Source organism: Acinetobacter sp. Tr-809 (assembly GCF_011753255.1).
In the GTDB taxonomy this organism is placed as follows: Bacteria; Pseudomonadota; Gammaproteobacteria; order Pseudomonadales; family Moraxellaceae; genus Acinetobacter.
Genome location: NZ_VWVZ01000003.1, coordinates 115,343 through 173,013 on the forward strand (window position 1 = coordinate 115,343; position 57,671 = coordinate 173,013).

55 protein-coding genes, 1 pseudogene and 1 riboswitch (1 of these 57 cut by a window edge) are annotated in these 57,671 nt (G+C 41.3%); of the genes and pseudogenes, 36 read left to right on the forward strand and 20 right to left on the reverse strand.

All coding sequences use genetic code 11. The features are described 5' to 3' along the window. Window positions 1-57: 57 nt before the first annotated feature. Window positions 58-1,908: a protein-disulfide reductase DsbD gene (gene dsbD, locus F3J02_RS07915; protein WP_167248490.1), complete on the forward strand. Its 1,851-nt coding sequence runs from the start codon at window positions 58-60 to the stop codon at window positions 1,906-1,908. Between the two features lie 2 nt (window positions 1,909-1,910). Next, window positions 1,911-2,606, forward strand: coding sequence for a glutathione S-transferase family protein (locus tag F3J02_RS07920; RefSeq protein WP_167248491.1), 696 nt, complete (start codon window positions 1,911-1,913; stop codon window positions 2,604-2,606). A gap of 38 nt (window positions 2,607-2,644) precedes the next feature. On the opposite strand, the gene F3J02_RS07925 is transcribed toward F3J02_RS07920, so the two are convergent. Further along, window positions 2,645-3,832 carry a GGDEF domain-containing protein gene (locus F3J02_RS07925; RefSeq protein WP_167248492.1) on the reverse strand — a complete coding sequence of 396 codons (1,188 nt, stop codon included), beginning with the start codon at window positions 3,830-3,832 and terminating at the stop codon, window positions 2,645-2,647. A 272-nt stretch (window positions 3,833-4,104) separates the two neighbouring features. Then, window positions 4,105-5,016, reverse strand: coding sequence for an alpha/beta hydrolase (locus F3J02_RS07930; RefSeq protein WP_005185925.1), 912 nt, complete (start codon window positions 5,014-5,016; stop codon window positions 4,105-4,107). A gap of 205 nt (window positions 5,017-5,221) precedes the next feature. Here F3J02_RS07930 and F3J02_RS07935 point away from each other — a divergent pair, with 205 nt between their 5' ends. Next, complete coding sequence (locus F3J02_RS07935; protein WP_004803572.1) at window positions 5,222-5,659, forward strand: DUF2147 domain-containing protein; 438 nt, start codon at window positions 5,222-5,224, stop codon at window positions 5,657-5,659. A gap of 66 nt (window positions 5,660-5,725) precedes the next feature. Here the strand turns inward: F3J02_RS07935 and F3J02_RS07940 are convergent, their stop codons facing one another. Both F3J02_RS07940 and F3J02_RS07945 read right to left on the reverse strand, forming a co-directional pair. After that, the gene (locus tag F3J02_RS07940) at window positions 5,726-6,076 is read right to left on the reverse strand and encodes a Spx/MgsR family RNA polymerase-binding regulatory protein (RefSeq protein WP_167248493.1); all 351 of its coding nucleotides are present in this window, start codon (window positions 6,074-6,076) and stop codon (window positions 5,726-5,728) included. Window positions 6,077-6,514: 438 nt separating this feature from the next. After that, the gene (locus F3J02_RS07945) at window positions 6,515-7,339 is read right to left on the reverse strand and encodes an exodeoxyribonuclease III (RefSeq protein ID WP_167248494.1); all 825 of its coding nucleotides are present in this window, start codon (window positions 7,337-7,339) and stop codon (window positions 6,515-6,517) included. A gap of 41 nt (window positions 7,340-7,380) precedes the next feature. On the opposite strand from F3J02_RS07945, the gene pyrE reads away from it, so the two are divergent. Then, window positions 7,381-8,031 carry an orotate phosphoribosyltransferase gene (gene pyrE, locus F3J02_RS07950; RefSeq protein ID WP_004657130.1) on the forward strand — a complete coding sequence of 217 codons (651 nt, stop codon included), beginning with the start codon at window positions 7,381-7,383 and terminating at the stop codon, window positions 8,029-8,031. Window positions 8,032-8,102: 71 nt separating this feature from the next. On the opposite strand, the gene ddlA is transcribed toward pyrE, so the two are convergent. Beyond that, the gene (gene ddlA / locus F3J02_RS07955) at window positions 8,103-9,212 is read right to left on the reverse strand and encodes a D-alanine--D-alanine ligase (RefSeq protein WP_167248495.1); all 1,110 of its coding nucleotides are present in this window, start codon (window positions 9,210-9,212) and stop codon (window positions 8,103-8,105) included. 327 nt (window positions 9,213-9,539) lie between these two features. Here ddlA and F3J02_RS07960 point away from each other — a divergent pair, with 327 nt between their 5' ends. Continuing rightward, window positions 9,540-10,376 carry a GNAT family N-acetyltransferase gene (locus tag F3J02_RS07960; protein ID WP_167248496.1) on the forward strand — a complete coding sequence of 279 codons (837 nt, stop codon included), beginning with the start codon at window positions 9,540-9,542 and terminating at the stop codon, window positions 10,374-10,376. Window positions 10,377-10,380: 4 nt separating this feature from the next. Here the strand turns inward: F3J02_RS07960 and F3J02_RS07965 are convergent, their stop codons facing one another. The 4 genes from F3J02_RS07965 to F3J02_RS07980 all read right to left on the reverse strand — a co-directional run bounded on the left by F3J02_RS07965 (window position 10,381) and on the right by F3J02_RS07980 (window position 14,479). After that, the gene (locus F3J02_RS07965) at window positions 10,381-11,100 is read right to left on the reverse strand and encodes an SDR family NAD(P)-dependent oxidoreductase (protein ID WP_167248497.1); all 720 of its coding nucleotides are present in this window, start codon (window positions 11,098-11,100) and stop codon (window positions 10,381-10,383) included. Between the two features lie 231 nt (window positions 11,101-11,331). After that, window positions 11,332-13,041, reverse strand: a complete 1,710-nt coding sequence (locus F3J02_RS07970; RefSeq protein ID WP_167248498.1) for a tetratricopeptide repeat protein — start codon at window positions 13,039-13,041, stop codon at window positions 11,332-11,334. A gap of 126 nt (window positions 13,042-13,167) precedes the next feature. Then, a complete protein-coding gene (locus F3J02_RS07975) occupies window positions 13,168-13,581 on the reverse strand; it encodes a divergent PAP2 family protein (RefSeq protein ID WP_167248499.1) in 414 nt (137 codons plus the stop codon). 19 nt (window positions 13,582-13,600) lie between these two features. Then, the gene (locus F3J02_RS07980) at window positions 13,601-14,479 is read right to left on the reverse strand and encodes a decaprenyl-phosphate phosphoribosyltransferase (RefSeq protein WP_167248500.1); all 879 of its coding nucleotides are present in this window, start codon (window positions 14,477-14,479) and stop codon (window positions 13,601-13,603) included. Between the two features lie 26 nt (window positions 14,480-14,505). On the opposite strand from F3J02_RS07980, the gene F3J02_RS07985 reads away from it, so the two are divergent. Genes F3J02_RS07985 through F3J02_RS07995 form a run of 3 tightly spaced genes read left to right on the forward strand, consistent with a single transcriptional unit; the run spans window position 14,506 to window position 16,977 of the window. Then, window positions 14,506-14,919 (forward strand): GtrA family protein, encoded by a 414-nt coding sequence (locus F3J02_RS07985; protein ID WP_167248501.1) that lies wholly within the window; start codon window positions 14,506-14,508, stop codon window positions 14,917-14,919. Then, window positions 14,920-16,221: an FAD-binding oxidoreductase gene (locus F3J02_RS07990; RefSeq protein WP_167248502.1), complete on the forward strand. Its 1,302-nt coding sequence runs from the start codon at window positions 14,920-14,922 to the stop codon at window positions 16,219-16,221. Continuing rightward, window positions 16,222-16,977 (forward strand): SDR family NAD(P)-dependent oxidoreductase, encoded by a 756-nt coding sequence (locus F3J02_RS07995; protein ID WP_167248503.1) that lies wholly within the window; start codon window positions 16,222-16,224, stop codon window positions 16,975-16,977. Between the two features lie 78 nt (window positions 16,978-17,055). Here F3J02_RS07995 and F3J02_RS18670 read toward each other — a convergent pair. Next, window positions 17,056-17,273: pseudogene (locus tag F3J02_RS18670) on the reverse strand (short-chain dehydrogenase); the annotation flags it as partial. A 158-nt stretch (window positions 17,274-17,431) separates the two neighbouring features. On the opposite strand from F3J02_RS18670, the gene F3J02_RS08000 reads away from it, so the two are divergent. After that, window positions 17,432-18,331: a hypothetical protein gene (locus F3J02_RS08000; protein ID WP_167248504.1), complete on the forward strand. Its 900-nt coding sequence runs from the start codon at window positions 17,432-17,434 to the stop codon at window positions 18,329-18,331. Between the two features lie 5 nt (window positions 18,332-18,336). On the opposite strand, the gene F3J02_RS08005 is transcribed toward F3J02_RS08000, so the two are convergent. Next, entirely contained in the window at window positions 18,337-18,522 is a 186-nt protein-coding gene (locus tag F3J02_RS08005; protein WP_167248505.1) for a DUF3565 domain-containing protein, read from the reverse strand. Next, window positions 18,523-18,975, reverse strand: a complete 453-nt coding sequence (locus F3J02_RS08010) for a MarR family winged helix-turn-helix transcriptional regulator (RefSeq protein ID WP_167248506.1) — start codon at window positions 18,973-18,975, stop codon at window positions 18,523-18,525. Window positions 18,976-19,153: 178 nt separating this feature from the next. Here F3J02_RS08010 and F3J02_RS08015 point away from each other — a divergent pair, with 178 nt between their 5' ends. The 9 genes from F3J02_RS08015 to lpxC all read left to right on the forward strand — a co-directional run bounded on the left by F3J02_RS08015 (window position 19,154) and on the right by lpxC (window position 29,157). Further along, window positions 19,154-19,633: a glutathione peroxidase gene (locus F3J02_RS08015; RefSeq protein ID WP_167248507.1), complete on the forward strand. Its 480-nt coding sequence runs from the start codon at window positions 19,154-19,156 to the stop codon at window positions 19,631-19,633. 225 nt (window positions 19,634-19,858) lie between these two features. Further along, window positions 19,859-20,803, forward strand: coding sequence for a glutathione synthase (gene gshB / locus F3J02_RS08020; protein WP_167248508.1), 945 nt, complete (start codon window positions 19,859-19,861; stop codon window positions 20,801-20,803). Between the two features lie 226 nt (window positions 20,804-21,029). After that, window positions 21,030-22,127, forward strand: coding sequence for an undecaprenyldiphospho-muramoylpentapeptide beta-N-acetylglucosaminyltransferase (murG, locus tag F3J02_RS08025; protein ID WP_167248509.1), 1,098 nt, complete (start codon window positions 21,030-21,032; stop codon window positions 22,125-22,127). A gap of 13 nt (window positions 22,128-22,140) precedes the next feature. Beyond that, entirely contained in the window at window positions 22,141-23,592 is a 1,452-nt protein-coding gene (gene murC / locus F3J02_RS08030) for a UDP-N-acetylmuramate--L-alanine ligase (RefSeq protein ID WP_167248510.1), read from the forward strand. Window positions 23,593-23,682: 90 nt separating this feature from the next. Then, window positions 23,683-24,609: a D-alanine--D-alanine ligase gene (locus F3J02_RS08035; protein ID WP_167248511.1), complete on the forward strand. Its 927-nt coding sequence runs from the start codon at window positions 23,683-23,685 to the stop codon at window positions 24,607-24,609. 6 nt (window positions 24,610-24,615) lie between these two features. Beyond that, window positions 24,616-25,473 carry a cell division protein FtsQ/DivIB gene (locus F3J02_RS08040; RefSeq protein WP_167248512.1) on the forward strand — a complete coding sequence of 286 codons (858 nt, stop codon included), beginning with the start codon at window positions 24,616-24,618 and terminating at the stop codon, window positions 25,471-25,473. Between the two features lie 61 nt (window positions 25,474-25,534). Further along, window positions 25,535-26,797 (forward strand): cell division protein FtsA, encoded by a 1,263-nt coding sequence (gene ftsA, locus F3J02_RS08045; RefSeq protein ID WP_167248513.1) that lies wholly within the window; start codon window positions 25,535-25,537, stop codon window positions 26,795-26,797. 164 nt (window positions 26,798-26,961) lie between these two features. Then, entirely contained in the window at window positions 26,962-28,143 is a 1,182-nt protein-coding gene (ftsZ, locus tag F3J02_RS08050; protein ID WP_167248514.1) for a cell division protein FtsZ, read from the forward strand. 111 nt (window positions 28,144-28,254) lie between these two features. Further along, window positions 28,255-29,157 (forward strand): UDP-3-O-acyl-N-acetylglucosamine deacetylase, encoded by a 903-nt coding sequence (gene lpxC, locus F3J02_RS08055; RefSeq protein ID WP_167248515.1) that lies wholly within the window; start codon window positions 28,255-28,257, stop codon window positions 29,155-29,157. Between the two features lie 98 nt (window positions 29,158-29,255). Here lpxC and F3J02_RS08060 read toward each other — a convergent pair whose 3' ends face one another. Then, on the reverse strand, window positions 29,256-29,696 hold the full coding sequence (locus F3J02_RS08060; protein WP_167248516.1) for a DUF721 domain-containing protein: 441 nt from the start codon (window positions 29,694-29,696) through the stop codon (window positions 29,256-29,258). 105 nt (window positions 29,697-29,801) lie between these two features. Between F3J02_RS08060 and F3J02_RS08065 the strand changes: the two genes are divergently transcribed. From F3J02_RS08065 to recJ, 10 genes are all read left to right on the forward strand, one after another. Next, window positions 29,802-30,503 carry a M23 family metallopeptidase gene (locus F3J02_RS08065; protein WP_005201593.1) on the forward strand — a complete coding sequence of 234 codons (702 nt, stop codon included), beginning with the start codon at window positions 29,802-29,804 and terminating at the stop codon, window positions 30,501-30,503. A gap of 204 nt (window positions 30,504-30,707) precedes the next feature. Then, a complete protein-coding gene (gene aceE, locus F3J02_RS08070) occupies window positions 30,708-33,425 on the forward strand; it encodes a pyruvate dehydrogenase (acetyl-transferring), homodimeric type (protein ID WP_167248517.1) in 2,718 nt (905 codons plus the stop codon). A gap of 2 nt (window positions 33,426-33,427) precedes the next feature. After that, window positions 33,428-35,386 (forward strand): 2-oxo acid dehydrogenase subunit E2, encoded by a 1,959-nt coding sequence (locus F3J02_RS08075; RefSeq protein ID WP_167248518.1) that lies wholly within the window; start codon window positions 33,428-33,430, stop codon window positions 35,384-35,386. Between the two features lie 123 nt (window positions 35,387-35,509). Further along, window positions 35,510-35,797: a hypothetical protein gene (locus F3J02_RS08080; RefSeq protein WP_167248519.1), complete on the forward strand. Its 288-nt coding sequence runs from the start codon at window positions 35,510-35,512 to the stop codon at window positions 35,795-35,797. Between the two features lie 34 nt (window positions 35,798-35,831). Next, a riboswitch (yybP-ykoY riboswitch) is annotated at window positions 35,832-35,972 on the forward strand. An 84-nt stretch (window positions 35,973-36,056) separates the two neighbouring features. Next, on the forward strand, window positions 36,057-36,632 hold the full coding sequence (locus tag F3J02_RS08085) for a TMEM165/GDT1 family protein (protein WP_167248520.1): 576 nt from the start codon (window positions 36,057-36,059) through the stop codon (window positions 36,630-36,632). 162 nt (window positions 36,633-36,794) lie between these two features. Continuing rightward, the gene (locus tag F3J02_RS08090; RefSeq protein WP_167248521.1) at window positions 36,795-37,601 is read left to right on the forward strand and encodes an MBL fold metallo-hydrolase; all 807 of its coding nucleotides are present in this window, start codon (window positions 36,795-36,797) and stop codon (window positions 37,599-37,601) included. A gap of 266 nt (window positions 37,602-37,867) precedes the next feature. Then, window positions 37,868-39,334, forward strand: a complete 1,467-nt coding sequence (gene guaB / locus F3J02_RS08095; protein ID WP_167248522.1) for an IMP dehydrogenase — start codon at window positions 37,868-37,870, stop codon at window positions 39,332-39,334. Window positions 39,335-39,461: 127 nt separating this feature from the next. Next, a complete protein-coding gene (gene glmM / locus F3J02_RS08100) occupies window positions 39,462-40,799 on the forward strand; it encodes a phosphoglucosamine mutase (protein WP_167248523.1) in 1,338 nt (445 codons plus the stop codon). Between the two features lie 13 nt (window positions 40,800-40,812). Beyond that, a complete protein-coding gene (pdxH, locus tag F3J02_RS08105; protein WP_167248524.1) occupies window positions 40,813-41,463 on the forward strand; it encodes a pyridoxamine 5'-phosphate oxidase in 651 nt (216 codons plus the stop codon). Next, on the forward strand, window positions 41,464-43,164 hold the full coding sequence (gene recJ / locus F3J02_RS08110) for a single-stranded-DNA-specific exonuclease RecJ (RefSeq protein ID WP_167248525.1): 1,701 nt from the start codon (window positions 41,464-41,466) through the stop codon (window positions 43,162-43,164). It begins immediately after the preceding gene. Between the two features lie 43 nt (window positions 43,165-43,207). Here the strand turns inward: recJ and F3J02_RS08115 are convergent, their stop codons facing one another. Continuing rightward, window positions 43,208-43,975, reverse strand: a complete 768-nt coding sequence (locus tag F3J02_RS08115) for a putative porin (RefSeq protein ID WP_167248526.1) — start codon at window positions 43,973-43,975, stop codon at window positions 43,208-43,210. A gap of 411 nt (window positions 43,976-44,386) precedes the next feature. Here F3J02_RS08115 and prfB point away from each other — a divergent pair. The 5 genes from prfB (at window position 44,387) to F3J02_RS08140 (ending at window position 49,176) form a co-directional block, all read left to right on the forward strand. Continuing rightward, window positions 44,387-45,482, forward strand: a protein-coding gene (prfB, locus tag F3J02_RS08120) for a peptide chain release factor 2 (RefSeq protein ID WP_096089470.1) whose coding sequence is annotated in 2 segments (ribosomal slippage) — window positions 44,387-44,458 and window positions 44,460-45,482 — 1,095 coding nt in all. Because the reading frame shifts where the segments join, the coding sequence is not laid out codon by codon here. A gap of 162 nt (window positions 45,483-45,644) precedes the next feature. Then, complete coding sequence (locus F3J02_RS08125; RefSeq protein ID WP_010590065.1) at window positions 45,645-45,947, forward strand: ArsR/SmtB family transcription factor; 303 nt, start codon at window positions 45,645-45,647, stop codon at window positions 45,945-45,947. Window positions 45,948-45,974: 27 nt separating this feature from the next. Beyond that, complete coding sequence (locus F3J02_RS08130) at window positions 45,975-47,039, forward strand: alkene reductase (RefSeq protein WP_167248527.1); 1,065 nt, start codon at window positions 45,975-45,977, stop codon at window positions 47,037-47,039. Between the two features lie 110 nt (window positions 47,040-47,149). Then, window positions 47,150-48,469 carry a 3-deoxy-D-manno-octulosonic acid transferase gene (locus F3J02_RS08135; protein ID WP_167248528.1) on the forward strand — a complete coding sequence of 440 codons (1,320 nt, stop codon included), beginning with the start codon at window positions 47,150-47,152 and terminating at the stop codon, window positions 48,467-48,469. Beyond that, window positions 48,466-49,176 (forward strand): 16S rRNA (uracil(1498)-N(3))-methyltransferase, encoded by a 711-nt coding sequence (locus tag F3J02_RS08140; protein WP_167248529.1) that lies wholly within the window; start codon window positions 48,466-48,468, stop codon window positions 49,174-49,176. The genes F3J02_RS08135 and F3J02_RS08140 overlap by 4 nt, the downstream gene beginning before the upstream one ends. Here F3J02_RS08140 and F3J02_RS08145 read toward each other — a convergent pair. Beyond that, complete coding sequence (locus F3J02_RS08145; RefSeq protein WP_167248530.1) at window positions 49,165-50,136, reverse strand: mechanosensitive ion channel family protein; 972 nt, start codon at window positions 50,134-50,136, stop codon at window positions 49,165-49,167. The genes F3J02_RS08140 and F3J02_RS08145 overlap by 12 nt on opposite strands. Before the next feature lie 131 nt (window positions 50,137-50,267). Continuing rightward, window positions 50,268-50,831 carry a DUF805 domain-containing protein gene (locus F3J02_RS08150; protein ID WP_167248531.1) on the reverse strand — a complete coding sequence of 188 codons (564 nt, stop codon included), beginning with the start codon at window positions 50,829-50,831 and terminating at the stop codon, window positions 50,268-50,270. A 337-nt stretch (window positions 50,832-51,168) separates the two neighbouring features. On the opposite strand from F3J02_RS08150, the gene acs reads away from it, so the two are divergent. Next, on the forward strand, window positions 51,169-53,112 hold the full coding sequence (gene acs / locus F3J02_RS08155; RefSeq protein ID WP_167248532.1) for an acetate--CoA ligase: 1,944 nt from the start codon (window positions 51,169-51,171) through the stop codon (window positions 53,110-53,112). A gap of 273 nt (window positions 53,113-53,385) precedes the next feature. Here acs and F3J02_RS08160 read toward each other — a convergent pair whose 3' ends face one another. Next, on the reverse strand, window positions 53,386-53,928 hold the full coding sequence (locus F3J02_RS08160) for a cysteine hydrolase family protein (RefSeq protein ID WP_167248789.1): 543 nt from the start codon (window positions 53,926-53,928) through the stop codon (window positions 53,386-53,388). A 104-nt stretch (window positions 53,929-54,032) separates the two neighbouring features. On the opposite strand from F3J02_RS08160, the gene F3J02_RS08165 reads away from it, so the two are divergent. Beyond that, window positions 54,033-54,446, forward strand: coding sequence for an Lrp/AsnC family transcriptional regulator (locus tag F3J02_RS08165; RefSeq protein WP_167248533.1), 414 nt, complete (start codon window positions 54,033-54,035; stop codon window positions 54,444-54,446). A gap of 76 nt (window positions 54,447-54,522) precedes the next feature. On the opposite strand, the gene sfnG is transcribed toward F3J02_RS08165, so the two are convergent. Continuing rightward, window positions 54,523-55,629, reverse strand: coding sequence for a dimethylsulfone monooxygenase SfnG (gene sfnG, locus F3J02_RS08170; protein ID WP_167248534.1), 1,107 nt, complete (start codon window positions 55,627-55,629; stop codon window positions 54,523-54,525). Between the two features lie 27 nt (window positions 55,630-55,656). Continuing rightward, on the reverse strand, window positions 55,657-56,397 hold the full coding sequence (gene msuE / locus F3J02_RS08175) for an FMN reductase (protein ID WP_167248535.1): 741 nt from the start codon (window positions 56,395-56,397) through the stop codon (window positions 55,657-55,659). 349 nt (window positions 56,398-56,746) lie between these two features. On the opposite strand from msuE, the gene F3J02_RS08180 reads away from it, so the two are divergent. Then, on the forward strand, window positions 56,747-57,397 hold the full coding sequence (locus F3J02_RS08180) for a response regulator (protein ID WP_004657203.1): 651 nt from the start codon (window positions 56,747-56,749) through the stop codon (window positions 57,395-57,397). A gap of 119 nt (window positions 57,398-57,516) precedes the next feature. On the opposite strand, the gene omp33-36 is transcribed toward F3J02_RS08180, so the two are convergent. Continuing rightward, window positions 57,517-57,671: the 3' portion of a porin Omp33-36 gene (gene omp33-36, locus F3J02_RS08185; protein WP_266096167.1), read on the reverse strand. The gene runs 760 nt beyond the window's last position; only the last 155 of its 915 coding nucleotides appear in the window; the start codon falls outside the window, past its right edge; it ends in the stop codon at window positions 57,517-57,519.

Below are 57,671 nucleotides of genomic sequence, written 5' to 3' on the forward strand. Positions count from 1 at the left end.
TAAATTCACTTCTACATAAGTGGGAGGGAGGTTCAGGAGAGTGATAGTGAGATAATCATGCAAATGTCTGTTCAGGCTGGGAAACCTTTCCCGCTGATGAGTTACTTTCTTGGGACTTTATTGTTGTTATGTGGGTCTTTGACTTACGCTCAAGAGAACTCATCCGCACCATTGCTTAGCCCCGAACAGGCTTTTGCATTTACGGTCGAGTCGACTACACAGAATCAAGCACGTTTGCATTGGTCGATTCAGCCGAATTACTACTTATATCAACATAAATTTGAAGTACAACAGGGCAATCAACCTGTTAGCTTGAGTTTGCCTAAAGCGGTCGAGCAGTACGATGAAAACTATGGTCACAGCCAAGTTTATTATCAACAAGCTGAATTTAGTATTCCCACCCAAGCTTCGCAGCATTATCGTGTCACTTGGCAGGGCTGTGCCAAAGACCGAATTTGTTATCCTCCACAAAATATTGAATTTCAGACCGATGCAGATGGCCTGGTCAGTGTTCAGAATGTCAGTGCAAATTCACAAAAAAGTTTTCTAGATGTGGCGCGCTCATCCAATGCCTTAAATACTCAAACGGTAACAAGTGATGAGGTACAAACTGAGCCTACAGCAAAAACTTCAAATTCAAATAATTCAGATGTGATGGCGCAAGACCAAAAATGGTCAAGTGCGCTAGAACAGCATTCATTGGCTTATAGCATCTTACTCTTCTTAGGTTTAGGGATTTTATTGGCGTTCACGCCGTGTTCCTTACCGATGTTACCCATTCTGACCTCATTGATTGTGCGTGATAATAAAGGCGTCAAGGCATGGTCGATTGCACTGACTTTTGTCGTGAGTATGGCTTTGGTCTATGCGGTGTTAGGTCTAATTGCTTCAGCGGCGGGACTGAATTTTCAACGCTGGTTACAACAGCCTGCCACCTTGATTGCATTTAGCTTATTGTTTGTCGTATTTGCACTTAATCTATTTGGTTTATTTGAGTTAAAACTGCCACAGAAGTGGGTCAATCGACTAGATCAGATGCAATCCAGTCAAAAAGGCGGCACTTTGGTCGGGGCTAGTGTCATGGGCATGATCTCTGCACTGTTGGTTGGACCATGCATGACCGCGCCTTTGGCTGGAGTATTGCTATTCATTTCGCAAACACAGAGTCAGTGGCAAGGTGCACTGCTGCTGTTTACACTCGGTTTTGGAATGGGCATTCCGTTGCTGTTAGCCAGCGTTTTGGGGGCAAAAGCCTTACCCAAAGCAGGCGACTGGATGAACCAAATCAAGGTGATCTTTGCCTTTTTAATGCTGGCATTGAGCATTTACTTTATCCGTCCTTTGCTGCCAGAGTTAGCGATTCAAATTCTCAGCTTAATTCTTGGTTTAGCTTTTATTGCTTATGTACTTTATCGCCTATTTGGGCAGAAAAGTAAGCTGCAATGGCTCTATGCACTATTACTGATTTTAGCGATTCCAGCATTGGCCTTTAATCAATATCAGCATTTTCAAAGTCTCAGTTCAGTTCAGGCAGATAAGCTGGCCGAATGGCATGTGGCGCAAACCGCAGATGAATTTCAGCAGATTTTAGCCAATGCACCCAAAGACCGTGGCATTGTGATTGATGTCTATGCGGATTGGTGTGTGGCTTGTCAGCCGATTGAGCATCGTATTTTAAAAGATGCAGAAGTGCAGCAGGCTTTATCGGGGTATTATTTAATTAAAATGGATTTAAGCCATTATGATGCGTCACACCAAGCATTGTTAGCACAGTGCGATATTTTAGGACCACCGACTTATTTATTCTTAGATCAGCAACAACAAGAAATTCGTTCGCTACGCTTAACGGGTGCTTTCCAAAAAGCTGAGCTATTACAACAACTCGCTTTATTTAAAGGGAAACAATAACAATGTATCAACTCTTTATCGGCAATAAAAATTACTCCACGTGGTCGATGCGTCCGTGGATTTTATTAAAACAAGCAGGTATTCCATTTCAGGAACATTGGATTCAGTTTGATAGCTTTGAGCCTGAAAGTGAATTTAAAAAAGAAATTTTAAAACTCAATCCAACGGGTAAAGTTCCCGCGCTTGTGAATGGTGATCTAGTGGTCTGGGATAGCTTAGCGATTTGTGAGTATATCGCTGAGCAGCATCCTGAACTTGATTTGTGGCCACAAGAGAAAACATTACGGGCTAGAGCACGTTGTATTACTGCAGAAATGCACAGTGGCTTTCAAAGCCTACGCAATCTATGCCCGATGAATGTGGAAGCGGATCTCGCTCATATTGGCAAACAGCTCTGGGCAGAACATGCACAGCTACGTGCCGATGTTGCCCGAATTGATCAGATCTGGTCAGGACGTCCAAGCGAAGACAGTTTTTTATGTGGTGAGTTTAGTATTGCCGATGCATTCTATGCACCTGTGGTGATGCGTTTTGAATGTTTTAAGCTACCGCTATCAGCATCAGGCCAAGCCTATGTGCAAAAGGTCTTGTCTTTGGCATCGGTACAGCAATGGATTACCGAAGCCAAACAAGAGCAGATGTTTGTACCTTTTGATGAGCCTTATCGTCAGCATCGTGAAGAGTTTTTGAGAGACTAATCAACCTTGCAATGAAGGTCTATTAGACCTTCATTCTCTTAGCCAGTTGCCAGATCAGTAAATATTTTAACTTGATTACGTCCTGCGGCTTTGACTGCATACAGGGCTTGATCGGCCTGACTGATGATCAGATGTGGTTCATCAGCACTGAGTGAACTGCTAATCCCAAAGCTGGCACTGACACTAAATTCCTGCTTATATTCTGTAATAAAGCGCAGTTGAGATACCGCATGACGACAGCGCTCAGCCACGTTCTGTGCTTGCATTGTCGGCGTATTGGGTAGTAATAAAATAAACTCCTCTCCACCAAAACGGCCAATGATGTCTTGGTCACGTAGATTACTTGCCAAGCATCGTGCGACTTGGATCAGCACTTGATCGCCCATACTATGTCCATATTGATCATTAATTGTTTTAAAATGGTCGAGATCGAGCAGAATAATGGAATAGAGTGGATGAGGGTGTTGATGCAACTTATTTAAATAACTACTGATACTACGTCGATTGAGTACATTGGTCAGTGGATCGAGGCGACTGAGAATCTGAATGGTCATTTCACGAGTTCGCCATTGTGTCAGTAAAATCTCAAATAAAAATAAACACGCCAATAAAATCGGTAATAAGAAGAACACCATACTGCCGACCCAGAATGGGTGCATCGGTACTTCATTTAAGCGCTGCATATTAAACAGTGGCGCATAAGTCAGCACCCCAATCATGCTCAGGTAGTTGCATAGTAGTAAGGCCAGTGTTGCTGGAATCAAAGCGCAATACACCATCCTGCGATCAAACAGTACTAAACCCACACCGACTACACTGACATAACCGACCATAGTGGCTGGGCTAAAACTGCCTGCTAAATAGCCTTTATGGCATAGCATGGCGGTAAAGATCTGCACACTGAGAATAGGTAAAATATTTTGTGCCCAAGCTTGATCCTTAAACACATGGCAAGGAATAATCAGCAGCAACATTACGGTCAGCGTAATCAGACTGGTGATTAAGTGTGAGCGTATAATTCCAAGATTGACCCATTCAGCATACTGTGGATGTATCAGGACAAAAATATCCCAACTGATCCAGAACAGGCTCATAAATGCTGCAAGTATCAGCAATAAAATACTTTTTTTAAGTATGGTCCAATTGACTACAATATGATGTTCCCAAGAAAGCTTAAAGCCCCATCTATTTGTGTCAGTTGACCGATTAAAACGAATCTTAACCATTGGCATGCATCCTTTTATGCAATGAGATTCCTAGCAACTGTAGATCTGTCGTCAAAATACCGAAGAACGATTATTAAAATAACAATAACATCTTTAGAATGAGAAAAAAGTCTAGCTCTGGGCTTTTTAATGCAAATCAGGACGGGAAAAATTCTTTGATAAATCAGCTCTTATCAGAATATCCAATCAATTTTATTTTATGATGACAAAAGGGAATTAAGAGTGACAATGGTCAGACATAGCTGACCATTTTTTACACGATTTTATTTTATTTAGTCACGATCGAGCGCATGTGCAAATTCTGCGATATCTGCCAAGGCTTGTTTTGCTTCGGGGAACCAAGCATTAAACATCTGGAAGTTATGCCACATGCCCGTGTATAGCTTGAACTGGACTTTGACATCAGCTTGTTCCGCTTTTTCTCTAAAGCGTTTCGAGTCATCCAGTAAAATTTCTTTCGAACCCACCTGCACCAAGGTGGGTGGTAGTCCCTTTAAATCATCAAACAATGGTGAAACACGTGGATCATCTGCTTGGATATTATCGGTAAGATAATGATTGATACCTGCTTGTAGGGCTTCAATAGACAATAAAGCATCATGTTTTTGGTTAAAACGTAGCGATTCACTGGTTAAAGTGAGGTCGAGATAAGGTGACATTAGAATTAAGCCACTTGGCATCAGTTCAGGTTGCTGTTTGAGACGTAAACACAGCGCCAAGGCAAGGTTGGCACCACAGGAGTCACCTGAAATAATAATGTCTTTCGGTTTAATGCCTTGTACCAACAACGCTTGATAGACATCAAAAATCGCATCAATCGCTTCAGGGTATGGATGTTCAGGTGCAAGTGGATAATCGACATGAATCACTTGCATTTGGGTACGTGCGGCAATATCCGTCATTAAGGCACGATGGGTATTTAAACTGCCTAAGAAAAATGCGCCGCCGTGAATATGAAAAATGAGTTGTGTGGCAGCAGCTTGAGCCTTAATTTCTTCGCCACGGACGCCAGCCAGACGTATTGGGCGAACTTGTACTGTTGAATCTTGTGGAAATAGACGACACAGTTGATCGAGCAAAGGACGTAATGCATTTGGAGCTAAGTTAAACTGACTTGGTGTTCGAATCGTCGCTTTAAGTAAGGATTCAGTAAAATAATATTTCCAAACAGTAGCAAATTTCATAATTTTTCCATATTGTTAGATCAGTATACCAATAAGAAAGTTCTTGAAAATAAGCTATGTCTAAGCACGACGATAAAATCTGAAAAAACTGTGCACTGTGACACTCTTACTCAGGTTATACCAAATAGTCATAATCAAGAATTGCAATATTGATTGAAGTTCTCAATACTTTCAGTTTGAAAGACCCCTTAAGGATATTACAAAAATGAAGAAAATTGCTTTAGCATTTGGATTGCTCGGTTTGACAACTTTTGCCAATGCAGCGGATGCGCTGAATGGCACTGTTTGGCAGACCATTGATGATGAAACAAAACAGCCAAAGGCGATCGTGAAATTCACGGAGCAAAAGGATGGAACGTTAACCGCATCTATTCAAAAATATTTAGTGGCTGGTCAGGAAAATGCCTGTTCTAAATGTGAAGGAACTTACCATAACAAACCACTTAAAGGCGTGACCATTGTGAATGGCCTGAAAAATGTCGGTGGTGTGAATTACGATGGTGGTTCAATTATCGACCCTAAAAATGGTAAAACCTATAAATTGAAAGCTGAAATCATCGAAGGTGGTAAAAAGCTGAAATTACGAGGCTATATCGGTGTCGCTGCTTTAGGTCGTAATCAAACTTGGATTCGTACTAACTAAGCCAGATTTAAATAACAAAAACCGAGTCCTCATACTCGGTTTTTTATTGCTGCTGATTTCTAGAATTTAAGCTGATAAATCTTGATAAGTAGCTTCATCAAAGCCGATCACAAAACCTTGAGTCGTTTGCAGTACAGGACGCTTAATCAGGCTTGGCTGCGCGATCAGGGTGTCAATCAGGTTCTGTTCATTGCTGATTGCATGTGCTTGCTCATCCGCGCTTAATTTGCGCCATGTGGTGCCTTTTTTATTCAGGACTTTGTCTGCACCAATCTCTTTTAACCAGATTGCTAAAGTATCTGCATCAATGCCTTGTTTCTTATAATCATGAAATTCGTAATTGATGCCCTTGGCTTGTAAGGCATCAAAGGCTTTTTTCATCGAATTACAATTTTTAATGCCATAAATTTTAAACATACCGAAAACCATAAAAAGAATAAAAGATATGAGCCAAAGCCTAACGCAAAAGAAGGGTGGTGTACCAGTTGAAATTTTTTATTAAGTTGATCGGTAGAATATGTGAAGTAGCAATTAAATGGCGGAAATGATCATGCAATTTGAGCAAAAGGGCTAAAGACAAAGCTCATAAAGAAAATCTAAGATTTAGAAAAGAGAAAACCCGCATATAATCTTCCTGATTATGCGGGTCTCATTTCAACGTCCAATGTCTCATCCATGCAAATAAACTTAATCTAAGTTTATTTTATCTTCCTACGGCGTCCTATCCCTTTTTGGTCATCCTGACCGCTTCCCTGTGCCGTGAAGCTATAATGCCGATCTAGATGCGAAATAAAAATACACAAAAGCGACAAGTTATGTAAGCTAAAGAAGCGGGCAAAGTGAACAAGTGTTCACTTATTCGTGTATTTTATAGTCGATAATGACGGGTGCATGGTCACTAAACCATTGTTCTTTATAGACCCATGCATTTGTTGTACGTGCTTTCCAGTCTGGAGAGCATGAATGGTAGTCAATACGCCACCCAACATTTTTCGCACGCGCTTGACCGCGATTTGACCACCATGAATACAATTCTGCTTCAGGGCGAACTTCGCGGAAGGTATCCACATAACCTAACTCATCATACATATGATCGAGCCAAGCACGTTCATGTGGTAGTACCCCAGAAGATTTCTGGTTACCTGACCAGTTTTTAATATCGATGCGTTTATGCACGATATTGTAATCCCCACAGACAATGATTGATTTATTTTCATCTCGCCAATGTTTTAGTATTTTGGCATATTCTTGTAAAAACACGTCTTTGCGTGCTTGCGCTTCGTCACCGCTTGATCCTGATGGCAAGTATAACGAGGCAATATGAACAGTTTGTGACAAGCCTAGATCGAATTCAGCCGCGATAAAACGGCCTTGTGAATCAGCCAATTCAAAGCCTAAACCATCTTTTACCGAAACAAATGGCAGACGACTATAAATCGCCGTACCGGCATAGCCTGCACGTTCAGCAGGGAACAGGTGGGTATACCAGCCTTCAGGTTTAAATTTATCGGTCCATTGTTCATGGGTGATGCGGCTTTCCTGCATACACACCACATCTGCGCCCGACTGCTCTAGCCATTCGAGCAGGCCTTTGGTGACTGATGAACGCAAGCCATTTACGTTAATTGAAACGACTCGAAGAATTTTTACATCACTTGGATAGCTATCCTTTGGTATCATACGTCTGTTTAACCTCAATTGAAGAATTTGGAGCACTTTATATGACAACGCCTGTGTCATTTCATCCGCAAGCTTTTATCGAACTCGCATTATCACGTGGAGTGCTTAAATTTGGTGAGTTTACCTTAAAATCAGGCCGTGTCAGTCCTTATTTCTTTAACGCAGGTTTGTTAAACGATGGTGAGGCACTGTCTTTGTTAGCGCAAGGTTATGCCGACAAACTGGTTCAGTGCGACAATGTTGGTGTGATTTTTGGTCCAGCTTACAAAGGTATTCCTTTTGTAGCAGCAACAGCGGTGGCGTTGTCTCAAGTTCATGGTAAAAGTGTACCATGGGGCTTTAACCGTAAAGAAGCCAAAGATCACGGTGAAGGTGGCGTCTTGGTTGGAGCATCGGTTGCAGGGCAAAAAGTCTGGATCATTGATGATGTGATCACTGCGGGGACGGCAATCCGTGAAGTTGTGACCATCTTAAAAAATGCGGGTGCTGAAATTGCAGGTGTATTGGTTGCGTTAGACCGTCAAGAACGTGGTCAAGGTCAGCTTTCTGCGATTCAGGAAGTGCAAAAAGAATTAGAAATCCCTGTGCATGCATTGATTACCATGAAAGACTTGATGGATTATTTAGATGCGAAAGGCGAAAAAGATGCTTTAGCCAATATGCAGGCTTATCGAGAAAAATATGGCATCTAAGTTTTAGATGTAAAAGAAAAGGAAGCGAAGGCTTCCTTTTTTATTCCTTGGTTTTGAGCGGGAAAATACGATTACTTTATTTTGTTTAAAGAGACTGTATTTTGTAGTTGAGCATTATTTTCATGATGTTCAATCGCTAACTCTATTAAACGGGTAATGAGGTCAGAGTAATTTAACCCACTCGCTTCCCATAGTTTTGGAAACATGCTTATATTAGTAAAACCCGGTAAAGTATTTATTTCATTAATAAAAACTTCCCCATTTTTTGTTAAAAAAACATCAACCCTTGCGAGTCCAGTGCATTCCAAAACTTCATAAGCTTTAATCGAGATCTCTCTAATTTTTTGGCTGATTTCATCAGATATATTTGCAGGTATCGTTACTGTTGCACCCTTATCATTAATATATTTAGTATCATAAGAATAGAAGCTATCTTCGAGTTCAATTTCTCCACAAACACTCGCTAAAGGTTCACTGTTGCCGATAATGGCACATTCAATTTCTCTGCCATCAATCCCTTGTTCAATCAATATTTTATTGTCGTAAATGAAAGCTGTGTCTAAAGCTGTTTCAAATTCATCTTGAGTGGTGACTTTACTCACACCTACTGATGAACCCTGATTAGCGGGTTTAACGAATAATGGGCAGCCTAATTGTGAACTGGCAATTTCGAAGCTTATATCTTTTCTATTTTTCTTGGTGAGCTTTATGAACGGTGTAATATTTAAGCCAGCATCTCTTAATAATCTTTTTGTTATATCTTTATCCATACACATGGCAGAACTGAGTACTTGAGAACCAACAAATGGAAGGTTCACCATTCTTAACAATCCTTGCAATGAGCCATCTTCTCCAAGTGTTCCGTGAACGATCGGAAAGATCACATCCAATTGCGATAGCGTTTTGTTTTGAAACTCTATGATTTGTTTTTCATTTTTCCCAGGAATGAACGCAATATTTCGTCCTGATTGATGTAATGAAATGAGAGATGGATTGTCTGAATTTAATAAAAAATGAGTGCTTTCATTCAGATGCCATATTCCATTTTTATCTATACCGATTAATGTCACATCAAATTTTTCTCGATCTATCGCATCAACAATATTTCTTGCAGACTGAAGGGATACTTCATGCTCAGTAGATTTTCCTCCAAATATAATGCCAATATTTTTCTTCTGCATTCCTATATTTCCTTAAATTTTTACTAAATTTTCGACTAAAAAACTAAATCTTAATGTACCTCTGAATGATGTAACATCATGATTAATATTTGTGACACTTAGCTAAACTTATTTGAATGCCCAGGGCGAAGGAAAGTCACTATAGAATGATTGAAGACTATTAGTTACGATTTATTCTTTCCTCGTTTCCAGGTTAGCTAAAGTTCAATAATATTTTGATAAAGAATTAAAATATTTAACTTGTTGTTGAGATTCAACTTAGCTTGGATATCAAAGATATTTTCATTTTATTCAAATTGATCGTAACCACAGTTAGAGAAAAGAAGAGTGAAAAGCAAGATTGGGCAGGAAAATTCTGATTTGAAAATTATAAGAGGATCGTTTACATCTCAAAGTGAGCGCCAACTCATTTCTCAGTGGCTTGATGCTCGATTTTATCATTCTCTTGGGATCACCGTATTTCTTGATCGGACACAAGTGATTGATGTACAGTGGCAATTGTTAAGATTATATGATTCAAATGAGGCAAAAGCCCTGTTGGGTATTGCTTTGGTCTTGGCTGGCCGCGCTTGCTTTTGGTTGCCAGAGGAGAGCTCCTCGGCTGGATTACTTTGTTCAGAGATGCTTAAACTTCAGCCCTGTCGTGTTGTTACCACACTCTTTGGAAGGGATATCTTGCGCTCTATGATGGGACATCCAATGAGCTTATTGCGGGAGTATGATCAATGGGTCATGGTCTGTACACGTCTTTTCCCACAGGCGAGTGGCCGTTTAGCCATTACATCAGACATTCCTCGCCTTATTGAATATCAGCATCTATATAATCATGAACGCTCGGTTGATGAGATAGCTGATTGGGAGGCACTCATTCAGCAAGCTAAGATTGCTGTTCATGAAGTTGATGGTCAAATTGTCTCGATCGTGCGATTCGGGCTTGAAACTCATCGTCTGGTTAGTATAGGTGGAACTTACACTTTTCCTGCATACCGCCGGCAAGGTTATGCTGAGCGTGTATTAGGGTTTGCAGTCAATCAAATCGTTGAGAGTGGGCGTACGGCATACCTCGTTGTCGATACAGATAACATCCCTGCAATAGAACTTTATCGCCAAATGGGCTTTGAGTGTGTAGGCCCATCTTATGTTGGCTATTTGGCGTATTCATAAAGAACTAAACATTTTGATCCAACATTGCAGGCATCAAGATTTCTTTGACGCAGCTTGCCTTACTGGTTGAAATAATAAAATGGATCGCCTGAATCACATCAGCTAGAGGGATGAGCGAATACTTGGTTTGTTCTAAAACGTCTTGAGTCGGTTTATCAATCCCATATTCACTGGCCAGATAGCCCAAGTTCAGTACACTTACCCCAATCAAGTGCTCACGTAGGATTTCTCGAAGGGATTGAGCAATACCCCTTAGAGCAAACTTAGTTGCCGAGAAAACAAGTTCTTTGCCGTTATGATTATCAACACCCCACGTTGAGCCGATTAGAATGATTTTGGCGTTGTTGGAGAGCTTGAGATTTCCGATTAATGATTGAATTGATTGGATACAGGTGGTGATATTGATATGAATGATTTGGTTAATTTCAGTAGCGGAGACTTTTTCAAAATTATAATTTTCACTAAATGCCAGTTGTTCCCAGATACCGACATTGTAAATCAGCACATCAATTCTTTGCTGTCCAATTACTGTTTTTACATCGTTTACAGCCTGCTCTGGTTTGGAAAGATCAGCCCGAATCCAGTTTATGTTGGGAGTTTCTTGTGGTGGCGTGCGAGATACACCATAGATGGTATCTGTTAGCCGTGGTACAGCTTGAACAATGGCTTTGCCTAGACCTTTACTGACACCATATATGAGAAATGTTTTATTCAATTTATTCATCTATCTACCTGTATTTTTTAGGTTAGAAGATAAGTATAGAAGCTCAACTGCGCTTGAGGTCAAGAATTAAGTTGGCTATAAAGAAAAATATGTAAAAGTTTGCTGTTAGGTTTATCTAACTTTATTGTTGGAAATAATGGTTAAAAAATAAACGTGCTATAGGGGGGCTAAAAGCCATTCCAGTACATTGAATTCTGGAACGGCTTACTATCAGACATTAAATATCGAGCGTTACTCCAGCTTAAGTGCCTCCAATGAAATTTCTGCTGGTAAATTTCCTTTACTCTTTAGTTCAGTCAATATTTTCAAAGCTTCCTTTTTATTTTTAACAAATCCATTGTTACCATGTAAATAATTAATAGCCAACATGAATTTAGCCAAGTCATTTTCATGGGCAGATGCCTGTATTAATAAATTATTCGCCTTCTTAATATTTTTTTCTATACAAATACCATCTCTATACAAAAGAGATAAGTTATATAGGGCATGCTTATTTTGACCTTGGGCAGCCACTTTAAACATTTCTAATGCAGAGCAATAATTTATAGATGTATGTATCCCATAGAAGTAGAAGAAGCCTAAAGTGTTTTGGGCATCCGTACTTCCTTTTTTAGAAGCTTTAATATAGTGATTAATAACAGCTTTATTCAACTTCGATTGTTTGATATTTTCTTGATTTAAAAAGTAAAGTTGTGTAATTGAATTAACATCATCAATACTTAATCTAATATTAGATAAAGGGATTGGATCATTTAATTTAACAAGTAAAGCTTGGTCCCATTTTTCTCTTTTTTCCCAAGGGAAATTTACTTCATAGAAGTTGATAAAGGTATTTCCAATTCCTAAAGGGCCAAGTAATAATGAAACAAATGCGTAAGAATATATCAGTTTTTTAAAGCTCATGAAATTTGATGAAATTAAATTTCTGTCAATATTGTTCATTATTGCTAATGACATAAATATTATAGATAAATTGAATAAAAATAGTGCAATCCATCTAATATAATCAAAAGCTATTAATGTTAGAGCCAGAGGAGATGCTGAAAAAAATAAAATGAGAAGAAAGGTTTTTTTATCTGTACTTTTCTTAATAAACAAAAGGATAGGAGAGCAAAATAGAAATGTAAAAAATATTTTTAAATATGCTTTGGTTTCAAAGAAGGTTTGATAGTTTGTTACGAAATTTTCTTTTAAAGTCAGTAAAGATGTGCTGACAGCATAAGATTGAAAATGCTCGTAATACATAAAGGTTTTAATAATAGAGTTAACTTGAAAAGAAGACATCTTGCCATAGATAACGACTGCTACTAAGAGGAGAGTAGACTCTATCCCAATTAGGAAAATGTGGCTTATTTTTCTATATTTCTGATAATATATAAATGCTAAAGTTGGAACGAAAAATATTAGCATTGCTTCATGCGTCAATGCCATTACTGGCAATGATAATAATATAAATGCCAGAACGATAGAGTTTCTAGCGTTTTTTAGTATGAGTAAAATAGAAGTTAGTAGTATAATTTGACCAACATGATCAAAACGAGATAATTCTCTTACCCATTGAGAGGCTAAAAAAGATAAACTAAAAATACATACTGAAAAAATTATAATATCTTTATTATCTAGTTTTAAATTTTTGAGGAAAATATATGTGATTCTAGCAAAAAGGTAAAATAATGAAATTAACAAAAGAATTGATACTAGACGAACATGTCTATAGGTTGGGTCAATTCCTAGAATACTTAACATCTCGCCTGGTAGGGCTCTTCTTACAAAACCATAGTCATAGCTAAATACCCATTGTGAGTATAAATAGTCATGCAATCTTATTGTAAAGTCAAAAGAATATATATTGCTATGAATAAATAAAATGACAATAAGGGTTAATAAAGAATATAAAATAAATTTAATATGTTCTTTATTACTTTTAATGAACATGTTCATAAATGCGCTACTAAAAATTAAATGTTAAATAACTATTAGTTAACTAATACGGGGAGGGTGGTCAAAAATTAGACTGGCAACTAAATTAACATTTATAAGCTATATAGTCCCGAGTTAATATTTGGTTTATAGCATGCTAGCTAAATATGCAACCAGACAACCGACCAGTACACCCGCTAAGATCTCAATCTTGGTGTGTCCCATGCGTTCTCTTAATTGCTGGTACTCAGGCGTATTTTTAGCTAGTTGATTAATCGCTACCGCATGTTTACCTACAGCACGTCTTAAACTATTTGCATCTAATAGCACAATAAATGAGAGGGTAATCGCAACGCCAAAAGCAGGCGTATCAATCCCTTCCTTAAAGGCAATAAGTGCAGCCATACTGCTTACAATGGCACTATGATTACTTGGTAATCCACCATAGCCAATTAATCCAAAAGCCAATTTCTTGGCTTTAATTGAATTAATAAGAAACTTTAGACAGCCAGCAACTAACCAAGCTAAAAATGGAGTAATAAGGTAAATATAATACGTCACAAAACAATCCAAAATAAAATTAAGCTGGCAATAATGTCCAGATACAACATGAAACCCATAACACAACGGTTAATAATATTTGCCAGTCTTGAGCGATCACATCAGTTGGAGATTCCCCGCCTTTTAATGTTTCAACAATAAACCAGTAACGGAATAAGCCGAACATGACAAATGGGATGGTGATAATGAGTTGTGGCTGTACTTCCATCGTATATAAGCTATAAAAAACAATGGCTGTAACAGCAGAAATTCCGGCAAAGCGGTCAATCAGGCTTACTGAATAGTGTTCAAGTACTCCACGTCCTTGCGAGCCACTTTGTATTAGTTCCTGACGACGTTTAATTGAAGCGAGATACAGTGAAATACTTAATGTCGTAATAAACATCCAGTGAGAAACTGGCACGGCAAGAGCTACAGCGCCTGCATACACTCGTAATACAAAACCAAAGGCGACAATAAAAATTTCAATCACTGGTTCATGCTTCAGTTTAAAGGTATACGCCCAATTCAGCAGTAAATATACCACGATCACGTATATGACTTTGGGTGCAACTAACCAAGCGAACCCTAAAGCAATATAAATCAACGTTAATAAAATAATTGCACTTTGCGGGCTTACTTGACCTGAAGCTAAAGGTCGTTTCAATGACTTCTCAGGATGTGCCCGATCTTTTTCTATATCTTTTAAGTCATTTACAATGTAGACCGCTGAGGCTGCTAGACAAAATAAAAATGCCGCAAATAATACGGAATAAATAGATCCTAAATTTAGGAATTCGCCTGCAAAGATCAGAGGTGCGAAAACAAAGCTATTCTTAAGCCATTGTTTAGGTCTTATTAGTTTTATCAGTCCTGGGATTTCCGCTAGAAAAGACCGATTTTCTGCTATATCATACATTTTTTTTTCAGCGCTATTAAATATAAATGATGGACTCGATTAAGCTCGCGCTGCTTTATACAGCATTTGCTATGGTTGCTACGTTTTGCAATATTATAGCACAAGATATTTCCAGTTATATTTATGTTGGAAATTTTTATATTTTTATTTCAATTTTTGTTGGCACAGGTGTCGGTTTAATTGTTAAGTATATCTTAGATAAAAAGTATATTTTTAAATATAAAACACAGAATACCAAACATGATGGAAAGGTTTTTCTGCTGTATACCATTATGGGTATTTTTACTACGATTATTTTCTGGGGTTTTGAGTTTGGCTTTCATGCAGCCTTTGGAACCAAAGAGATGCGTTACGTGGGTGGAATAATCGGTCTAATGATTGGCTATATTTGCAAATATTATTTAGATAAACATTTCGTGTTTCGTAAAGTTGAGGCATAAATGAAAACAATACAGGCCTGGGGTAGGCTTTCTGACGCTGAACATCACGTTATTCCTTTAATAACACCTTCACAAGCATCCAAACAATTAAAAAATGGTACGTTTCCAGGTATCGCTCATGGTATGGGGCGTAGTTATGGTGATGTAGCATTAAACGGTAATGGTCTTTTATGGCTGACCACCGCCATGAATCATTTGATTTCTTTTGATTTAAATACTGGAATTTTGCACTGCGAAGCAGGTGCTACCTTACAAGATATTCACAGAACACTTATCCCACAAGGCTGGATGTTACCTGTAACCCCAGGCACGCAGATGATTACTGTTGGTGGGGCTATTGCAAATGATGTACATGGCAAAAACCACCATGCTTTTGGCTCTTTTGGTGACCACCTTCTACAGATTAAGCTGATGCGGACTGATGGTGAAATTATTGAGTGTTCAAAGACTGAAAGGGCTGATTGGTTCTATGCAACTGTAGGTGGAATTGGCCTAACAGGTATAATTTTAGAAGCAAAAATACAATTACGTCCGGTTCAAAGTTCGTGGATTGATTCAGAAACTATTCCTTATCACAATCTAGATGAGTTTTTTGCACTATCTGATTCATCTGAGCCTGATTGGGAATATACGGTATCCTGGATTGACTGTATGAATGGTGCTAATGCTAAGGGACTTTTTTCACGGGGTAATCTCGCTGGTCAATCGGCTCAAGTAGAACCTAAAATAAAAGATAAAACATTTCCGATTACTCCGCCGATTTCATTGGTCAATAAACTCAGTTTACCTGTCTTTAATTTTGCCTACTTTCACGGGAACTCACTAAAAAGCCAAGCTCAAAAAGTACATTACGAGCCATTCTTTTATCCATTAGATGCCATGCATGAATGGAACAAAATGTATGGACCGAAAGGTTTTTATCAATATCAAAGTGTGGTGCCGAAAGAGATTGGAAAAGAAGTCACTCAAGACATGTTAAACACCATTAAAAAATCAGGTGAAGGCTCATTTTTAGCAGTATTAAAAACATTTGGCGATCGTGAGTCAGGTGGATTACTGAGTTTTCCAAAATCGGGTGTTACGTTGGCGTTGGATTTCCCAAATCGTGGTGAAAAAACGTTAAAACTGTTAAATGAGTTGGATCATATTGTGCAACAAGCACAAGGTCGTCTTTATTTAGCCAAAGATGCTCGTATGCCAAGATCACTATTTGAAGCGGGCTATCCACGCTTTACTGAATTTTTAAAATATCGGGACCCAGGCATCAGCTCGGAAATGTCTCGTCGTCTATTAGGGGGCTAAATGTCAAATCAACCAAAAATCTTAATTGTAGGTGGAACCTCAGCTATTGCTGAACACTGCGCTAGACTCTGGCTTAAGCAGCAGCCTTGTGAAGTTATTCTGTTAGGTCGAGATCAAGACAAATTACAGCGTGTTGCGAATGATCTTAAAGTCCGTACCCCGCAGGCCAATATCCAACTACAGACTATTGATTTTTTAAATGCTGCGGCAATTCAAGATTGTATTGATACCATCACTCAACAGGGAAAAATTGATATTGCCCTGATTGCGCATGGCAATTTACCTGACCAAGATCAATGTCAAAATGATCTAGTTGAATGTCAGCAGGCAATTGAAGTAAATGCGCTGTCACCTGTGTTATTTACTGAAGCTATTGCTAAACATATGATTGAACACAATCATGGAAAATTGGCAGTGATTGGTTCAGTAGCGGGTGACCGTGGTCGTAAATCGAATTATGTATACGGCGCATCAAAAGCATTACTTGATAAATATCTACAAGGATTACAACATCGCTTAGCGTTAACAGGTTCTCAAGTCACAGCGACTTTAATCAAGCCTGGTCCGACAGCGACCCCTATGACGGCTGGAATATCTGGTAAAGGCAAGCTTGCGTCACCAGAACAAGTTGCGAATGATATTGTGCAAGGAATTGATAAAGGCAAATTAACCATTTACACACCAGGTAAATGGGCAATCATTATGATGATTATTCGAAATTTACCGTTCTTTTTATTTAAGAAAATGGATATATAAGTAATATTTATCAACCAAAAAGCCCAGTCGTATACTGGGCTTTTTGGTTGAAATTTACCTAAAATCTTTATGGGGCTTCAATTTTTTCTGTCCAATTACATTTTTATATTGCTTATAGCCTACTTTGGTTTGGATAGATCAGCACAAATCTGGTTTAAGTTCTAAATTTGTTGTGGTTGGGTGCGAGATACCCCATAGATGGTATCTGTTGGCTTTATTTGATACAGCTTGAACAATGGTTTTCCTAGACCTTTACTGGCACCATATGTGAGAAATGTTTTATTCAAGTTATTCATCTATAAATCCGTGTTTTTATATAAAATACAACTGTAAAAGCTCCAGTTGGCTTGAGGTCAAGAGTTATTGGAATATTAGGATGGTACTATTGATAGTATGAGAAATTTGGTGGATTATCAGAAGGTAATTTGAAAAAGATATAATCAGCTAGGTTCTTATGACTGAAGATGAATTATTAGAAAGAGCATTGAATTATAGCGCGACGATTCATCAGCCCCATGCGATAAAATCTTATCAGGCTGCGAAAAATATTTTTACTGTTTTGGGAGATAGCGCTATCTGGGCGCAAACTGATAAATTAATTTTTCAAAGTGAAATATATAATTTGCGCTCGTTTACTCAAGATAGCCATGATACAGAATTTTCATTACCTCGTATCCAAAGCATATTGAATAGAAGTATTTATCCTGTTGCGTATTCAGCGTTATTTCAATGGTATCGCAATTATGGATTTACAAATATTTTTGATCATTATATAAAATCAGCTGCCTCAAATAATGAATATTTATCTCATAATGTAACAATATTATTATCTTTTCAGGCTTTGCTGCCTAAATTGAGTGCAAAACAGATATATCCTTTTTTAGATCGTTTTACAGAATTTTTAACCTCCACTTTTGGTAATACAGGCAAACAATTCCTATCTGAATCTTTTGATCAAAATATAACTTTTCAAAGTTTACTTAACGAATGTATACATCAACCTAGTTTCTTCGGACATAATTTAATTACGCTTACTTGGTTGATGCGGTGTGAAAATCAGATTCCACCTGAATTAATGCAAAAGTTTAAATTTAATCTACATATACAGGCTACGACACCATTAGAAGATCCAGAGGATGAATTGGATGCAGATATTTATAGCCAAAGCTTGGAGGGCGATACAACACAGTTTATGTTGACTTTAGATAATTTAATATTTGGGACCTGTAAAAATTTACATCAGGTGACACTGGCAGATGCTTTACTTTATTTACAGCAGCAATTTCCTATATACACCCCAAAGTTGAACCGTATTGCGGATTATCAAATAAGGTTATTAAAACGATCATATTGAGTATTTTATTCCCCACACTTCTTACACTCCAACATCATCCCTAATTTTTCATTCCGTCCTTGTTTGGTTAACACCCAAGGGCGATTCTGCCACGGCGGATCATGACGCACATGCTGACCATGCCCACAGGCGAGATCGGCAACGTAATGTCCTTGCTCATCGAGATGAAAACTGACAATCGCTTGCTGCATTTAATTTTCCAGACTCTCGAGTTTAGATTGTTCCAAACCCTTTAAAAAACGATGGCATAAGTTATGAATCGCCACTAGATCATTCGGGTCCATTCCCAACGAACAGGCAAGCTTAAAGGGAATGAGGGTAATTTCATCTTTTGCAGTCAGTGCTTTTTCTAGCAAGATTACTTTTTTCATCCGCTCATCTTCTTTGACTGCAACACGCTTTAAAAACTGCTTTTCTTCGAGTTTTTTAATAATCGGTGTCAGCGTTCCAGAATCAAAAAAAGTTTTTTGTCCAATCTCAGACAGCATCACATTGTCCTGCTCATACAAAGCCAGCAACACAATAAATTGCGGATAGGTCAGATCATGTTCCTGAAGCAAAGGGCGATATTGGCGAATCATCGCATTGGTCGCGGAATACATGGCAAAACACACTTGGTTATCCAAAAATGAAACTTCAGCCATGCTGGTTTTTCCTCGACGCAGTTGTTGAACATTCAGTATAAATTGGATTACTCAAAAAGTATATTGTGCATAATAAACTTGTGTGCAAGATAATTGTGTGCAATATTAAATAAACAAGCTGAATTGTTAAGCAAACTATTTTGAGTACATCCACCAGTGGACATAAGAGAGAACATCTATGAGCAAGATTTATGATTTTCAGGCTGAACTGTTAGAAGGCGAACAAAAGAACTTCGCCGATTACCAAGGAAAAGTGTTATTGGTGGTGAATACTGCCAGTCAGTGTGGTCTAACACCACAATTTGAAGGTTTGGAAAAGTTATATCAGGACTATCAGCAGCAAGGGTTGGTGATTCTTGGTTTTCCATGCAATCAATTTGCCAACCAAGATCCATCGAGCAATGAAGAAATCGGCAGCTTCTGTCAGCGCAATTATGGCGTATCGTTCCCGATGTTTGCCAAGGTTGATGTAAATGGTCCAACCGCACATCCTTTATATCAATATCTCACTTCTGAAGCCAAAGGTCTGTTAGGCAGCAGCATTAAATGGAACTTCACTAAATTCCTGATTAATCAAAAAGGGGAAGTGGTCAAGCGTTATGCTCCAATCACCAAACCTGAAAAAATTGCCAAAGATATTCAAAAGCTTTTGGGATAAATAGGTTAGAAAATGAGGAAGATGGAAGTGACTGGTCTGCCACGTATGCACTGGTGATTTCCTCATCCGAAACAAATTAAATCATAAAGCTGAATATTTTTAATATGTTGTAATTAATTGAACAAAATAGATTTTTTAATCTTTAAGATTTATACAACTTGTTTCACGATTGACCGCAAACTTCGTTATACTTTTTGCCAAGATTAAAAATACGAGCGTCAGATTATGCGTGTACTGGTAGTGATGGACCCGATTGAAACTGTGAATCTTAAAAAAGATTCAACCATGGCGATGTTATGGGCGGCCAGCCGTCGCGGACATGAATTGGGTTATGCATTACAACACGATTTATATATCGACCAAGGTAAAGCCTTTGGCCTGATCTCGCCACTGAAAGTATTTGAAGATTATAACCATTATTATGAGTTGGGCGAAAAACGCAAAGAATCGTTGGCGGATTACGATGTAATTTTGATGCGTAAAGACCCACCATTTGATATGAATTTTGTCTATACCACTTATATTTTGGAACAGGCCGAGCGTGAAGGGGCGTGGATTATCAATAAACCACAATCGCTACGTGACTGTAATGAAAAGCTGTTCGCGACTCAATTCCCAGAGCTACAAGTGCCAACTTTGGTGACCTCACAACAAAGCTTGATCCGTGAATTTATCAAAGAACATGGTGATGTGATTGTAAAGCCATTAGATGGTATGGGCGGCATGGGTATTTTCCGTTTATATCAAGATGGCGTGAACATTGGTTCGACTTTGGAAATGCTCACGGAAATGGGTACGCGTCCAATCATGGCACAACGTTATATTCCTGAAATTGTGGAAGGTGACAAACGCATCTTGCTGGTTAATGGTGAACCGATTCCATATTGCTTAGCGCGTATTCCACAAAATGGTGAAGTACGTGGCAACTTGGCAGCAGGTGGTCTTGGTCAAGCCCGTCCACTGACTGAAAATGATAAATTGATTGCGGCAAAAGTGGGTCCATTCCTGCGTGAAAAAGGTCTGGTCTTTGTCGGTTTGGATGTGATTGGTAATTATGTGACTGAAATTAACGTCACCAGTCCAACCTGCATCCGTGAGATTGATGCGCAATTTGGTACCTCGATTGCCGATGATCTTTTCAATGTTTTGGAAGCGGGTCGTAAAAACTAAGAAGTTTTATTTTTGACCGAATTGCCCGTTTGTATTGAATGAAAATTTGCATGCAAATGGGCTTTTGTATATGGGCAGAACCTTGTTTTTAACAAAGAATCGAAAAAAGCACAGCTTTCTGTTGTAAACAGGTGAAATTCGCTTTTCGTGAATGAAACTTTAGGATTAAAATAACGCTCGAAAACAATAGACGATAACCTTCTTTTTTGAGTTGAAGAATTAGACCGTGACCAATTCCCCGCAGAACAAACCCAAACATGTCATGATGATGGCCGCAGGTACTGGTGGGCATGTGTTTCCCGCGCTTGCTGTTGCCAAGCAGCTGCAACAGGAAGGCTGCCAAGTTTCTTGGTTAGCGACGCCTACGGGAATGGAAAATCGGTTATTGAAAGATCAAAATATCCCGATTTATCAAATTGATATTCAAGGTGTGCGTGGTAATGGTTTAGTCCGTAAACTCAGTGCGCCGTTTAAAATTTTAAAAGCAACTTTAAGCGCAATGCGCTATATGAAACAGCTCAAGATTGATGCTGTAGCCGGTTTTGGCGGCTATGTTGCAGGCCCAGGTGGCTTGGCTGCACGTTTGCTGGGGATTCCTGTGTTGATTCATGAGCAAAATGCGATTGCAGGTTTTACCAACACTCAATTGGCACGTATTGCCAAGACCGTGTGTCAGGCTTTTCCAAATACATTTGCAAACAGTGATAAAGTCGTGACCACAGGTAATCCTGTGCGTGCAGAAATCACTGCGATTTTAAATCCGTCTTGGCGCTATCAAACTCGTGAACAGGAACATTTGCCAATCAATCTTCTGATCGTCGGTGGTTCACTTGGTGCACAGGCATTGAATGAACGCTTGCCTGAAGCTTTGAAAAAGGTCACTGTGCCGTTGAAAGTGTTCCATCAGTGTGGTCAAAACAAGCAAGATGCCACGCGTGCGCTGTATCAAGGTGCACCTGCCAGTTTGGACATTCAAGTGGAACCCTTTATTCACGATATGGCAAAAGCCTACAGTGAAGCTGATTTGATTATTTGCCGTGCTGGTGCACTCACAGTGACCGAAGTGGCAACCGCAGGTTTGGCGGCGATTTTTGTGCCTTTACCAATTGCGGTGGATGATCACCAAACGGCAAATGCGAAATTCTTGGCCAATGCTGGCGCAGCCAAGATTTGCCAGCAAGCAGACATGACACCTGCTGTTTTAGATGAGTTATTAGCGACCTTATTAAATCGTCAGCTACTGTCTGAAATGGCTGTAAAAGCACGTCAACAAGCACAACCGAATGCAACTCAGCATGTGGTTGATCTGATTAAAAAATTGTAATTCGAGTTTATTTATGTCTCCTACAAATCCAAACCAAGCCAAAAAGCTGATTAAAGTGCCAGAAATGCGCCGTATTAAAAATATCCACTTTGTTGGTATTGGTGGTGCGGGGATGTGTGGTATTGCCGAAGTATTGAGTAACCAAGGTTATAAAATTTCAGGTTCAGACATTAAAGCGTCGAAAACCACGGCTCAACTCGAAGCGAATGGTATTAAAGTATTTATTGGCCATTCGGCTGACAATATTAAAAACGCCAATGTATTGGTGGTATCGACTGCAATTGATCCTGAAAACCCAGAAATTAAAGCAGCCATCGAACAACGTACGCCAATCGTGCGTCGTGCGGAAATGCTCGGTGAGTTGATGCGCTACCGTCATGGTATCGCGGTTGCGGGAACGCATGGTAAAACTACCACCACCAGTTTGTTGACCACCATGTTGGCAGAAGAAAATCTCGACCCGACCTATGTGATTGGTGGTTTGCTGAATAGCACTGGTGTGAATGCAGCATTGGGTGAAAGCCGTTTTATCGTGGCAGAAGCGGATGAATCTGATGCTTCTTTCTTATATTTACAGCCGATGGCTGCGATCGTGACTAATATCGATGCGGATCACATGGATACTTATGAAGGTAGCTTTGATAAGTTAAAAGATACTTTTATTCAGTTCTTACATAACTTGCCATTCTATGGTTTGGCTGTGGTCTGTGGCGATGACGCCAATATCCGTGAGATTCTGCCACGCGTCGGTCGTCCAGTGTTGACCTATGGTTTTGATGAAGATAATGACATCCGTGCGGTAGACGTAGTACAAGAAGGTATGCAGTCACATTTTACCGTATTGCGTAAAGATCGTGAGCCATTACGTGTCACCATCAATCAACCAGGTTTGCATAATGTCTTGAATGCACTTGCTGCGATTGGCGTGGCAACTGATGAAGGTGTTTCTGATGGTGCGATTTGCCGTGCTTTAGAAGGCTTTAGTGGTGTGGGTCGTCGTTTCCAAGTTCAAGGTGAGTACGAAGTTGGTGAAGGCTTGGTGAAATTGGTGGATGACTATGGTCACCATCCGAAAGAAGTTGAAGCCACCATTAAAGCGGCACGTGCCAGCCATCCAGACCGTCGTTTAGTGATGTTGTTCCAGCCGCACCGTTTTAGCCGTACCCGTGATTGTTTTGATGACTTTGTCGATGTGTTGTCGCAAGTAGATCAGTTGTTATTACTGGAAGTTTATCCAGCAGGTGAAAAGCCGATTGTAGGTGCTGATAGTCGTGCTTTAGCGCGTAGTATTCGCCTGCGTGGTGAGGTTGAACCGATTTTGGTTGATCCTGTGGACGGCAATTTACCGAACGTTTTACAAAAAGTGTTACAAGCAAATGACCTGTTATTAACACAAGGCGCGGGTAACGTTGGTGCAATTTCGGTAGAATTGGCTCAGCATCGCTTGTATGCCAAATCCCCCTAACTCCCTTTGTTAAAGGGGGAACCCCTCCCTTTGAAAAGGGAGGCGGGGAGGGATTTAATAGAATATATGAAGTTTTTTAAGGATATAAACGTGTCAAATGCTGCAAAATTCGGCAAAGTTGCTGTGTTGTTTGGTGGGAAGTCGGCTGAACGTGCTGTGTCATTGGACAGCGGTCAGGCTGTTTTAGAGGCGTTATTGCGTTCGGGCGTACAGGCAGAAGCATTTGACCCACAAGATCGTAGTGTGACTGAACTGGTTGGCTATGATCGTGCTTTTATCGTATTACACGGTCGTGGCGGTGAAGACGGTCAGATCCAAGGTGTATTGGAGTGGTTAAACCTTCCTTATACCGGTACGGGTGTACAAGGTTCTGCAATTGGTATGGACAAAGTAAAAACCAAGCAAATTTGGCAGGGTAGTGATTTACCAACCGCACCTTACCGTATTATTAGCAAAGACACAGACCTTGATTCAGTGATTGCTGAATTGGGCTTGCCAGTGATTATCAAACCTGTACATGAAGGCTCAAGTGTCGGCATGAGCAAGGTTGAAAAAGCAGAAGATTTTGCTGCAGCAATTGAAAAAGCCACTCAGCATGATGCGGTAGTAATGGCAGAAAAATGGATCACAGGTCGTGAATTCACGATTTCATTCTTAAATGGTCAACCGTTACCCGTGATTCGTTTGCAGCCACCAGCAGACGTTGCCTTCTATGACTATGAAGCAAAATATCAACGTAATGATGTGGAATATGGTATTCCTTGTGGTCTAAGTGAATCGGAAGAGAAAAGCTTGCAAGCACTGTGTTTACGCGCATTTCAGGCTGTGGGTGCAGAAGGCTGGGGTCGTATCGATGCGATGCAAGATGAGCAAGGGACTTTCTGGTTACTGGAAGTGAATACTGTTCCTGGAATGACTAGCCACTCTTTGGTGCCAAAAGCAGCACAAGCTGTTGGCTATAGTTTTGATCAGCTTTGTGTTGCTATTTTAGAGCAAACCTTAGCAAAGTCGGCTTAACGATCTATGGCTCAGCTTCCTGCCTCGATGCGCCGTAAAACGCGGCCAGCCATTAGCTCGATTCACGAGAGACCGCCTTCACCTAAGCAAAAAATGGTGAATGCGGGTGGTTGGGTCTTGCTGGTGATTGCGTTTGTTGTATTGGCCTTGGGTTTGTTTGGCTTATATAAAGTCATGACTGATGCTCGAGCGGCACAGTTGCAGGTGGTTGGGACCAATTCTGAGGTTGAAAATCAACAGTTAGTTCAATATCTTAGTCCGATGATTAAAGATAACTATTTCACTTCAGATTTAGAACAAATTCGAGATCAAGCATTAAAAGTATCATGGGTTGATCGTGTGGTGGTGTCACGAGCTTGGCCAAATGCAATTCGGGTGCGAGTAATGCCGCGTCATGCAATTGCACGTTGGGGAACAGGGCGTTTGCTTAGTGACAATGGCGATGTATTTAGTGAGGCAGTGCCAACAACACATCCAAACTTGCCGCTTTTACATGGGCCCGCCAGCCAATCCAAAATGATGATGCGTCGCTATAATGAAATTAATCAATTGTTTCATCCAGCGAATTTGAGATTAAAAGAATTGTATTTAACCGAGCGTATGACGTGGTTCATGCAGTTTGATTCGGGCTTACGGATTATTGTAGACCAAGATCAAACCATGAATAAGTTGCAACGCTTAAGCCATTTGGCACAAACGGATTTAAAACCTGTATGGTCAAAAATCACGGCAATTGATTTGCGTTATCGGAATGGCCTTGCTATTCAGTGGAAAAATGCAACTCCGCCAAAGATTGTCAACGGTCAGTTAGTTGTAACGATTGATGACACAAGCCTTGCAGGGGCAATTCAGGCAAAGCCATAATACGTGGCTTAAAATAAAGGGCAATCGTCCTAAACAACATTAAAGATATGGTATTGAAGTAATGAGTGAAGCTGTTCCCTCAGTTGTTGCGATTGATATTGGGACTCATAAAGTCTCAGTTTTGATTGGTAAGATCCATGCACCAGATAAGATCCAAGTCATTGGCATGGCAACTGCTCGCAACCGAGGTATGGTTAAAGGCAAGATTGTTAGCTTAGACAAGGTGATTGCGGCAATCAAGAATGCGGTATCCGAAGCTGAGGATATGGCTGAGTGCCGTATTCATAGTGCATGGGTGTCGATTCCAAGTACTGAATTACAAAGTTTTTATGCGTCAGGCCGTACTCCTGTTGCCAACCACGATCATATTATTACGACAAATGAAGTGGTGCGCGCGTTAGAGTTGGCCAAAGCCAGTCATGTATCGCCAGATTATTATCTTGCCAGTGCTGTGCCATTGGGCTTTGAGTTAGGTGATTCAGCGGAATGGGTACAAAACCCAGTCAATATGTCTGCACATAGTATGACGGGTCATTATCAGTTGATGATGATGCCAATCAGCACCATGCAAAACCTTGATCGTGCCATGAAAGGGGCGAATATCGGGGTGGAAAAAATGGTGGTATCTTGTTTGGCAACCGCTGAAGCAAGTTTGCTAAAAGACGAAAAAGAATATGGTGTCTGCTTGGTTGATATTGGTGCAGGTATTACCAATATTGCCGTGTACCTCGATGGTCGTTTGGCTTTAGCGCGAACTTTGCCACGTGGTGGTGAGAATGTTACGCGTGATATTGCTGCTGTTTTACAGACCACCACGGAAGAAGCAGAACGCATCAAGATTTTACATGGCTGTGTTGACCTGAGTGTGGTGAAACCTGATCACATGATCCAAGTACAAGGCATTGATGGCACACAAACCATCAGTCGTATTGAGCTTGCAGAAATCATCATTGCGCGTTATGAAGAAATCTTCACATTAATTCGTGAAGAATTGGAGCATAGCGGTGCGATTCATGGTCTCTACCATGGCGTGGTACTCACAGGTGATTCTTGTCAAATTGAAGGTATGGTCAATTTGGCACGTCGTATGTTGGGTGTGTCTGCTCATTTGGGTAATCCGCCATTGCAAGTCTATGCGGATGATCAACATTTAGCTGCATTGCGTCGTTCAATGTATGCAACTGCATCTGGCTTATTGATGTTTAGTCAAAGTGATTTGCAAGATACGGTTGAAGAGCCAGAAGAAGCAAGTGATCGTAGTTTTGTTGATCGTGTTGCCAATGGTTGGAATGCATTAAATAGCAAATTAAAGGCCATCTTTTAAGTTGTAGTTATTTTTGGGAAAATTTGTTAGGAAGTTGTTCTAAATCCGCCACTGTACTTGACAAGCTAGCGATTATTGAACAGCATCCTACACATCAGTTGTTTAAAAATCAGGGCAGTAACGGGCTGAAGTAACTGCCATTAATATTAGGAAATCTAAAGGTCATGGCCTCATTTGAATTTATAGAAGATGAACTAGACAATGGCAACGGTCAAGCCCGTTTCACAGTATTTGGTGTTGGTGGTGGTGGCGGTAATGCCGTGCAGCATATGGCGCAATCTGATATTCAAGGCGTAAAGTTCGTATGTGCAAATACAGATAAACAAGCATTGGATAGCATGAACGCCCCATTCAAAATTCAATTGGGTGAACAAAGTACACGTGGTTTAGGTGCAGGCGCGAATCCAGAAGTGGGTCAAATCGCAGCGGAAGAAAGCCGTGAAGTGATTCGTCAGCATCTTGAAGGCACCGACATGGTGTTTGTCACTGCCGGTATGGGTGGTGGTACAGGTACTGGTGCTGCGCCAGTGGTTGCCGAAGTTGCCAAAGAGATGGGTATCTTGACTGTGGGTGTAGTGACTACACCATTCAACTTTGAAGGTCGTCGTCGTCAAAAGTCTGCTGAAAAGGGTATTGATGCCTTGGAAGCGCATGTTGATTCATTGATCATTATTCCAAACCAGCGCTTACTCAGCGTTTATGGCGATATCTCAATGAAAGATGCCTATAAAAAGGCAGATGATGTGTTGCTGAATGCAGTGCGCAGTATCTTTGATCTTGTGGTAAACCGTGGTCATATTAACCTTGACTTTGCTGACTTGAAAACAGCCATGAGTACACGTGGTTATGCCATGATGGGTGCTGGTTTAGGTCGTGGTGAAGATCGTGCTCGCCAAGCAGCAGAGCAGGCGATTCGTAGCCCATTGCTTGATAATGTAAATATTATCAACGCAAAAGGCGTATTGATTAACATCACGGGTGGGGATGATATTACCCTGCGTGAAACTGAAATTATTACTGATGTGGTTAACCAAATCGTTGATTTGGATGAAGGTGAAATCTTCTACGGTACGGTATTTGATCCAGATGCACGTGATGAATTACGTGTTACTGTTATTGCAACAGGTTTAACTCGTAATGCGAGTGAAGTTGATCAAAAGCGTCGTGCGGTGACTTCACATGCGCCAGTTTCTCAATCTGCGCAGCAATCGGTTGACGAAGATGATGTTCCAGCGATCAGCAAACGTGCAAATACGGATGCTCCAGTGGGTGCAACCGCAAGTTCTACGCCACGTTCATCGCCAATGAGCATTCAAGACTATCTGAAAAATCAACAGCGTAAATAATAAAATCATATATTTAGAGAAAGGGGGTAAGTAATTACCCCCTTTTTTATTTTTTTAAAATGGCAAAATATGCTAAGTTATATCGGTTTTTGCAAATGAAGTTGGTATGGCATGTTGAAACAACGTACTCTCAAACGTGTGGTGAAAGCGAGCGGTATTGGTCTGCACAGTGGTCAAAAGGTGCTGATTAATTTTGTTCCACATCATATTGATGGAGGTATTGTCTTTCGCCGTATCGACTTAAATCCCCCGATTGACCTTCCCGCTAATGCTTTGTTGATTCAAGAAGCCTTTATGTGCTCGAATTTGGTTCGTGAAGATATCAAAGTTGGCACCATTGAGCATGTCATGAGTGCGATTGCAGGACTGGGGATTGATAATCTGATTGTTGAAGTCTCTGCATCCGAAGTTCCGATTATGGATGGTAGTGCAGGACCTTTTATCTATTTACTCATGCAAGGTGAATTGGCGGAGCAAGATGCGCCAAAGAAGTTCATTCGCATTTTAAAGCCTGTGGAGGCTTTAATCGACGACAAGAAAGCGATTTTTTCACCACATTCAGGCTTTCAGCTCAACTTTACTATCGATTTTGATCATCCTGCATTTGCGAAAGAATACCAATCAGCCACGATCGATTTTTCAACTGAAACTTTTGTTTATGAGGTCAGTGAGGCACGCACTTTCGGCTTTATGAAGGACTTGGATTACTTAAAAGCCAATAATTTGGCCTTAGGCGCAAGCTTGGAAAATGCCATAGGTGTGGATGATACAGGTGTAGTTAATGAGGAAGGTTTACGCTTTGCCGATGAGTTTGTGCGGCATAAAATTTTAGATGCTGTCGGTGATTTGTATTTACTAGGTCATCAAGTTATTGCCAAGTTTGATGGCTATAAATCAGGACATGCGTTAAATAATCAGCTATTACGCAATGTTCAAAATGATCCAAGCAGCTATGAAATTGTAACATTTAATAACGAGAGTGATTGTCCAATTCCTTATGTGAGTGTGACATAAGTCATTGTCTTTTATTGTCTATGTTATATTATAACAATTGAATCTGAGATTTTCATCACATAAAACTAGTGTGTATTCCAACACTTAATATATGAAGTTTACTTTTTATTGCTTGCCAAACGTAGCAAAGCTTGGCTAAGCTTAGGGTCGCTCACATATTCAGCGGCGCTGCGCAATTGCTCTTGGGTCTCTGATGTAAGTGCTTTTGTTGGGGGAGAGGGTTCACGAGAGGCAACTGTTTTGTTTCTTAAGCGAACTTGGATTTTTCGTAATTCCTTGAGTCCTTCGAGCTGAGCTAACTGCGCAACATAGTGGCTTTGTAAATAGCTGAGTTGACTAATCATTGCTTGATTTTCACCAGTTATGATCAAAACCCCATGTTGATAACAAACAACCTGCCATTGCTCTGGTTGGGGCAGTAAAGGTTGAATAATTTTCGTAAGTTGTTTCCATTGTGTGACTTGCGTCGTCAGAAACGTTAAGTTTCCAGTTTTTATGTGTTGTCCTTTCTGTTGGAAAACGTTGCTAGGGTCAGACATATAACTTCCTCGGAGGTAATGTGTCCATCTTAAGCGTTTGCTTCAGCTGTTATCAAGGAAGAGATGATAAAGGAACGTTTGAAGGACGGTTTCAAGAGGTTTTTTATGCATCATACGCGTCGTATTTTACTCGCATTTTCGTTGGCTGCTTCAGCTGCTTCGGTTGCTTTCGCAGATTATCAGAACATTGGTCAAGCTACAGGTGACGACCGTTTAGAGCAATTATCAAAAACCTTAGCTCAAGGTTCTTATACTCATTCTGCTGATATGGATCTGCCAGCTGTATCGAATGTATCCGTTAAATTACGTGAAAAAACCATTGAATTGAACAATGCAACGATCGAGAAGAAATATGGTCGTTCAGCGATTTCATCTCAAGACAACGCACCTTCATTCTCTGCAAATACAGGTTATTCTTGGTTGGTCAGCCATCCATTGCAAGAAGGGCGTGTCAGTTCTTCTTGGGGGAACCGTACCTTATTAGGTTCAACACGTCATCATTCTGGTGTTGATCTTGCTGCACCCTCTGGTACGCCAATCTATTCCACTGGCCCTGGTGTCGTGACCAAGTCAGGTTGGGGTACAGGCTATGGTCAGTATGTTGAAATTGATCATGGCAATGGTTATATCACTCGTTATGCGCATGCATCACGTTTAATCGTGAATGCAGGTGATCGCGTGAGTGCTGGTGAGCATATTGCCAATGTTGGTTGTACGGGTCGTTGTACTGGACCACATTTACACTTTGAAGTTGTGAAAGATGGTCAACGGAAAAATCCATCAACTTATTTAGCAATGTTGCCTTAATGTAATTTGTTAACAGTTGTATATAAATATCTCAAAAAATCGCCTTTATTGGCGATTTTTTATGTTTTTTGTTTCATTTCGGTCAATGACTATTTTGTCAGAAAATAATAAGGCATTTTGCATTCATTTAGGGCAATACCTCTATCACCGCAAAACATGATAAAAATAGAGTTGACAAATAACTTAAGGGAAAAGGTGAATTGTATGGCGTTTTATGGCGACTCTGACGCGCAAGAAACCCAGGAATGGCAAGAAGCATTTGATTCAGTATTACAACATATGGGCACGGAGCGTGCTGCCTTCTTACTAGAAAAACTTTATCAACGGGCTATTGCAAAACATGTTCCAATCCAACGCCTAAATACGCCTTATCTCAATACCATTTCAGTTGAAGAACAACCAGCCATGCCTGGTGATCAGGATATGGAACGTCGTATCCGTGCCTTGATTCGCTGGAATGCATTGGCAATGGTGTTGCGTGCCAATAAAACGGGTGACGACCTCGGTGGTCACCTTGCAAGTTTTGCATCGTCTGCAACGCTTTATGATGTTGGTTTTAACCATTTCTTCCGCGCTGCTTCAGATAACTTTGGCGGTGACATGATCTATTATCAAGGTCACTGTGCGCCTGGTATTTATGCGCGATCATTCCTTGAAGGTCGCTTAACTGAAGATCAATTGAATAATTTCCGCCGTGAAGTGGGTGGTAATGGTCTTCCAAGTTACCCACATCCGTATTTGATGCCGGATTATTGGCAGTTCCCGACCGTATCGATGGGTTTAGGCCCGATTATGTCGATTTACCAAGCACACATTCAAAAGTACTTGATGAATCGTGGCTTGATCAAAGAAGAAGATCGTAAAGTCTGGGCATATCTAGGCGATGGTGAGATGGATGAGCCTGAAAGTACGGGTGCAATCTCACTGGCTGGTCGTGAAAAATTAGATAACTTGGTTTGGGTAGTGAACTGTAACTTACAGCGTCTGGATGGCCCAGTACGTGGTAATGGTAAGATCATCCAAGAGCTTGAATCATTATTCCGTGGTGCCGGCTGGCGTGTGATTAAAGTGGTTTGGGGCCGTCATTGGGATCCACTACTTGCGCAAGATAGTTCAGGTGCTTTAAAAGCGGTCATGGAAGAAACAGTTGATGGTGAGTATCAGCGCTATCAAGTGAAAGGCGGTGCATATACTCGTGAGAAATTCTTTGGCAAGTACCCAGAAGCTGCGGAACTGGTAAAAGATTTAAGTGATGAAGACATCGATAATCTTAACCGTGGTGGTCATGACCCGTACAAAGTTTTTGCTGCCTATGCAGAAGCAATGAAAGCCAAAGGTCAACCAACTGTTATTCTTGCGAAAACGGTCAAAGGCTATGGTTTGTCTGAAGAAATTGAAGCGGTGAACAAAACTCACCAAATCAAAAAAATGCAGATCGACTCTTTGAAATATGTACGTGACCGTTTTAACCTGCCATTTACAGATGATAAGTTAGAAGAGCTTCCATTCTATCGCCCAAGTGAAAACTCTCCTGAAATGAAGTATATGAAGGCGCGTCGAGAGGCATTAGGTGGCTACCTACCTGCACGTCGTCGTGAGAGTGAAACTTTAGCGATTCCTGAATTATCAGTATTTGATGCTGTATTAAATGGTTCTGGTGGTAAAGAGCAATCGACCACGATGCTAATGGTGCGTTTAATTGCTGCTTTACTGAAAGAAAAAGCAATTAAAGATCGTGTAGTGCCAATCGTTCCAGACGAAGCACGTACTTTTGGTTTAGAAGGGATGTTCCGTCAGCTCGGTATTTATGCCGCTCACGGTCAAAAATATACCCCAGAAGACCAAGAGCAGTTAATGCATTACCGTGAAGCAAGTGACGGTCACATGCTACAAGAAGGTATTAACGAAGCGGGTGCGATGAGTGCGTGGGCTGCGTTGGCAACCAGTTATTCAACCAATAACTTGCCGATGATTCCAATGTACATGTACTACTCAATGTTCGGTTTCCAACGTATTGGTGACATTGCGTGGGCTGCTGGTGATGCACAGGCGCAAGGTTTCTTGTTAGGTGCCACTGCGGGTCGTACTACATTGAACGGTGAAGGTTTACAGCACCAAGATGGTCATTCACATATCTTGGCGAACACCATTCCAAACTGTGTATCTTATGATCCATGTTTTGGTTATGAATTGGCTGTGATCGTACATGATGGTTTACAACGTATGTATGTGAACCAAGAGCGTGTGTTCTACTACTTAACTGTAATGAACGAAAACTACGAGCATCCTGCAATGCCAGAAGGCGCTGAGGAAGGCATTAAACGTGGTATGTACTTGTTCGAAAAAGATGAACAAGCAACGGTTCAATTATTGGGTTCAGGTGTAATCCTTCGTGAAGTGATTAAAGCTGCGAAAATCTTACGTGATGAATATCAAATCCGTTCAAACGTTTGGAGTGTAACAAGCTTCAATGAGTTGTCACGTGATGGTATGGCATGTGAAGAATACAACCGCTTACACCCCCTTACTGAAGAAGTGAAAGAATCTTGGGTATCTAAGCAGTTACGTGGTACAGAAGGTATCGTGGTTTCTGCTACAGACCATATGCGTGCTTATAGCGAACAAATCCGTGCATATCTTCCAGATGGTCGTCCATTTGTTGCATTAGGTACCGATGGTTACGGCCGTTCAGATACACGTGCGAACTTACGTAGTTTCTTTGGTGTTGATGCTGCACATATTGTTGTTGCTACTTTGAAAAAATTAGCGGACGAAGGTGAAGTAGATGCACGTTTAGTGAAAGATGCAATTTCTAACTTTGAGTTAGATACTGATCGTCCAGTGGCATGGGCGCCACAAGCGCATCCAGAACTTCAGGCAGTTGCTGAATACCATGAAACGCAAACAGGTGAGGGGAAATAATCATGCAAATCCAAGCACCTGATATTGGCGTAGATAAAGCACTGGTTGCAGAAATCTTGGTCAAAGTGGGCGACCATGTTGCAGTTGACGATAGCCTTCTGGTTTTAGAATCAGATAAGGCAACGGTAGAAGTACCAAGTACTGCAGCAGGTATCGTGAAAAGTATTCTGGTTCAACAAGGCGATGAAGTCACCGAAGGCGTTGCATTGATCGAATTAGAGTCTGAGGCTGCTGCTGAAGCACCTGCGAAAGAAGCACCGAAGTCAAAAGCAGAAGCAAAACCTGTGGAAGCTGAGACAAAAGCACAACCAGCTGCCGCTCCAGCAGCGACAGCAAGCCAGATTGTGGATGTAAAAGTCCCAGATATTGGTGTAGAAAAAGCCTTGGTTGCAGAAGTACTGGTCAAAGTGGGTGATCAGATTGAACCTGAACAAAGCATTGTGGTGGTTGAATCGGACAAAGCGACTGTAGAAGTACCAAGCTCGGTTGCGGGGATTGTGGAAGCGATCCAGATTAAAGAAGGCGACAGCATCAAAGAAGGCGTGGTCTTGATTCAGGTCAAGACTGCGAGTGCTGCAACGTCATCTGAACCGCAAGCAGCCCCGGCTCAAATAGAAGCGCCAGTCGCAACTACAGAAGCACCAACTGCAACAAATACCTCAACAGGTAATGTTGAAATTGAAGTACCTGATCTGGGTGTAGAAAAAGCTCTTGTTTCAGAAATTCTAGTTAATGTCGGTGATCGCGTTGAAGCTCAACAAAGCCTATGCGTGGTTGAGTCAGATAAGGCGTCGGTTGAAGTGCCAAGTTCAGTAGCAGGCATTGTAAAAGCAATCCATGTGTCTGCGAATCAAGAAGTGCGTCAAGGCATTGCTTTGGCAACGATTGAGGTGAGTGGTCAGGCGGCTGCACCAGCATCTGCACCAAAAGCACAAGTTCCTTCGGCACCAGTAGCAAACACAGCGCCAGAAAAACCACAAGCTCCTGCAACGACAGCAGCAACTGCGCCAGCGCAAGCTGAAAAATTGACTAAACAGCAAGAAGCTGACAATGCCAAAGTCTACGCAGGTCCAGCCGTGCGTAAACTGGCACGTGAGTTAGGTGTGGTTCTTGGGCAGGTCAAAGCATCAGGCGAGCATGGCCGTGTGATGAAAGACGATGTGTTTGCCTATGTGAAAACACGTCTGACCGCACCACAACCCGCTGCTGCAACGCAAGCCACTCCAGTGGCTTCAGGCTTGCCGAAGTTGCCAGACTTTAGTGCATTTGGTGGCGGTGAAGTGAAAACAATGACGCGTTTACAGCAAGTGTCAGTGCCACAGCTGTCATTGAATAACTTTATTCCGCAAGTGACGCAGTTTGATTTGGCGGATATTACCGAGTTGGAAGCATGGCGTGGTGAACTGAAAGATGGCTTTAAAAAGCAAGGTCTTAGCCTGACGATCTTGGCATTCATTGCCAAAGCGGTTGCACACTTGCTCAAAGAAGAACCTTATTTTGCTGGGCATTTGGCTGATGATCAGAAGTCAGTGTTATTGCGTAACGAAATTCATATGGGGATTGCAGTTGCGACTCCAGATGGCTTAACCGTACCAGTATTGCGTAATCCTGACCAGAAGTCAATTAAGCAAATCGCGACAGAACTGGCTGAACTGAGCCAGAAAGCACGTGACCGCAAATTGTCACCGAAAGATTTACAAGGTGCTAACTTTACCATTACCAGCCTAGGCAGTATTGGTGGAACAGCATTTACACCGTTGGTGAACTGGCCGCAAGTAGCGATTTTGGGTATTTCACCTGCAACCATGCAACCTGTATGGAATGGCAAAGATTTTGATCCACGTTTGATGTTGCCGTTGTCATTGTCGTATGACCATCGTGTGATTAATGGTGCTGACGCCGCGCGTTTTACCAATAAGCTGACCAAGCTGTTAAAAGATATTCGTAGCCTATTGCTCTAATCGCTTTTTGAGTTTAGAGGACCTCGCTTTGGCGGGGTTTTCTGTTTTTAGACTGGAAAGAACATGGCTTTATTTATGCTATGTTGGACATAAAATAAATTCTCATTGTTTTAGGAAGCACGGATGTTAGTGATCTATCGGGTAATGCTACCTTTATTACTCATTGTTTTTGTGACGATGGGATTATGGGTTAGTTTTTTACATTTTCCATGGGAGTGGATGATGTATGTGGTAATGGGTTTTGAGGTCCTACTTGCGACGGTCGTCATGGCAATGGAATACCAAGCTCAAAACGTAGGGGGAGCAAGTGGCTGGGGTAGTTTGGGTTTTCTCGGTTTAAGTGTGTATTTTGCTTTTTTTCTCGGTTTATTACGTGTGCTCATTTGGAGTTACCAAAAATTTTGGCTTTAGAGATTTAAAACAATTTTATTGTTTGGTAGAATGGATTCACTTCATTGGGGAGTAGCCGCTATTTACGCAAAGTAAATAGGTGATGATCAACATAATTGCTCAACTGAGCATGGTCATCATAGCAAAGAACCAAGAACAGCTTTTTGGCTGTGCTTTTGTTGGCAAGACCTTTGATTTACCACTCTGCATCAATCTATTTGATTTTGGCTAGCAGGAGGGGTAGGTCATTGGTATATTTTGCTAGCCAGAGCATTCAACTATGTATGAATTCCTCATCTCGACGTCAATCGTTGCCCTTGCTGAAATGGGTGATAAAACACAATTGCTCGCACTCTTGCTCGCAGCACGTTTCCGTAAACCGATTCCGATTTTAATTGCCATTCTATTAGCCACCACTATCAATCATGGTATTTCTGCTGTCTTGGGACAATGGATTACCACCGTACTCAGTCCTGAGATTTTACTGTGGATTCTTGCCCTCGGTTTCATCGGGATGGCGATCTGGATGTTGATTCCAGATGAACTGGGTGATGAAACTGAAAATATCAATAAATGGCAGAAATTTGGGGTTTTCGGTGCCACCTTCATTCTATTTTTCTTGGCTGAAATTGGTGATAAAACCCAAATCGCGACAGTCGCTTTAGCCGCACGTTTTGACAGTGTTTTTTGGGTAATGATTGGGACTACATTCGGGATGATGATCGCAAATGCCCCTGCGGTATTTATTGGCAATAAGTTGGCGGATAAATTACCGATTTCCTTGATCCATAAAATCGGTGCCGCGATCTTCTTGATTGTAGGTGTCTCGAGTTTGGTGCAGCACTATTTCTTCTAATCTAATCGAATGTTAAATCAGTACAGACCCATCCAAAAGTGATGGGTTTTTTCTTATAAATTATGATAAAAGTCCAATATCTGATTGAAACATGAGCTAAATCCCATTATTTTATTATGGAATTAAAATATTTCATATTTAAAGAATTTTTCTGGGGTGGTTATGAGTTTTGAGCGAACAACGTCGCAAATACTGTTTGATAATGGCACACATAAATGCATTAGTTTTACCAGTTTGGTTAAAGGGGAAGGTATTCAGGCCAATCAATTTTTAATTATTGATCATGATCGGGCGGCTGTTTTAGATCCGGGTGGCGACCTTACTTATGTGCCTTTAACCATGGAGCTTAATCGCTATACCAAACTGAAAAATTTGGATTATGTGATGGCTTCGCATCAAGACCCTGACATTATTACCTCAATGCCACGCTGGTTGGTCTATACCGATGCCAAAGTTGTGGCATCAAAACTATGGGCACGCTTTTTACCACATCTCAACTCAGCTTTTATGAGTGAGCGAATGAAAGGGAATTGGGAGGAGCGTTTGATCGAACTGTCAGATACAGGACAAATTATTCCTTTGGGTGAGTCCTCAATTGTTGCAGTGCCTGCACATTTCCTGCATTCCGTGGGTAACTTCCAGTTTTATGATCCGACAGCGAAAATTCTATTTTCAGGCGATATGGGCGCTTCGATCGTTGATGATGCGAGTCTACCGATTACGGATTTTGAAACGCATATCAAAAAGATGAAAGGCTTTCATCAACGCTATATGTGCTCCAATAAAGTAATTCGGTTGTGGGTCAATATGGTGCGTCAGATGGATATCGACATGATTGTGCCGCAACATGGCACCGCTTTTGTGGGTAAGGAGATGATCAATCAATTTTTGGATTGGATTGAGCAGCTAGAATGCGGTGTTGATTTGATGAATGAATATGTTTTTAGTTTGCCTACGGAAATGAGTTAAGTCATGGTAAGTGAAATGTAACGTTTTATGCGTGGTAGGGCAGCGACGTCGCTGTTCTATCGGTGAATTTGATATTTTATTTATATATTATTGAAATTTATATAAATAATTGGTGTTTTCTTGAACTGAATTTTCAGGATTGAGAGCGAAAAGTTATGGTGTCGAAAATCACCAATAGGATCAATTAAAATTATTTTCATCATAGAAAATGAAATCACATTGAAATTTGTTTATAATAGCTCACGGAAATTACCAGTGAGATTGTTATGCTGACCATCGTTCAAGAAGCGCTAACCTTCGATGATGTCTTATTACTTCCTGCCTACTCAACTGTTCTCCCAAAAGATGTCTCCTTAAAGACACGTTTAACACGCGGAATTCAACTTAATATCCCTCTCGTTTCTGCTGCAATGGATACAGTGACTGAATCACGTATGGCAATTGCGATGGCGCAAAATGGCGGTATTGGTATTTTGCACAAAAACATGGATATTGCAGCGCAAGCCGCTGAAGTCCGCCGTGTGAAAAAATTTGAAGCAGGTATGGTGAAAGACCCAATCATCGTTAGCCCTGAAACGACAGTGCGTGAGCTGATTGCGATTACCCAAGCGAATAACATTAGTGGTGTGCCTGTTGTAAAAGATGGCAAAGTGGTGGGTATCGTCACAGGTCGTGATACACGCTTTGAAACCAATCTTGAACAGCCTGTAAGTAACATCATGACAGGTCAAGATCGTCTCGTGACTGTTCGTGAAGGTGAATCGAAAGAAAATATCCAAGCATTATTGCAAAAACACCGTATTGAAAAAGTATTGGTTGTTGGTGAGAACAATGAGCTTAAAGGCTTAATTACGGTCACTGACTTCCGTAAAGCTGAAAGCTATCCAAACAGTTGTAAAGATGATTTGGGTCGTTTACGTGTTGGTGCTGCGGTCGGTACAGGTGCAGAAACACCAAGCCGTGTCGAAGCCTTGGTTGATGCAGGCGTAGATGCGATTGTGGTGGATACAGCACATGGTCATTCTGCGGGTGTAATTGAACGTGTTCGTTGGGTAAAAGCCAACTACCCACAAGTTCAAGTGATTGGTGGAAATATTGCAACAGGTGATGCAGCCTTGGCATTGCTTGATGCTGGTGCTGATGCCGTAAAAGTAGGTATCGGTCCTGGTTCAATCTGTACCACACGTATCGTTGCTGGTATTGGTATGCCACAGATTTCTGCAATTGACAGTGTTGCAAATGCACTGAAAGATCAAATTCCTTTGATTGCGGATGGTGGTATTCGTTTCTCTGGTGATATGGCGAAAGCGATCGGTGCAGGTGCGAGCACGATTATGGTCGGTTCACTCCTCGCTGGAACAGAGGAAGCACCAGGTGAAGTAGAATTCTTCCAAGGCCGTTATTACAAAGCATACCGTGGCATGGGTTCATTAGGTGCAATGGCGGGCGTATCTGGTTCTGCTGACCGTTATTTCCAAGACGCTAAAGCAGGTGCTGAGAAGTTAGTGCCAGAAGGCATCGAAGGTCGAGTTCCATACAAAGGGCCAATGGGTAACATCGTACATCAAATGATGGGTGGTTTGCGTTCATCGATGGGTTATACGGGTTCATCTGTTATTGAAGATCTTCGTCAAAATGCAAAATTTGTGAAGATTACGTCAGCAGGTATGTCTGAATCACATGTTCATGACGTTACGATTACCAAGGAAGCACCAAACTATCGAGTTGGTTGATTTTTGGTAATTTTGTTGACAGAAAAACCGTCAGTCCACTGACGGTTTTTTCGTTTTGGTGTAAAGTGAATAAGATGAAGAAAGATATGGTTCCACACCATATAAAAGATAAGAAAGTGAGTAAAAGATGAGTTATTTTGGTACTGATGGAATTCGCGGAAAATTTGGACAAATGCCTATTACCCCAGAGTTCGCATTAAAACTTGGCTTTGCTGCAGGGAAAGTATTAAAAAGAAATAGTCTTAAAAATAAACCGATTGTAGTGTTGGGGAAAGATACACGTTTGTCTGGTTATATTTTAGAAGCAGCATTGCAAGCAGGTTTGAATGCTGCGGGTGTTTATGTCCATTTATTGGGCCCACTCCCAACACCTGCAATTGCGCATTTAACTCGCGCACTACACGCACACGCAGGGATCGTGATTTCAGCATCACATAACCCTTATTTTGATAACGGTATTAAATTCTTCTCGAGTGAAGGCAAAAAACTTCCAGATGTATTACAAGACCAGATCAATCAGGAACTGGAAAAAGAGTTGCTGATTGATGACACCGCAAATCTAGGTAAGAGTGTGCGTGTTAAAGATGCCAATGGTCGTTATATCGAATTTTGTAAATCGACGTTCCCGTATCATTTTGACTTACGTAATTTAAAAATCGTAGTGGATTGTGCGAATGGTGCAGCCTATAGCGTAGGTCCATCGGTGTTCCGTGAGCTTGGTGCTAAAGTCATCCCATTATTTAATGAGCCTGATGGTTTAAACATCAATGAGAACTGTGGTTCAACCCACCCAGAACAATTACAGAAGGCGGTGTTGGAACATCAAGCTGATGTGGGGATTGCCTTCGACGGTGATGCTGACCGTGTGGTGATGGTGGATAGAAATGGTCAATTGATTGATGGTGACCATATCTTGTATATCCTTGCAACTCAGGCAAAACATAAGCCAGAGGGCGTGGTGGGCACAGTCATGAGTAATATGGCACTTGAGTTGGCTTTACAAAAAGCTGAGGTTGGCTTTGTTCGTGCCAAAGTCGGTGACCGTTATGTATTACAAGCCCTAGAAGAAAAGAATTGGGTCACAGGTGGTGAGCCGTCAGGTCATATTCTGACTTTGGATAAGAGTACAACGGGTGATGCAATTATCGCAGCGTTACAAGTGCTTACGGTGATGGTTGAACAAGGCAAAGCCTTACATGAGTTGGTGGACGGCTTTGTATTATTCCCTCAAGTGTTGGTCAATGTTCGCTTGCAACATATGATCGACCCTTATTCGATTCCTGCCTTGGTTGCAGAATTTGAAAAAGCGGAACAGCAACTAAAAGGCCGAGGTCGTTTATTGATTCGTAAATCAGGCACAGAACCTGTGATTCGTGTCATGGTGGAAGGTGATCAGCAGCAAGAAGTTGAGGCTTTGGCCAATCATTTGGCGGATGCAGTACGCGCTCAAGCCCAAGCTGCTTAAGGGGGGAGCCATCATGAGTGATGTGATTAAAGATCTCAGTGAGCTGCGTTTGAGCTATGAGCAGGGTGAATTACATGAAGCCCAAATCAGTGCTGAGCCGCATATACAGTTTCTGAATTGGTTTAATCATGCATTAGCTGCCAATTTACATGAACCCTATGCGATGTCATTAGCGACAGCAAATACTCAAGGACGTCCGCACGTTCGTACAGTATTATTACGTGGTGCGACAGAAGCTGGCTATGATTTCTATACCAATTATGACAGCCAAAAAGGCTTGGACTTAGCAGAAAACCATTATGCTGAGCTGCTGTTTTACTGGCCAAGTTTAGAGCGTCAGGTGCGTATTGGTGGTAAGGTCATCAAGATTTCTGAACAAGAATCGACAGATTACTACCATAAACGTCCGCGTGATAGTCAGATTGCTGCACATATCAGTACCCCGCAAAGTGGTGCCATAGAAAGCCGTGAGTTATTGCAACAACGCTTTCAAGCGCTACAAAGCCAAGCTCAAGCAGAACTGGATAAGCCTGAATTTTGGGGCGGTTATCGCTTAGAAGCTGATTATTATGAGTTCTGGCAGGGGCGACCAAATCGCTTGCATGACCGTTTAAGTTATGAAAAGCAAAATGGTCTTTGGACTATCCAACGTTTGATGCCATAAATGATCCAGATCCAAATTCAAAAAAGACCATTGCTGACACGCCCTGAACAGTTTCAGGGCGTGCCTGCTTTTATTGCTGAAATTCTAGCAAGGCGTGGTGTACAGTCTAAACAAGAGCTGGAGTTAAAACTCAAGCACTTGCTATCTCCAGAACTTAAGGGATTGGAGCAGGCAGTTACTTTGATTGATCAAGCAATTGATCAGCAAAAACAGATTGTGATTGTCGGTGATTATGATGCCGATGGTGCGACCAGTACCGCTTTAATGGTTCTTGTTCTGCAAGATATGGGAGCCAGAGTTGAATATCTGGTGCCTGATCGTTTTAAGTATGGTTATGGGCTTACTCCTGCTATTGCTGAATTGGCAAAACAAAGTTATCAGCCAGATCTTTTAATCACTGTGGATAATGGTATATCGAGCCATGCAGGTGTGGATACTGCCCAAACTTTAGGTATGCAGGTGATCATTACCGATCATCATTTAACCACCAAGCCGACACCTAGTGCGGAGGCAGTAGTCAATCCGAATCAACTCGGCTGTGAGTTCTCAAGTAAAGCTTTGGCTGGGGTTGGGGTGGCTTTTTATGTATTGGCGAAATTGGCCAGTTCACGCAGCCAGCAAGGCAAAAGCAGCAGTAAAGTGACCCAGTATCTCGACTTGGTCGCATTGGGCACTTATGCCGATGTCGCCAGTTTGGATTATAACAACCGTATCTTGATTGATGCTGGATTAAAGCGGATTCAGCAACATCAATGTCGTGCGGGTATTTTAGCCTTGTTGGATATTGCAGGACGTAATGCAGCCAGTTTGCGTGCACAAGATTTAGGCTTTGTCGTTGGTCCTCGAATCAATGCGGCTGGTCGAATGGAAAGTATGCGGATCGGAATTGAGTGTTTACTCGCTGCCGATATGCAAACAGCCTATCCAATTGCACAGCAGTTGAATCAGCTAAATACCGAACGTCGTCAAGTTGAAACTGAAATGAAGCAGCAAGCGTTAAGTGCTTTGCAACATATTCAGTTTGAAAAAGAGCATTTACCTGCAGCGCTGGTGATGTTTGATGAACAATGGCATCAAGGTGTGATTGGTATTGTGGCTGGACGTTTAAAGGAGCAATTTCATCGTCCAAGTTTAGTTTTTGCTCCTGATGAAGATGGGATTCATATTAAAGGTTCAGCAAGGTCGATTGATGGTATTCATATCCGCGATACTATTGAGCAGGTTGCAGAACAATATCCTCATTTGGTCAGTCATTTCGGTGGGCATGCCGCTGCCGCGGGCTTAACCCTGAAAAAAGAAAATTTTGATGCATTCAAAATCGCTTTCACTCAAGCTATTGCCGAAATGGATGATGATTTATTCACAGCAACTTTATGGACTGATGGCGAGCTCGGCGATGCGGATTTACATTTAGGGACGCTGGATTGGATTGAGCAACTTGGGCCTTGGGGACAGAAGTTTCCACTGCCTCAATTTGAGGGACGATTCAAAGTGATCGATTATCGTTGGCTTAAAGAGCAACATCTAAAACTTAAATTGGCGGTCGGGTCACATTCCATAGATGCGATTGCATTTAATGCGATGGGCCGTTTTGAATTTAATCCAATGCTGGGTTATGTGGATTTAGTCTATACCTTGGAGCGGAATGTGTTTAATGGCAACACCAGTCTACAATTGCAAATCGCTTATTTAAAGCAATAAAAAATCCGCTCTGATGAGCGGATTTTTTATTGCTGATTAGCAATTAGAAACGGTATGCGCCACGAATACCATAGGTATTGTAGTCATCACCGAAGCCTACACGGCCTTCTAAGCTCACTTGTCGATTAAGGAATTTCTTCGCAGAAATACCCCATTCATCACGGTTAGTTAAGTCATTGTTGTAATAATCTGCACCAACACTTAATGTTTTATCAAGGTAGTAATCGCCTTTTACGCGGTATTCATCAAGATCACCAAAGGCACCATATGCTTCTAGGTTAATGTCATTGCCACCAACCTGAGTTACGTATTTAGCACGAACAGTTGGATCTGCACCATCTTTACCATTTTTCTCATCGTAACCTTTAACACCTAATGCAAGTAATAAACCTGGTGCTGGTAAATAACCAATTTCAGCACCATATGTTGTCACTTTTTGATCTACAGGTGTCTTGTCGACTTCAAATTCATTACGGCCAATATTACCACTTAAATAGAAATCACTGTTGGGTACGAAGTATTCTACACCTACGCCATATTGTGAATCTTTTACACCATTATTATTAGCGTAATTTACTTTTGCGTTAACATTACTCGCACGATTTAAGAATGCTGCTTCTGCAAGAGGTGCATTACGTGTTTGTACTGGATTAAAGTAATATTTACCATCTACACCAAAACTATGAGTTCCATCAAAATCATCCCAATCAGTATAAGTGTATGCACCACCGACTTCAGCTTGATAAGCATGAGCAGTGCCTGTTACTGCAATTGCAGATAATAGTGCTGATGCGATTGCTAATTTTTTCATGGTTATGCCCCTTTTGAGATAATGAACCAAATGAATGTTGATTACATGTTTTGTTACAACTTCCAGTCTAGTTGAAATAATAAGTGCGTCAATCGTAAGAACGTAATTGGAGTGTACGAATGTAATTGACTTGTAATTTTGACATTTTATCTAATTGATATCATTTAATAAAAAATCAATGTTTTGATTTATTAAAACTTAGGAGAGATTGTGTGTTTTAGTGTGATTAGTCTAATTTTTGCACAATAGGCTGATCAAAATCAGCACCATGAAATATTTCAAAGATAAAATAAATTTATTTATAAAACTAATTTTAATAAAGCAATGTATTGAAAATGACATGGCTGTGTCGACTAAAGCAGTTATGTTAAAATAGTGGATTAAGTGAAAAAATAGTGTGAGAACAGACGCGTGGAAATTAATCCGTATTTAATCCAATTGAAAGACTTATCTGATCGTAGCCAAACACTACGGGGGTATCTTTGACTACGATCTAAAAGCTGAGCGTTTAGAAGAAGTTTTAAGAGAATTAGAAGACCCTGCGATTTGGAATGATCAAAGCCGTGCTCAGGCCATCGCAAAAGAAAAGGGCAGTTTAGAAAACACATTAGGTGTATTTGATCGTCTTGCTGAACAGTTAGACGATGCAAAAGCCATGCTTGACCTTGCGGTTGAAGCGGATGATGAAAGTTTATTGTTGGATGTTCAAGCCGAATTAGACAGTGCTGAACAGGCCTTAGGCAATCTTGAATTCCGCCGTATGTTCAGTAATCCGATGGATCCAAATCCATGCTTCCTTGAAATTCAATCTGGTTCAGGCGGTACAGAAGCGCAAGACTGGGCTTCGATGTTATTGCGTATGTATCTACGTTGGATCGAACGTCATGGCTTTAAAGCTGAATTGATGGAAGTGTCAGACGGTGATGTCGCTGGAATTAAATCAGCAACCATCCGTGTGGATGGTGAATTTGCCTATGGTTGGTTACGTACCGAAAGTGGTGTACACCGTTTAGTGCGAAAGTCTCCATTTGACAGTAATAACAACCGTCATACTTCATTCTCAGCCGTGTTTATCTCGCCTGAGATTGATGACAATATTGAGATTGATATCAATCCATCCGATGTCCGTACCGATACTTACCGTGCTTCGGGTGCGGGTGGTCAGCACATTAACAAAACCGATTCTGCAGTTCGTTTAACTCACGCACCGACAGGAATTGTGGTGGCGTGTCAGAACCAACGTTCACAGCATGCCAACCGTGACCATGCGTGGAAGCAATTACGTGCCAAACTTTATGAACTCGAAATGAGTAAACGTAATGAAGCAGCTCAAGCTTTAGAAGACTCGAAGTCAGATATCGGTTGGGGAAGTCAGATTCGCTCGTATGTACTAGACGATTCACGCATTAAAGACCTGCGTACTGGTGTGGAAAATTCCAATACCAAAGCAGTATTAGATGGTGACTTGGATAAGTTCATCGAAGCAAGTTTGAAACAAGGTTTATAAGTTTTAATCCAATTAAAACGGCAATCTCGTTCAGCATCTGCCAGTTAATCGAAAAAATAAGATATTAATATCGAAAAAAATGGATATTAATATTTAAAAAGTTCGATATACTGAGTTGAGGTGCTGAACAAAGCGTTGCTGCTTGAGAAACGTGGTGAGTCTATGGATATTGATGTTATAAGCAAAGCCTTAGCCAATCCATTACGTCGACAGATTTTGCAATGGCTAAAAGAGCCTGAGCAATTTCTACCCGTTGAGCAATGTGGTGGTAGTTTCGAACGTGGTGTATGTGCAGGGCACATCGAGCGTTTAGGAAAAGTTGCACAATCGACCATGTCGAATCATTTGTCTGTACTACAACAGGCAGGTTTGATTAAGGTTGAGAAATATGGGCAGTGGTCTTATTTCACGCGCAATGAAGCTTTGATTCAGCAATATATCGAACATTTAAAACAAGCACTTTAAATCGAAGAAGTGTAAGTTGAGGCGATCATGGCTGAACTAAATTCTACTTTGCAAGTAGGTGATTTCACGATTAAAAACCGCTTGGTTTTAGCTCCTTTAACAAGAGCGCGTAGTGGTGCACAGCGTATTCCAAACGATTTGATGGTGGAATATTACCAACAACGTGCCAATGCTGGCCTTATTATTACCGAAGCAACGGTGATTAGTCCAAAAGCAGCGGGATATGCCAATACGCCAGGTTTGTGGTCACAAGAACAAGCGCAGGCATGGCATAAAATTGTTGAAGCCGTACACGCACAAGGTTCAAAAATTGTGGTTCAGCTGTGGCATGTCGGTCGTATTTCACATCCAGACTTATTGGATGGTGATACACCTGTGGCGCCAAGTGCCATTCAACCTGCGGGTGAAGTGAGCTTACTTCGTCCAAAGCGTCCTTTTGTGACACCACGTGCCTTATCACATGAAGAAATTCAAGAAATCGTTGCGCAATATAAAAATGCAGCAGAACAGGCAAAAGCTGCTGGTTTTGATGGTGTGGAATTACACGCAGCCAATGGTTACCTGATTGATCAATTCCTGCAAAGTAGCACTAATCATCGCGATGATGAATACGGTGGTGCAATTGAAAACCGTGCGCGTTTATTACTACAAGTTGTCGATACCTTCATCGAAGTATGGGGCGCTGGTCGAGTGGGTGTACATCTTGCTCCACGCGGTGATTCGCATGATATGGGCGATGAAAATCCATTAGCAACTTTTGGTTATGTGGTTGAGCAATTAGATCAACGCAATATTGGTTTTATTTTCACGCGTGAATATGAAGCTGAGAATAGTGTGTTACCAAAATTACGCCCGAAATTTAAAGGTGTGTGGATTGCCAATGAAGGTTTAACTGCGGATTCTGCGAAACGTATTTTGGCAACAGGCCAAGCGGATGCAGTCTCATTCGGTAAGCAATATATTGCGAATCCAGATTTATTTGAACGTTTGCAACATGATTTACCTTTAAATCCACTTCAACCACAAACCTTATATGGTGATGGTGCTGAAGGTTATACAGATTATCCTGCCTTTGAGCAGTTAGAAGCTTAATCTGTTTTAAAACTTAAAAAAATGACTCATGTGATTTACCAAAATTGCATGAGTTTTTGTTTTAAATTCCGCATAATGAGCAGGAATCACATTGTAAATTATGGTCTCGGATGGCGCAGAATACAGCAGCACAGCAAACACCGTTTTGGTATAACGTTCTATTGGCCTGTATCAAGCCATTGTACCGCTGGAAAATAAAACAACGGGCTGAAAGTGATGCGCTGTTTCAACAGGAATGTATTGAGCGTTTTGGGCCGTTCCAGTCACCTAAAAATTTGGGGACAATTTGGTTCCATGCGGTATCTGTTGGTGAAACCAACGCGGCTCAACCGTTAATAGAACATTATTTAAAATTAGGTCATCCAGTTTTAGTGACCAATACTACCAAGACGGGGCAAGCACGGGCAAAATCACTGTTTTTAAAAACCCCTTATCTCGATTTATTTCAGGCGGTCTATTTGCCTGTCGATCAAAAAGCATTATTAAAACAATTTTTTAATCTGTATCAACCCAAACTGTTGGCATTGGTTGAAACAGAGATCTGGCCAAATCTTATTGCTCAAGCACAACAGCAACAGATTCCCTGTATTTTATTGAATGCGCGTTTGTCAGAGAAATCAGCCAAAGGCTATGGCAAAGTTCGCCGTTTAACTCAACCCATGCTGCAACAACTCACTTGGCTATTGGCACAAGATGTGGCAACCCAGCAGCGTTATGTCGCTTTAGGTCTTGATCAAGCCAAAAGTCAGGTAGTTGGTAATATTAAATTTGATATTGCTGCACCAGAGCACTTTGTAGTGCAAGCGCAGCAACTCAGACAAGCTTGGCACTTGGGGGATCGTCAGATCATCACTTTGGCCAGTACACATGCACCCGAAGAACAAAGTTTACTGAAACAATTGCAGCCGCATTTAAATTCAAATCCGAATTTACTCTGTATTGTGGTGCCGCGTCATCCTGAACGTTTTGATGAAGTATACCAAGTCTGTCAAAGTTTAAATTTAAAAACCCAACGCCGTAGTCTGCAACAACCTATTCAAGCGGATACCCAAGTATTTCTTGCTGATAGTATGGGGGAAATGTGGTTATGGTACGCCTTGAGCCAAGCCTGTTTTGTTGGTGGGTCATTGAATGAGCCAGGTGGTGGGCATAATATTTTAGAGCCGATGGTCTTGAATGTGCCCACCGTCATTGGTCCACGTTATTTCAATTTTCAAACCATTGTGGATGAGTTTGTGGCTCAGCAAGGGATTCTGATTGGAGAGGATGCACCAGAGGTGGGGCAGCAGTTATTAGCCTGCCTAGGGGATAATGCACAGACTCAGCAATTGGTTCAACAGGCTCAGCGGGTTCTGCAAGCAAATAAAGGCTCATTACAGCAGCATATTCAGTGTCTTGATCACTATTTACAGCAAACAGCATTGTCATGAATATTGTTTTACTTGAAACCGAACAGTGTAGTTCGGTGGATGCATGGCAGATTAGCCAGCCGAGACAATTACAGCATTTAGCTCAGCACTTACAGCTCAATGTTGGTGATACCTTAAAAGTTGGGATTCGTGCAGGTCAGCGATACTTAACGAAGGTGGTCGCTATCAGCGAAGAATGTATTACTGTTCGTCCCATTCAAACAGAAGCAGTTCCTGCAAAGCTTCCCGTACACCTGATTCTTGCATTGCCACGTCCTAAAGTATTGCGTCGTATCATCATGGATGCGGTGACCTTGGGTGTGGAGCGGATTAGCTTGATTCATAGTTATCGGGTCGATAAAAGCTATTGGCAAACACCGTTTTTACAGCAACTCAATGATTATATAACTTTGGGTTTAGAACAGGCGGGCGATACCATAGCACCTGAAATCCAACTCTATAAACGTTTTAAACCTTTTGTTGAAGATGTTCTACCGACGTTAATCAGCGCAGAACAGCCTGCTTATGTGGCGCATCCTTATGCTGAGCAGCCAATGCCGTATGCAGTTCAACAGCCTTGTAGTGTGATTATTGGGCCAGAAGGAGGATTTATTCCTTATGAGATCGATCTACTCATAAAAAACGGCTGCCAAGCAATGAGCTTAGGCAACCGAATTTTGCGAACTGAAACAGCTGTATCGAATATTTTAGGGCGATTATTTGTCTAAAGCATTGCTCTGTTCAGATTGATCACCACGATAGACTTTGACTTCCTGTACTGGGTAAGGAATTGAAATGCCTTTCTCATCAAAAGCAGTGACGACCAGTTCTTGAATCTCACTGATAGATGCTGAAGTGGTCGTTTCAGTGGTATTGACCCACCAGCGTACCGTTAAATTAATCGAGAAATCTGCCAGTGCAGTGACATTGACCGAGAAGCCTGGTTGACTCAGCACATTCAAATTGCGATCCAGAATATCGAGAATAATCTTCTTGGCTTTTTGCATGTCATCTTCATAGCCAATCCCGACCACAAACTCGCAACGACGGCGTTGATAGGCATTATTAACCGTAACAGCACTGGTGTAGACCGTCGCATTGGGAATCACAATACGGCGGCCATCTGGTGAGCGTAAGAAGGTTGCTCGGATTTGAATATCTTCGACGTTTCCTTCTAAGCCATTGACGACAATATCATCACCGATACGGAAAGGTTCACTGATCAAAATCAGAATCCCTGACAGTAAGTTTTGAAAAATATCTTTGAAAGCAAAACCGATCGCAACGGAACCGATACCGAGCGCACCAATCAATTGACTTGGTGTGAAGCCCGGAATAGCGATCACCAGCGCGATCAAGAAGCCAAAGAAGATAATAAAGGTACTACCGACCCGATTGAGCACCAATACTAGGTTTTGGCGGGTATAGCTGCGATTTTCTAAAGTCTTACGAATAAAGAGTTTAAACAACTTAGTGAGTAACCAAAAGATAATGAATACCGTGATTGCGATACCAATATAGGGAATACGCTCCCAAAAGCTGTCCATGATTTTATCAATCGTGGTATAGGCATCGTGGTACTTTTCAGTATGGGCCAAAACCGTTTCAGTGGTCTTGGTGCTGGCTTGATGAATCAGCGCACCTGTATCTTTTGCCACTTCAGTCAATGTTGTTTGTTCATTTGCCACAGCAAGATCTCTATTTCGCAAAGGAAGGAATAAATAAGGGTAGCAATCATAATGAATTTATTGCCAACACGCATGCAAAATTCAGTTTTTACTTCCCATGATGATCAAATCAATTCGCTGAATGCGGTCGATTAAAAATATTCGGTCGTATTTTGAATGATCTGAGTTGGTGCATCCCATACATCTGGGCTGGCAAAATAATATGCAAAAACAAAGACACCAAACATCATGAATAGACTAAACAGAATCATGATCCAAGCGAGTATTTTTTCCCATGCGCTGGATGGACGAACATCACCATAATCATTGCGATGCGGTGTTCCAGGTGCCAATAAGGCATATAAAGTAAATAAAAATTGCAGCACAGGAACCAAGAGCAGTAAACATAGCCAACCTGTTTTATTCAGGTCATGCAGGCGACGAATGAGAAATACGATTTGGAAATAAAATGCGACTAACCACAGTGCGATCAGAGCAAAGATGGTAATACCTGAAAATGTAGAAAAGAAAGTCTCATCGACATGACTGAGACTAAAAAGACCAGCGAAGGCAAAAATACCGAAAAAAGCAGCCATGCATATGAAGCTGAGTAAACCATACCAAGCGATGTAGCTGAGGCGGTTGAAGCGACCAGTTGGGGAGAGTGGATAGTCACTCGTTGGCTGCACTTGAGCAGTTGTTGCGGGATCAAACATAGAGCGTTCCTATTTTTTTGCTTATTAAATCTTTTGTGGTCTTGGCAATGATCAAAATAATCACTTATTTTAAAAACAAAAAGCATAGACAAGCAGTTCAAATTTAAATTATTTTGAGTAAATTTTTGAAAATAAATTGATCGTAAAAGCGTCGGCTTTGCTATTTTAGCCTATAACTTAGTCAAGGTCGAAAGATTAAAAGCCCTGACATTTCTACGACCAAAGCCGCATTGTTTGCGCTTGTAAATGGTGTCAATACTGCAAGTGAGAACAAAACATACCCGTGTAATAGATGAGAACATCTAAGGTATGAGATAAAAAACCAAGGAAGTGAGCTATGAAAGAAATCTACCCAGTGCCTGATAAATTCAAAGAAACGGCAAGAATCTCTGAAGCAGACTATTTCAAACGTTACCAGCATTCGATTGAGCAACCAGAAGCATTTTGGGCAGAGGAAGCCAACAAGATTGAATGGATCAAACCATTTACACAGGTCAAAAATACCAGTTTTAATCAAGACAATTTCAAAATCGAATGGTTTGCCGATGGTGAGCTGAATGTCTCAGCCAATTGCTTAGATCGTCATCTTAAAGATAATCCATTAAAGCCTGCCATTATTTGGGAAGGTGACCACCCTTCACGTCATAAAATCATCTCATTTTCTGAACTGCATGACGAAGTATGTCGTTTTGCCAATGTGTTAAAGAAGCAAGGCATTGGCAAAGGTGATCGTGTCGTACTGTATATGCCTATGGTGCCTGAAGCAGCGATTGCCATGTTGGCCTGCGCGCGTATTGGTGCAGTGCATTGTGTGGTGTTTGGTGGTTTTTCACCAGACTCCTTGGCCAGTCGTATTGAAGATTGTCAAGCAAAGCTAGTGATTACTGCAGATGCTGGCATGCGTGGTGGAAAGTTATTGCCACTGAAAGAAAACGTCGATGCAGCTTTAGAAATTGATGGCACCAGTAGCGTTGAAAACGTCATCGTGGTGCATCGCACGGGTAATCCAATTCAGTTTAATGCACCACGCGATGTTTGGTATCACCTTGCCATCATGGAGGTAGACGAACACTGCCCACCAGAACCAATGAAAGCAGAAGACCCTTTATTCATTTTGTACACCTCGGGTTCAACAGGGAAACCGAAAGGTGTATTGCATACAACAGGCGGTTATCTGGTTTATGTCAACACCTCTTTTAGAGAAGTCTTCGATCTACGTGAAGATGATGTGTATTGGTGTACCGCAGATGTGGGCTGGATTACAGGCCATAGTTATTTACTCTATGGTCCACTGAGTAATGCCACTACCACGGTGATGTTTGAGGGGATTCCACAATATCCAACATGGGCGCGTATTGGTCATGTGATCGATAAGCATAACGTCACCATTCTATATACGGCACCGACTGCGATTCGCGCCATGATGCGTGAAGGTGATGCTTATGTACGTGAAAGTAACCGCAGTAGCTTACGATTACTCGGTTCGGTGGGTGAGCCGATCAATCCAGAAGCGTGGAATTGGTATCATGAAGTGGTCGGTGAAGGCCGTTGCCCAATTGTCGATACATGGTGGCAAACAGAGACAGGTGGCATTTTAATTTCACCATTGCCGGGTGCAACAGCCTTAAAACCAGGGTCTGCAACACGTCCATTCTTTGGGGTACAGCCAGCACTAGTGGATGGAGAGGGTAATGAGCTAGAGGGAGCAACCGAAGGTAATCTAGTAATTAAGGATTCCTGGCCGGGTCAAATGCGAACCATTTGGGGTGATCCACAACGGTTTATCGAGGCTTATTTCTCGACCTTTAAAAATTACTATTTCACAGGTGATGGCGCACGTCGTGATGCGGATGGCTACTATTGGATCACGGGACGTGTCGATGATGTACTCAACGTATCGGGGCATCGCTTAGGTACGGCCGAGATTGAAAGCGCCTTAGTTTCGCATGTAGCAGTTGCAGAGGCTGCTGTGGTGGGTATGCCGCATGATATTAAAGGACAGGGGATTTGTACTTTTGTCACTTTACAAGCCGATGTGGCTGAATCTGAGGAGCTACGTAAAGAGCTGGTGAATTGGGTACGTAAAGTACTTGGTCCTGTGGCAACCCCAGATGCACTGCATTGGGCACCTGCTTTGCCCAAAACCCGTTCAGGTAAAATCATGCGCCGTATCTTGAGAAAGATTGCTGCCAATGAACTTGATACGCTTGGTGATACTTCAACACTGGCAGAACCCGCTGTGGTTGATCATTTGATTGCTACGGTTTATCCAAACCGATAAACCCGATTTAAATGTGAAAAGAGCGTTCGATTGAACGCTCTTTTTTTATCAGCATTAGAATTCTTGCATAAGTCATTTTTTAAGTAGTATTGAGTTCGCAATGAAAGTTCCCTCTCCTTTTTAAAGGAGAGGGCTAGGGAGAGGATTTATATGAAGAATTTTCCTCATCCTCTTGCGGACTTGCAGCCCTCATCCCAAAGGGAGATGGGACTTTCAAAACTAATTTTTTACCAATGATTGATCATTTTTTGACTTTTGAAAGAACTCCATTATTTAATGGTTTCCTAAAAAATCTGCAGTGTTTTGTACAGTGGCGAAGAAACCCAGTGCAGATAAGAACGCCGTTTGAACATCTGCTGCTTTGACGCTTTTACCTTCATGTTCGAGATCACGAGTTGCAGTGGCATCCGCGATCACGATGGGTTGGTAGCCAAGTTCTTTGGCTGCACGTGTCCCTGAGTCAATACAGACATGGGTCATCATACCTGTGATCACTAACTGTTCAACTTGATGCTGTTCAAGGATGGCTTGAAGATTGGTTTCTAGAAAGCTATTGGGGAAATGCTTTTCGACAATCAATGATTGATCGGTGATTTTCAGTTGCGGGTGTAATTCAACACCGATGGTATTTTCCTGAAAAAAACTGGCTGAGGCAGGATTAATATGCTGAATATAAATAATCGGTAAATTATTTTGAATAAAATGAGCTTCTAATTGGTTGGTTTTCGCCAGAGCGAGGTCTGGATTGACCAATTCCATCTTGCCATTTTTAAAATAATCGTTTTGAACATCAATAATCAGTAAGGCTTGTTTCATCATTTTTACTTCCAGCATTAAGATAAAACAAGAGTAGGGCGAAATTGAGAAATCGGCTATATTCAAATGAAAGCATTGTTGCTGGTTTTCTTTCGTAATGAAAAATGAATATTGAACTTGATCCCATCGACTTAAAAATTATTAAACTGCTGAAACAAGACTCACGTTTAAGCCATAAAGAAATTGGACAACGGGTACATCGTACTGGGCAGGCGGTGGGTGCTCGTATTGCACAGTTAATGGATGCAGGCATTATCAAAAATTACACCATCGCGATAAAATATGAACATCAACAATTCATCCAATTGTTTATGAATGATCAGCAAGCTTTTATTGAGGTTGAGCGTTTGGTCAAACAATATGAGCAAGTGGATGAGTGTTTTAAAATTCTCGGCAATGCCTGCTATATGATTGTTAGTCACTTTAATCCGCCACAATTAAATGAATTCATTGAGCAGCTGTCGCAGTGGTGCCGTTATTCGGTTGAAACTGTCATGCGAGAAATTGAGACCCGTTAAAATAAAAAAGCCCCAAGCCGAGCCTTGGGGAGTATTTGCCATTTCTTTTGTTTTTCTTCTTATTTAATGCTGAAAACTACGCCGATTTTGCTGCGAGAAGCTGCTCCTGTTGTTGTTCAAGTTGACGGACGAGGGGTAGAACTTTTTCTCCAAAATATTCAACTTCCTCAATAAAATGCAGAAAACCTGAAAGCACCAGATCAACCCCCACATTTTTTAGGGCTACAATCCGTTCCGCAATTTGCTGTGGTGTGCCAATCAGATTGGTTTTAAAGCCATCGTTATATTGCACCAAATCATCAAAGGTCGATTTTGCCCAGTTGCCTTCACGCTCAGGGGCTGCTGCACCTGCTTCACGAGTCGCATCACCGAAGGCATTCACTGCTTCGACGTTGGCTTGAGCAATGATTTCATTCAATACTGCTTTGGCTTCTTCCTCAGTATCACGTGCGATAATAAAAGCATTGACTCCAATCTTGACTTGTCGGTTGGCTAACTTTGCTTTGCTGCGGACATCATCGACCTGCTTTTTGATTTCTTCAACGCTATTGCCGTTGGTGAAATACCAGTCTGATACACGAGCTGCCATATCACGTGCGGCACGGGAACTACCGCCTTGAAACACTTCGATATACGGTTTTTGCAAAGGTTTGGGTTTAAGTGTGTAATTCTGGAATTGGTAGTATTTACCATCAAAACTGTAATTATCAGTCGTCCAAATACCTTTGAGGGTACGAATAAATTCTTCTGAGCGAACATAACGTTCATCATGCTCAGGCCAAGGTTCGCCAATCGCATCAAATTCACCACGGAACCAGCCGCTGACCACATTAATCGCAATGCGCCCTTGGGTGAGGTAGTCAATGGTTGCTAGCTGTTTAGCCGCAAGTACAGGTTTCCAAGGGCCAGGTAGGATCGCTGCAATCACTTTGAGTTTTTCGGTCTTTGCCAATAAAGCATGGCTGAAACTCACTGATTCATGTTGGTTTTCTGCGCCATAGCCAGCGGTAAAACGGATTTGTGTGAGGGCATATTCAAAGCCGCTTCGTTCCGCTGCTTGTGCTAAGCGCACATTGTAGTCATAGCTCCAGTCAGTACGTTGTTCAATGTTGCTTACAACGAGACCGCCACTCACATTGGGAACCCAGTAGGCAAATTTAATTGCGGATGCTGTTGTTGTCATCGTTGTATCCTCCATAACAGATATGGTTTATGCGACGTGGGTTAAATTCTTGGTTGACTTCGGGTGCAAGCGAGATTCAGCTGCATCCAGATTCGGTACAGCCGCAGATGGTAAGACTTCTGCCTGTTCGATTTGTTTGTTGATGCCGAGATTCTGATTCGCTTGCTCAGTTTTAGTCTTGATGGCCGCTGCACGTTGGCCTTTGGCTGGTGCCCATTCTAAAATTGGTAAGGCACGTGCCACAGCGAGGGTGACGCGATCAGACAATTGTTCGCTTTTAACCGTATATTCAGGGGTGAAATCACGATCAGTGGCATAGACCCCAATCGGTAATGTTTGTGCTTGGAAGAAACTGAATAAAGGGCGTAATTGATGTTCTAATACCAGTGCATGACGGTCACTGCCACCTGAAGCGGCAAGTAAGACCGGTACATCAACCAAAGCTGTTTGCTCAACAAAGTCGAAGAAATGCTTAAATAAACCAGTAAACGAAGCACGATAAACAGGGGTGCCCACAATCAATGCATCTGCGGCTTCAACTGCAGCCAAATCATCTTGTACGCGTTGAGGCAGTTGATTACGATAAATTGCACCACCCAATAAAGGTCCAATTTCGCTGAGTTTGACGAAATGTACTTTAATATTAATTGCTTCTGAAAGTTCATCCAGAATCGCCTGCACCAAACTTTCTGTTTTTGATGGGCTATTTAAACCACCAGATACTGCAACAATATTAAGGGGAGTTGAGAGGGTATTGTGATTGGACATAATAACGGCCTAAAAGATCATTTCGAATTGCTATTTATTTATCTACACCGCATGCCAAGCTGTAAAATAAGGAAATGCTGCAAGCTTATCTTTTTTAAAGATATGTCGATAAATCACAATAAATATCAAATTTTAGGTTGTTAATTTTCTGTTTCTATTCAATATTTTTTAATCTGTTTGATGCAAAGATGGTTTTAATCAAGTTATATCAATATTTGATTTATTTTGCGGGAAAAGGAAATAAATCATGTCTTGTGCTTGACCTAGCCTTGAATTGAAAATAGGCTTAAGCGGATTGAATTTAAATAAACATCGTACAGTGACGTACTTGCAGATAGCTTAAGCGCTTATGAATATTTTAATTGTAGACGACCATCCTTTATTTAGACATGCTTTGATTCAAGCGGTTCGTTATAGTTTGCCTCAGGCGCAGATCCAAGAGACTGCAGATGTAGATGAATTCTATGCACGTTTAGAGCATGGTGCAGAGCCTGATCTAGTCTTACTGGATTTAAATCTTCCTGGTGCATCGGGTTTCTCCGCCTTGGTGTATGTCCGTGCACAATATCCCGCGATCCCGATTATTGTGGTTTCGGCACATGAAGAAGTTTCGATTATTCAGCGTGCGATTGCGCATGGTGCAATGGGTTATATTCCGAAATCTTCCCATCCAAGTCATATTGGGGAAGCCATTAAGCATGTTTTAGAAGGTGAGATTTGGTTACCACCAAACTTACCTACCCATGCAGGCTTTGATCCTCGTGCGGCAGATGAAACTGCTTTAGCTGAACGTTTACAATCACTCACGCCACAGCAGTTCCGTGTATTGATGATGGTAGCGGAAGGTTTATTGAATAAACAAATTGCTTATGAACTAGAAGTCTCTGAGGCCACGATCAAAGCGCATGTCACCGCAATTTTCCGCAAGTTGGGCGTACAAAATCGTACCCAAGCGGTATTGGCAATTAGTGCTTTAAATATTGAAGATAAAAAGATGTAAGAGATTGAATGACAAATTCGATTTTTAATTTTATTGAAGATCAGAAAACAAAAAACCAGTTCATAGGAACTGGTTTTTTGTTATGAATGAGATGTTCTATGTAGAACCCAAATTCAATATTAGAAACGGAACTTCGCGTTTAAGCCGATAGTTTGCGTATCTAAGTCAGCATTAACTGCATTTGCGTTAACGTAGCTAGCACCTACAGCAACAGCTGGAGTGATGAAGTAATTTACGTTTGCGCCCCAAGCTGAATCAGGAGTGTTAGCATAGC

Bases quoted from the DNA above. Each gene is read 5' to 3' on its own strand.
- dsbD (WP_167248490.1), top strand. From the start codon at position 58: ATGCAAATGTCTGTTCAGGCTGGGAAACCTTTCCCGCTGATGAGTTAC.
- F3J02_RS07920 (WP_167248491.1), top strand. From the start codon at position 1,911: ATGTATCAACTCTTTATCGGCAATAAAAATTACTCCACGTGGTCGATG.
- F3J02_RS07925 (WP_167248492.1), bottom strand. From the start codon at position 3,832: ATGGTTAAGATTCGTTTTAATCGGTCAACTGACACAAATAGATGGGGC.
- F3J02_RS07930 (WP_005185925.1), bottom strand. From the start codon at position 5,016: ATGAAATTTGCTACTGTTTGGAAATATTATTTTACTGAATCCTTACTT.
- F3J02_RS07935 (WP_004803572.1), top strand. From the start codon at position 5,222: ATGAAGAAAATTGCTTTAGCATTTGGATTGCTCGGTTTGACAACTTTT.
- F3J02_RS07940 (WP_167248493.1), bottom strand. From the start codon at position 6,076: ATGTTTAAAATTTATGGCATTAAAAATTGTAATTCGATGAAAAAAGCC.
- F3J02_RS07945 (WP_167248494.1), bottom strand. From the start codon at position 7,339: ATGATACCAAAGGATAGCTATCCAAGTGATGTAAAAATTCTTCGAGTC.
- pyrE (WP_004657130.1), top strand. From the start codon at position 7,381: ATGACAACGCCTGTGTCATTTCATCCGCAAGCTTTTATCGAACTCGCA.
- ddlA (WP_167248495.1), bottom strand. From the start codon at position 9,212: ATGCAGAAGAAAAATATTGGCATTATATTTGGAGGAAAATCTACTGAG.
- F3J02_RS07965 (WP_167248497.1), bottom strand. From the start codon at position 11,100: ATGAATAAATTGAATAAAACATTTCTCATATATGGTGTCAGTAAAGGT.
- F3J02_RS07970 (WP_167248498.1), bottom strand. From the start codon at position 13,041: ATGAACATGTTCATTAAAAGTAATAAAGAACATATTAAATTTATTTTA.
- F3J02_RS07980 (WP_167248500.1), bottom strand. From the start codon at position 14,479: ATGTATGATATAGCAGAAAATCGGTCTTTTCTAGCGGAAATCCCAGGA.
- F3J02_RS07985 (WP_167248501.1), top strand. From the start codon at position 14,506: ATGATGGACTCGATTAAGCTCGCGCTGCTTTATACAGCATTTGCTATG.
- F3J02_RS07990 (WP_167248502.1), top strand. From the start codon at position 14,920: ATGAAAACAATACAGGCCTGGGGTAGGCTTTCTGACGCTGAACATCAC.
- F3J02_RS07995 (WP_167248503.1), top strand. From the start codon at position 16,222: ATGTCAAATCAACCAAAAATCTTAATTGTAGGTGGAACCTCAGCTATT.
- F3J02_RS08000 (WP_167248504.1), top strand. From the start codon at position 17,432: ATGACTGAAGATGAATTATTAGAAAGAGCATTGAATTATAGCGCGACG.
- F3J02_RS08005 (WP_167248505.1), bottom strand. From the start codon at position 18,522: ATGCAGCAAGCGATTGTCAGTTTTCATCTCGATGAGCAAGGACATTAC.
- F3J02_RS08010 (WP_167248506.1), bottom strand. From the start codon at position 18,975: ATGGCTGAAGTTTCATTTTTGGATAACCAAGTGTGTTTTGCCATGTAT.
- F3J02_RS08015 (WP_167248507.1), top strand. From the start codon at position 19,154: ATGAGCAAGATTTATGATTTTCAGGCTGAACTGTTAGAAGGCGAACAA.
- gshB (WP_167248508.1), top strand. From the start codon at position 19,859: ATGCGTGTACTGGTAGTGATGGACCCGATTGAAACTGTGAATCTTAAA.
- murC (WP_167248510.1), top strand. From the start codon at position 22,141: ATGTCTCCTACAAATCCAAACCAAGCCAAAAAGCTGATTAAAGTGCCA.
- F3J02_RS08040 (WP_167248512.1), top strand. From the start codon at position 24,616: ATGGCTCAGCTTCCTGCCTCGATGCGCCGTAAAACGCGGCCAGCCATT.
- ftsA (WP_167248513.1), top strand. From the start codon at position 25,535: ATGAGTGAAGCTGTTCCCTCAGTTGTTGCGATTGATATTGGGACTCAT.
- ftsZ (WP_167248514.1), top strand. From the start codon at position 26,962: ATGGCCTCATTTGAATTTATAGAAGATGAACTAGACAATGGCAACGGT.
- lpxC (WP_167248515.1), top strand. From the start codon at position 28,255: ATGTTGAAACAACGTACTCTCAAACGTGTGGTGAAAGCGAGCGGTATT.
- F3J02_RS08060 (WP_167248516.1), bottom strand. From the start codon at position 29,696: ATGTCTGACCCTAGCAACGTTTTCCAACAGAAAGGACAACACATAAAA.
- F3J02_RS08065 (WP_005201593.1), top strand. From the start codon at position 29,802: ATGCATCATACGCGTCGTATTTTACTCGCATTTTCGTTGGCTGCTTCA.
- aceE (WP_167248517.1), top strand. From the start codon at position 30,708: ATGGCGTTTTATGGCGACTCTGACGCGCAAGAAACCCAGGAATGGCAA.
- F3J02_RS08075 (WP_167248518.1), top strand. From the start codon at position 33,428: ATGCAAATCCAAGCACCTGATATTGGCGTAGATAAAGCACTGGTTGCA.
- F3J02_RS08080 (WP_167248519.1), top strand. From the start codon at position 35,510: ATGTTAGTGATCTATCGGGTAATGCTACCTTTATTACTCATTGTTTTT.
- F3J02_RS08085 (WP_167248520.1), top strand. From the start codon at position 36,057: ATGTATGAATTCCTCATCTCGACGTCAATCGTTGCCCTTGCTGAAATG.
- F3J02_RS08090 (WP_167248521.1), top strand. From the start codon at position 36,795: ATGAGTTTTGAGCGAACAACGTCGCAAATACTGTTTGATAATGGCACA.
- guaB (WP_167248522.1), top strand. From the start codon at position 37,868: ATGCTGACCATCGTTCAAGAAGCGCTAACCTTCGATGATGTCTTATTA.
- glmM (WP_167248523.1), top strand. From the start codon at position 39,462: ATGAGTTATTTTGGTACTGATGGAATTCGCGGAAAATTTGGACAAATG.
- pdxH (WP_167248524.1), top strand. From the start codon at position 40,813: ATGAGTGATGTGATTAAAGATCTCAGTGAGCTGCGTTTGAGCTATGAG.
- recJ (WP_167248525.1), top strand. From the start codon at position 41,464: ATGATCCAGATCCAAATTCAAAAAAGACCATTGCTGACACGCCCTGAA.
- F3J02_RS08115 (WP_167248526.1), bottom strand. From the start codon at position 43,975: ATGAAAAAATTAGCAATCGCATCAGCACTATTATCTGCAATTGCAGTA.
- F3J02_RS08125 (WP_010590065.1), top strand. From the start codon at position 45,645: ATGGATATTGATGTTATAAGCAAAGCCTTAGCCAATCCATTACGTCGA.
- F3J02_RS08130 (WP_167248527.1), top strand. From the start codon at position 45,975: ATGGCTGAACTAAATTCTACTTTGCAAGTAGGTGATTTCACGATTAAA.
- F3J02_RS08135 (WP_167248528.1), top strand. From the start codon at position 47,150: ATGGCGCAGAATACAGCAGCACAGCAAACACCGTTTTGGTATAACGTT.
- F3J02_RS08140 (WP_167248529.1), top strand. From the start codon at position 48,466: ATGAATATTGTTTTACTTGAAACCGAACAGTGTAGTTCGGTGGATGCA.
- F3J02_RS08150 (WP_167248531.1), bottom strand. From the start codon at position 50,831: ATGTTTGATCCCGCAACAACTGCTCAAGTGCAGCCAACGAGTGACTAT.
- acs (WP_167248532.1), top strand. From the start codon at position 51,169: ATGAAAGAAATCTACCCAGTGCCTGATAAATTCAAAGAAACGGCAAGA.
- F3J02_RS08160 (WP_167248789.1), bottom strand. From the start codon at position 53,928: ATGAAACAAGCCTTACTGATTATTGATGTTCAAAACGATTATTTTAAA.
- F3J02_RS08165 (WP_167248533.1), top strand. From the start codon at position 54,033: ATGAATATTGAACTTGATCCCATCGACTTAAAAATTATTAAACTGCTG.
- sfnG (WP_167248534.1), bottom strand. From the start codon at position 55,629: ATGACAACAACAGCATCCGCAATTAAATTTGCCTACTGGGTTCCCAAT.
- msuE (WP_167248535.1), bottom strand. From the start codon at position 56,397: ATGTCCAATCACAATACCCTCTCAACTCCCCTTAATATTGTTGCAGTA.
- F3J02_RS08180 (WP_004657203.1), top strand. From the start codon at position 56,747: ATGAATATTTTAATTGTAGACGACCATCCTTTATTTAGACATGCTTTG.